At 42.1% G+C, this 55,958-nt stretch carries 59 protein-coding genes and 3 tRNA genes (2 of these 62 running past the window's edge); 32 read left to right on the top strand and 30 right to left on the bottom strand.

What is annotated here, in order from left to right; all coding sequences use genetic code 11:
- Window positions 1–240 carry the 3' end of a hypothetical protein gene (locus AC04MM_RS05485; RefSeq protein ID WP_475379318.1) on the top strand. 594 nt of this gene lie to the left of the window's left edge, so the window shows 240 of its 834 coding nt (coding positions 595–834); its start codon lies off the left edge, out of view; its stop codon occupies window positions 238–240.
- Here the strand turns inward: AC04MM_RS05485 and AC04MM_RS05480 are convergent.
- The 5 genes from AC04MM_RS05480 to AC04MM_RS05460 are packed head-to-tail and all read right to left on the bottom strand — an operon-like array spanning window position 190 to window position 4,420.
- On the bottom strand, window positions 190–561 hold the full coding sequence (locus AC04MM_RS05480; RefSeq protein WP_475379317.1) for a S24/S26 family peptidase: 372 nt from the start codon (window positions 559–561) through the stop codon (window positions 190–192). The two genes, AC04MM_RS05485 and AC04MM_RS05480, sit on opposite strands and share 51 nt — an antisense overlap.
- A complete protein-coding gene (locus tag AC04MM_RS05475; protein WP_475379316.1) occupies window positions 548–1,345 on the bottom strand; it encodes an ABC transporter ATP-binding protein in 798 nt (265 codons plus the stop codon). The genes AC04MM_RS05480 and AC04MM_RS05475 overlap by 14 nt, the downstream gene beginning before the upstream one ends.
- The gene (locus AC04MM_RS05470) at window positions 1,323–2,087 is read right to left on the bottom strand and encodes an ABC transporter permease (RefSeq protein WP_475379315.1); all 765 of its coding nucleotides are present in this window, start codon (window positions 2,085–2,087) and stop codon (window positions 1,323–1,325) included. The genes AC04MM_RS05475 and AC04MM_RS05470 overlap by 23 nt, the downstream gene beginning before the upstream one ends.
- The gene (locus tag AC04MM_RS05465; RefSeq protein WP_475379314.1) at window positions 2,084–3,451 is read right to left on the bottom strand and encodes a twitch domain-containing radical SAM protein; all 1,368 of its coding nucleotides are present in this window, start codon (window positions 3,449–3,451) and stop codon (window positions 2,084–2,086) included. The genes AC04MM_RS05470 and AC04MM_RS05465 overlap by 4 nt, the downstream gene beginning before the upstream one ends.
- 9 nt (window positions 3,452–3,460) lie before the next feature.
- A complete protein-coding gene (locus AC04MM_RS05460; RefSeq protein WP_475379313.1) occupies window positions 3,461–4,420 on the bottom strand; it encodes a hypothetical protein in 960 nt (319 codons plus the stop codon).
- Window positions 4,421–4,494: 74 nt separating this feature from the next.
- On the opposite strand from AC04MM_RS05460, the gene AC04MM_RS05455 reads away from it, so the two are divergent.
- Window positions 4,495–5,433 (top strand): glycosyltransferase, encoded by a 939-nt coding sequence (locus AC04MM_RS05455; protein WP_475379312.1) that lies wholly within the window; start codon window positions 4,495–4,497, stop codon window positions 5,431–5,433.
- Here the strand turns inward: AC04MM_RS05455 and AC04MM_RS05450 are convergent.
- A complete protein-coding gene (locus AC04MM_RS05450) occupies window positions 5,391–6,746 on the bottom strand; it encodes a hypothetical protein (protein ID WP_475379311.1) in 1,356 nt (451 codons plus the stop codon). The genes AC04MM_RS05455 and AC04MM_RS05450 overlap by 43 nt on opposite strands.
- Before the next feature lie 9 nt (window positions 6,747–6,755).
- Window positions 6,756–8,957: a beta strand repeat-containing protein gene (locus AC04MM_RS05445; protein ID WP_475379310.1), complete on the bottom strand. Its 2,202-nt coding sequence runs from the start codon at window positions 8,955–8,957 to the stop codon at window positions 6,756–6,758.
- Window positions 8,958–10,180: 1,223 nt separating this feature from the next.
- Between AC04MM_RS05445 and AC04MM_RS05440 the strand changes: the two genes are divergently transcribed.
- From AC04MM_RS05440 to AC04MM_RS05430, 3 genes are all read left to right on the top strand, one after another.
- Window positions 10,181–10,786, top strand: a complete 606-nt coding sequence (locus AC04MM_RS05440) for a hypothetical protein (RefSeq protein WP_475379309.1) — start codon at window positions 10,181–10,183, stop codon at window positions 10,784–10,786.
- A 121-nt stretch (window positions 10,787–10,907) separates the two neighbouring features.
- Entirely contained in the window at window positions 10,908–11,579 is a 672-nt protein-coding gene (locus AC04MM_RS05435) for a phosphoribosyltransferase (RefSeq protein ID WP_475379308.1), read from the top strand.
- Window positions 11,580–11,588: 9 nt separating this feature from the next.
- A complete protein-coding gene (locus AC04MM_RS05430) occupies window positions 11,589–12,044 on the top strand; it encodes an OsmC family peroxiredoxin (protein WP_475379307.1) in 456 nt (151 codons plus the stop codon).
- A gap of 2 nt (window positions 12,045–12,046) precedes the next feature.
- On the opposite strand, the gene AC04MM_RS05425 is transcribed toward AC04MM_RS05430, so the two are convergent.
- Window positions 12,047–12,478, bottom strand: coding sequence for a hypothetical protein (locus AC04MM_RS05425; RefSeq protein WP_475379306.1), 432 nt, complete (start codon window positions 12,476–12,478; stop codon window positions 12,047–12,049).
- A 177-nt stretch (window positions 12,479–12,655) separates the two neighbouring features.
- On the opposite strand from AC04MM_RS05425, the gene AC04MM_RS05420 reads away from it, so the two are divergent.
- On the top strand, window positions 12,656–13,186 hold the full coding sequence (locus tag AC04MM_RS05420; protein ID WP_475379305.1) for an LOG family protein: 531 nt from the start codon (window positions 12,656–12,658) through the stop codon (window positions 13,184–13,186).
- Here AC04MM_RS05420 and AC04MM_RS05415 read toward each other — a convergent pair.
- Together AC04MM_RS05415 and AC04MM_RS05410 are read right to left on the bottom strand one after the other, a co-directional pair.
- A complete protein-coding gene (locus AC04MM_RS05415; protein WP_475379304.1) occupies window positions 13,158–13,952 on the bottom strand; it encodes an endonuclease/exonuclease/phosphatase family protein in 795 nt (264 codons plus the stop codon). The two genes, AC04MM_RS05420 and AC04MM_RS05415, sit on opposite strands and share 29 nt — an antisense overlap.
- A 37-nt stretch (window positions 13,953–13,989) precedes the next feature.
- On the bottom strand, window positions 13,990–16,011 hold the full coding sequence (locus tag AC04MM_RS05410; protein ID WP_475379303.1) for a response regulator: 2,022 nt from the start codon (window positions 16,009–16,011) through the stop codon (window positions 13,990–13,992).
- A gap of 207 nt (window positions 16,012–16,218) precedes the next feature.
- Between AC04MM_RS05410 and AC04MM_RS05405 the strand changes: the two genes are divergently transcribed.
- The 8 genes from AC04MM_RS05405 to AC04MM_RS05370 all read left to right on the top strand — a co-directional run bounded on the left by AC04MM_RS05405 (window position 16,219) and on the right by AC04MM_RS05370 (window position 24,572).
- Window positions 16,219–18,219 (top strand): GMC family oxidoreductase, encoded by a 2,001-nt coding sequence (locus AC04MM_RS05405; RefSeq protein WP_475379302.1) that lies wholly within the window; start codon window positions 16,219–16,221, stop codon window positions 18,217–18,219.
- 54 nt (window positions 18,220–18,273) lie between these two features.
- Window positions 18,274–18,750, top strand: a complete 477-nt coding sequence (locus AC04MM_RS05400) for a hypothetical protein (RefSeq protein WP_475379301.1) — start codon at window positions 18,274–18,276, stop codon at window positions 18,748–18,750.
- Window positions 18,750–19,178: a hypothetical protein gene (locus AC04MM_RS05395; RefSeq protein ID WP_475379300.1), complete on the top strand. Its 429-nt coding sequence runs from the start codon at window positions 18,750–18,752 to the stop codon at window positions 19,176–19,178. Before AC04MM_RS05400 ends, AC04MM_RS05395 begins: the two co-directional genes overlap by 1 nt.
- Before the next feature lie 13 nt (window positions 19,179–19,191).
- Window positions 19,192–19,767: a M23 family metallopeptidase gene (locus tag AC04MM_RS05390; RefSeq protein WP_475379299.1), complete on the top strand. Its 576-nt coding sequence runs from the start codon at window positions 19,192–19,194 to the stop codon at window positions 19,765–19,767.
- A 127-nt stretch (window positions 19,768–19,894) separates the two neighbouring features.
- Window positions 19,895–20,749: an endonuclease/exonuclease/phosphatase family protein gene (locus AC04MM_RS05385; RefSeq protein WP_475379298.1), complete on the top strand. Its 855-nt coding sequence runs from the start codon at window positions 19,895–19,897 to the stop codon at window positions 20,747–20,749.
- Window positions 20,750–20,751: 2 nt separating this feature from the next.
- On the top strand, window positions 20,752–21,519 hold the full coding sequence (locus AC04MM_RS05380; protein ID WP_475379297.1) for an SGNH/GDSL hydrolase family protein: 768 nt from the start codon (window positions 20,752–20,754) through the stop codon (window positions 21,517–21,519).
- Window positions 21,520–21,598: 79 nt separating this feature from the next.
- Window positions 21,599–24,208 carry a sensor histidine kinase gene (locus AC04MM_RS05375; protein WP_475379296.1) on the top strand — a complete coding sequence of 870 codons (2,610 nt, stop codon included), beginning with the start codon at window positions 21,599–21,601 and terminating at the stop codon, window positions 24,206–24,208.
- Window positions 24,201–24,572: a response regulator gene (locus tag AC04MM_RS05370; protein WP_475379295.1), complete on the top strand. Its 372-nt coding sequence runs from the start codon at window positions 24,201–24,203 to the stop codon at window positions 24,570–24,572. The genes AC04MM_RS05375 and AC04MM_RS05370 overlap by 8 nt, the downstream gene beginning before the upstream one ends.
- Before the next feature lie 25 nt (window positions 24,573–24,597).
- Here AC04MM_RS05370 and AC04MM_RS05365 read toward each other — a convergent pair.
- Window positions 24,598–24,690, bottom strand: a tRNA-Ser gene (locus AC04MM_RS05365).
- A 151-nt stretch (window positions 24,691–24,841) separates the two neighbouring features.
- On the opposite strand from AC04MM_RS05365, the gene AC04MM_RS05360 reads away from it, so the two are divergent.
- Window positions 24,842–24,918 (top strand) — tRNA-Arg (locus AC04MM_RS05360).
- A 30-nt stretch (window positions 24,919–24,948) separates the two neighbouring features.
- Here the strand turns inward: AC04MM_RS05360 and AC04MM_RS05355 are convergent.
- Window positions 24,949–25,596 (bottom strand): outer membrane beta-barrel protein, encoded by a 648-nt coding sequence (locus AC04MM_RS05355; protein WP_475379294.1) that lies wholly within the window; start codon window positions 25,594–25,596, stop codon window positions 24,949–24,951.
- A 114-nt stretch (window positions 25,597–25,710) separates the two neighbouring features.
- Here AC04MM_RS05355 and AC04MM_RS05350 point away from each other — a divergent pair, with 114 nt between their 5' ends.
- Window positions 25,711–26,142, top strand: a complete 432-nt coding sequence (locus AC04MM_RS05350; protein WP_475379293.1) for a hypothetical protein — start codon at window positions 25,711–25,713, stop codon at window positions 26,140–26,142.
- A 24-nt stretch (window positions 26,143–26,166) separates the two neighbouring features.
- Window positions 26,167–26,242: transfer RNA gene (locus tag AC04MM_RS05345), tRNA-Asn, on the top strand.
- Between the two features lie 57 nt (window positions 26,243–26,299).
- Here AC04MM_RS05345 and AC04MM_RS05340 read toward each other — a convergent pair.
- Entirely contained in the window at window positions 26,300–27,274 is a 975-nt protein-coding gene (locus tag AC04MM_RS05340) for a hypothetical protein (protein ID WP_475379292.1), read from the bottom strand.
- Window positions 27,275–27,317: 43 nt separating this feature from the next.
- Window positions 27,318–27,824: a hypothetical protein gene (locus tag AC04MM_RS05335; protein ID WP_475379291.1), complete on the bottom strand. Its 507-nt coding sequence runs from the start codon at window positions 27,822–27,824 to the stop codon at window positions 27,318–27,320.
- Between the two features lie 325 nt (window positions 27,825–28,149).
- Between AC04MM_RS05335 and ahpC the strand changes: the two genes are divergently transcribed.
- The 3 genes from ahpC (at window position 28,150) to trhA (ending at window position 31,019) form a co-directional block, all read left to right on the top strand.
- The gene (gene ahpC / locus AC04MM_RS05330; RefSeq protein WP_475379335.1) at window positions 28,150–28,704 is read left to right on the top strand and encodes an alkyl hydroperoxide reductase subunit C; all 555 of its coding nucleotides are present in this window, start codon (window positions 28,150–28,152) and stop codon (window positions 28,702–28,704) included.
- A gap of 98 nt (window positions 28,705–28,802) precedes the next feature.
- Window positions 28,803–30,380 carry an alkyl hydroperoxide reductase subunit F gene (ahpF, locus tag AC04MM_RS05325; RefSeq protein ID WP_475379290.1) on the top strand — a complete coding sequence of 526 codons (1,578 nt, stop codon included), beginning with the start codon at window positions 28,803–28,805 and terminating at the stop codon, window positions 30,378–30,380.
- Window positions 30,381–30,398: 18 nt separating this feature from the next.
- Window positions 30,399–31,019, top strand: coding sequence for a PAQR family membrane homeostasis protein TrhA (gene trhA / locus AC04MM_RS05320; protein ID WP_475379334.1), 621 nt, complete (start codon window positions 30,399–30,401; stop codon window positions 31,017–31,019).
- Here the strand turns inward: trhA and AC04MM_RS05315 are convergent, their stop codons facing one another.
- Window positions 31,020–31,442 carry a MarR family winged helix-turn-helix transcriptional regulator gene (locus AC04MM_RS05315; RefSeq protein WP_475379289.1) on the bottom strand — a complete coding sequence of 141 codons (423 nt, stop codon included), beginning with the start codon at window positions 31,440–31,442 and terminating at the stop codon, window positions 31,020–31,022.
- A 135-nt stretch (window positions 31,443–31,577) separates the two neighbouring features.
- On the opposite strand from AC04MM_RS05315, the gene AC04MM_RS05310 reads away from it, so the two are divergent.
- Window positions 31,578–32,324, top strand: coding sequence for a GlcG/HbpS family heme-binding protein (locus AC04MM_RS05310; RefSeq protein WP_475379288.1), 747 nt, complete (start codon window positions 31,578–31,580; stop codon window positions 32,322–32,324).
- A 57-nt stretch (window positions 32,325–32,381) separates the two neighbouring features.
- Here AC04MM_RS05310 and AC04MM_RS05305 read toward each other — a convergent pair whose 3' ends face one another.
- From AC04MM_RS05305 to groES, 3 genes are all read right to left on the bottom strand, one after another.
- Entirely contained in the window at window positions 32,382–33,161 is a 780-nt protein-coding gene (locus AC04MM_RS05305; RefSeq protein ID WP_475379287.1) for a dienelactone hydrolase family protein, read from the bottom strand.
- A gap of 159 nt (window positions 33,162–33,320) precedes the next feature.
- Complete coding sequence (gene groL / locus AC04MM_RS05300; RefSeq protein ID WP_475379286.1) at window positions 33,321–34,961, bottom strand: chaperonin GroEL; 1,641 nt, start codon at window positions 34,959–34,961, stop codon at window positions 33,321–33,323.
- 58 nt (window positions 34,962–35,019) lie between these two features.
- Entirely contained in the window at window positions 35,020–35,319 is a 300-nt protein-coding gene (gene groES, locus AC04MM_RS05295) for a co-chaperone GroES (RefSeq protein WP_475379285.1), read from the bottom strand.
- A 400-nt stretch (window positions 35,320–35,719) separates the two neighbouring features.
- Here groES and AC04MM_RS05290 point away from each other — a divergent pair, with 400 nt between their 5' ends.
- Window positions 35,720–35,911, top strand: coding sequence for a hypothetical protein (locus AC04MM_RS05290; protein ID WP_475379284.1), 192 nt, complete (start codon window positions 35,720–35,722; stop codon window positions 35,909–35,911).
- A 20-nt stretch (window positions 35,912–35,931) separates the two neighbouring features.
- On the opposite strand, the gene AC04MM_RS05285 is transcribed toward AC04MM_RS05290, so the two are convergent.
- The 4 genes from AC04MM_RS05285 to rpsF form a co-directional block, all read right to left on the bottom strand.
- Entirely contained in the window at window positions 35,932–37,554 is a 1,623-nt protein-coding gene (locus AC04MM_RS05285; RefSeq protein WP_475379283.1) for a thioredoxin fold domain-containing protein, read from the bottom strand.
- Between the two features lie 139 nt (window positions 37,555–37,693).
- Window positions 37,694–38,137, bottom strand: a complete 444-nt coding sequence (gene rplI / locus AC04MM_RS05280; protein WP_475379282.1) for a 50S ribosomal protein L9 — start codon at window positions 38,135–38,137, stop codon at window positions 37,694–37,696.
- Between the two features lie 50 nt (window positions 38,138–38,187).
- Window positions 38,188–39,066 (bottom strand): DUF2232 domain-containing protein, encoded by an 879-nt coding sequence (locus tag AC04MM_RS05275; protein ID WP_475379281.1) that lies wholly within the window; start codon window positions 39,064–39,066, stop codon window positions 38,188–38,190.
- Between the two features lie 6 nt (window positions 39,067–39,072).
- Window positions 39,073–39,516 carry a 30S ribosomal protein S6 gene (gene rpsF / locus AC04MM_RS05270; RefSeq protein ID WP_475379280.1) on the bottom strand — a complete coding sequence of 148 codons (444 nt, stop codon included), beginning with the start codon at window positions 39,514–39,516 and terminating at the stop codon, window positions 39,073–39,075.
- Between the two features lie 211 nt (window positions 39,517–39,727).
- Here rpsF and AC04MM_RS05265 point away from each other — a divergent pair, with 211 nt between their 5' ends.
- Genes AC04MM_RS05265 through AC04MM_RS05255 form a run of 3 tightly spaced genes read left to right on the top strand, consistent with a single transcriptional unit; the run spans window position 39,728 to window position 41,587 of the window.
- Window positions 39,728–40,327 carry an FHA domain-containing protein gene (locus AC04MM_RS05265; protein ID WP_475379279.1) on the top strand — a complete coding sequence of 200 codons (600 nt, stop codon included), beginning with the start codon at window positions 39,728–39,730 and terminating at the stop codon, window positions 40,325–40,327.
- Window positions 40,324–41,202 carry an alpha/beta fold hydrolase gene (locus tag AC04MM_RS05260; protein ID WP_475379278.1) on the top strand — a complete coding sequence of 293 codons (879 nt, stop codon included), beginning with the start codon at window positions 40,324–40,326 and terminating at the stop codon, window positions 41,200–41,202. Before AC04MM_RS05265 ends, AC04MM_RS05260 begins: the two co-directional genes overlap by 4 nt.
- A complete protein-coding gene (locus AC04MM_RS05255; RefSeq protein ID WP_475379277.1) occupies window positions 41,195–41,587 on the top strand; it encodes a hypothetical protein in 393 nt (130 codons plus the stop codon). Before AC04MM_RS05260 ends, AC04MM_RS05255 begins: the two co-directional genes overlap by 8 nt.
- Here the strand turns inward: AC04MM_RS05255 and AC04MM_RS05250 are convergent.
- Window positions 41,584–42,396 (bottom strand): TIGR02147 family protein, encoded by an 813-nt coding sequence (locus AC04MM_RS05250; protein ID WP_475379276.1) that lies wholly within the window; start codon window positions 42,394–42,396, stop codon window positions 41,584–41,586. The genes AC04MM_RS05255 and AC04MM_RS05250 overlap by 4 nt on opposite strands.
- A gap of 163 nt (window positions 42,397–42,559) precedes the next feature.
- On the opposite strand from AC04MM_RS05250, the gene AC04MM_RS05245 reads away from it, so the two are divergent.
- Together AC04MM_RS05245 and AC04MM_RS05240 are read left to right on the top strand one after the other, a co-directional pair.
- A complete protein-coding gene (locus AC04MM_RS05245; RefSeq protein WP_475379275.1) occupies window positions 42,560–43,183 on the top strand; it encodes a hypothetical protein in 624 nt (207 codons plus the stop codon).
- 67 nt (window positions 43,184–43,250) lie between these two features.
- Window positions 43,251–44,450, top strand: coding sequence for a hypothetical protein (locus AC04MM_RS05240; RefSeq protein ID WP_475379274.1), 1,200 nt, complete (start codon window positions 43,251–43,253; stop codon window positions 44,448–44,450).
- Window positions 44,451–44,496: 46 nt separating this feature from the next.
- On the opposite strand, the gene AC04MM_RS05235 is transcribed toward AC04MM_RS05240, so the two are convergent.
- The 7 genes from AC04MM_RS05235 to AC04MM_RS05205 form a co-directional block, all read right to left on the bottom strand.
- Complete coding sequence (locus AC04MM_RS05235) at window positions 44,497–45,375, bottom strand: BPL-N domain-containing protein (protein WP_475379273.1); 879 nt, start codon at window positions 45,373–45,375, stop codon at window positions 44,497–44,499.
- Between the two features lie 129 nt (window positions 45,376–45,504).
- Complete coding sequence (locus AC04MM_RS05230; protein WP_475379272.1) at window positions 45,505–47,133, bottom strand: S8 family serine peptidase; 1,629 nt, start codon at window positions 47,131–47,133, stop codon at window positions 45,505–45,507.
- 126 nt (window positions 47,134–47,259) lie between these two features.
- The gene (locus AC04MM_RS05225; RefSeq protein ID WP_475379271.1) at window positions 47,260–47,502 is read right to left on the bottom strand and encodes a hypothetical protein; all 243 of its coding nucleotides are present in this window, start codon (window positions 47,500–47,502) and stop codon (window positions 47,260–47,262) included.
- 282 nt (window positions 47,503–47,784) lie between these two features.
- On the bottom strand, window positions 47,785–48,720 hold the full coding sequence (locus AC04MM_RS05220; RefSeq protein WP_475379270.1) for a hypothetical protein: 936 nt from the start codon (window positions 48,718–48,720) through the stop codon (window positions 47,785–47,787).
- A 22-nt stretch (window positions 48,721–48,742) separates the two neighbouring features.
- Entirely contained in the window at window positions 48,743–49,537 is a 795-nt protein-coding gene (locus tag AC04MM_RS05215; protein ID WP_475379269.1) for a succinate dehydrogenase/fumarate reductase iron-sulfur subunit, read from the bottom strand.
- A 13-nt stretch (window positions 49,538–49,550) separates the two neighbouring features.
- Complete coding sequence (locus AC04MM_RS05210; protein WP_475379268.1) at window positions 49,551–51,470, bottom strand: fumarate reductase/succinate dehydrogenase flavoprotein subunit; 1,920 nt, start codon at window positions 51,468–51,470, stop codon at window positions 49,551–49,553.
- A gap of 1 nt (window position 51,471) precedes the next feature.
- Window positions 51,472–52,137, bottom strand: a complete 666-nt coding sequence (locus AC04MM_RS05205; RefSeq protein WP_475379267.1) for a succinate dehydrogenase cytochrome b subunit — start codon at window positions 52,135–52,137, stop codon at window positions 51,472–51,474.
- A gap of 206 nt (window positions 52,138–52,343) precedes the next feature.
- Here AC04MM_RS05205 and AC04MM_RS05200 point away from each other — a divergent pair, with 206 nt between their 5' ends.
- The 5 genes from AC04MM_RS05200 to AC04MM_RS05180 all read left to right on the top strand — a co-directional run.
- Entirely contained in the window at window positions 52,344–53,120 is a 777-nt protein-coding gene (locus AC04MM_RS05200) for an electron transfer flavoprotein subunit beta/FixA family protein (RefSeq protein ID WP_475379266.1), read from the top strand.
- An 8-nt stretch (window positions 53,121–53,128) separates the two neighbouring features.
- Window positions 53,129–54,097: an electron transfer flavoprotein subunit alpha/FixB family protein gene (locus AC04MM_RS05195; protein WP_475379265.1), complete on the top strand. Its 969-nt coding sequence runs from the start codon at window positions 53,129–53,131 to the stop codon at window positions 54,095–54,097.
- Window positions 54,098–54,102: 5 nt separating this feature from the next.
- Window positions 54,103–54,747, top strand: coding sequence for a lysophospholipid acyltransferase family protein (locus AC04MM_RS05190; protein ID WP_475379264.1), 645 nt, complete (start codon window positions 54,103–54,105; stop codon window positions 54,745–54,747).
- 72 nt (window positions 54,748–54,819) lie between these two features.
- Window positions 54,820–55,635 carry a peptidylprolyl isomerase gene (locus AC04MM_RS05185; protein WP_475379263.1) on the top strand — a complete coding sequence of 272 codons (816 nt, stop codon included), beginning with the start codon at window positions 54,820–54,822 and terminating at the stop codon, window positions 55,633–55,635.
- Window positions 55,610–55,958, top strand: the start of a protein-coding gene (locus tag AC04MM_RS05180; protein WP_475379262.1) for a peptidyl-prolyl cis-trans isomerase. Its footprint extends 662 nt past the window's final position; only the first 349 of its 1,011 coding nucleotides appear in the window; it begins with the start codon at window positions 55,610–55,612; its stop codon lies off the right edge, out of view. The genes AC04MM_RS05185 and AC04MM_RS05180 overlap by 26 nt, the downstream gene beginning before the upstream one ends.

Genomic DNA, 55,958 nt, shown 5'->3' with positions numbered 1-55,958 from the left:
ATAGAAATAAATCAGATTTTAATTCAGGGTCCTCGATTCCCACGGTTTGCTTTTTGTTACAGAGTGTTTTTGGGGATCGGTAATGTTCAAATGTGGCGTTACCGATTTCAGATTTCTGGCATTAAATCATTAATCGTAACGGCGTTTTATCGTGTTCGAGCTATTGTACAAATTTTGTTTTTGAGTGAATCAAATATTAAATCTTTTACGAAGTACCCAGAGCAGCAATTTAAATTTTGAAAACTTAATATTGATCACTTGCGCGATAACTTCATTAGAAAAAACGGGCAGGTCGTCATGTTTTGTCGAAGAACCAGAGGTAATAAATAGCATACGGTCGGTACTGGGATCATTTTGTTTGCCAATAACCAAGTGGCAAATAACGGCTTCATCTTTTTTGAAAACTATGAAGTGACCTACTTCTAAATAATCTGGATTTATAGCCTTTAGTTGCAAAAGCTGACCACTTTTAATGAACGGCCACATGGATTGCCCGTGCGCTTTGATCTCGACAGTTAGATTAAGTTTAAGTCTTTGTTCGATTTGTTCAGCTAAAATCATTTGTTTTTTGAGCAACAAGGTTAGTATAAAAAGATAACGCTTCTCTAGGGGAACCATCAAAAACAATTTCACCAGCATTCATCACAAAAACACGATTACACACTTTCAGAATCTGTTCTGGCGAATGGCTTACAAAAATAACTGTTTTTGATTGATGAACTAATCCTTGAATACGTTGAGAAATTTTCTGCTGAAATTCTTGATCGGCACCATCAAAGACTTCGTCAAGAATTAATATTGATGAAGGACTAGCTGAAATTAATGAAAGACAAAGGCGTGCTTGCATGCCGTTACTATAGTTTCTGAATGGCATATCAATAAAATTTTTTAAGCCAGAAAAGTTTATGATGTCCTCGAGCATTTCATCATGCAATGTTTCTTTTTCGGGATAGATATATTTTAAAAGTAAGTCTGCATTTTCACGTCCAGTTAAATCTGGAAATATACCAACGCTAGTATCAAAAATTCCCCGAACCTCCCCGTTGACAGTAACTTGCCCCTGTTGAGGTTGATAAAGTTGTGCGATAAGACGACAAAGGCTAGTTTTGCCTGCACCATTGTGGCCAATTAAGCCGATACGATCACCTTCATAGGCTTCAAAAGAAATTTTTTTGAGTGCGTATATTTTATGATTTGGTTTTAAAAGAGTTTCTATCGGTTTTGAGAAAAAATTTACAAATTTACTCTTGAGACTCCAGGCCTGGTAAAGTTCTCCAGAAAATGTAAGATGAATGTTTTTTAGAGAAATCGTCACATTATTTTTAGAGGTAGCGGTAGATTTCATGTTTGTTCCGCTTCCAATAAATGAGAAGAGCAGCTGTTAAGACTGCATTCACTAAAAGAGTAATGGGTAGATGATCATTGATAACATCACCATTGATAGATTTTCTAATGCCTTCAACCCAATGTAGAATTGGATTTAGATCAAGTATTTTCACAAATTGATGTGGAATAAAATCTCGTGGATAAAAAACAGGTGTTAAAAAAAATAGAACCTGTAGTACAAAACTTAAAACAAATTTAAAATCTCTGAAAAATACTTGAATGATTGAGCACAGAACAGACAATATGAAAACGCCGTAAGCTAAGCTAAGAACTGCAGGAATCGCCAGAAAAAAATCAAAAGGGCTTCTGTCGGCTTTAATCAAAGCGGTGACTAAAATCAAAAAAAATGCGATACTAAAATTAAAAAAGTTTTCTAGAAATTGCGATCCACTAAGTACGATAGGGTTAATGGGATAAGCTTTTAATAGCTTTGCTCCTTGGATAAGTGAAGAGCTTGTCATTTCGCAAGTCGAGCTAAAAAAAATCCAGGGCAACAAACCTGAGGCCAAAAAAAGAAAATAATTTTCTATTTCTAATTTTAAAATGTATTTGAAAGCCACACTTTGAGCTGTTAGCAAGATAACAGGATTTAAAATAACCCAGATAAAACCAGCGATAGATTGGCGATACCTGACTTTTAAACTGGCTTTCGTGGTTGCGATAATTTGTAAAATGTCGACATAACTAAAAGTTTGTTTCATTCAAATTCAATTTTTTCAATTTTACTATAGAAATCTGTAAACTCAGGAAAAGTGTTTAAAAAGTTAGTTTTACGCCTTTGATCTGACTGGCGTGTGTAGTTTAAAAAATCTATTTGTTGTTTTTTTTGGTTAAATTCAGCGGGAGTGCTTTTGCTGAATTCAATAAGTCTTTTCATTTTTTCGATTTCGTATTGGTCAAAACCGGCACTTACAGCTGATTGCTCATTAGCCAACATGAAAGCTAAGCAGTCCTGCATTGGCTTTTTAAGCTGTTCATCTAAAATAAGTATCGACAAAAAATCAGGATATCTTAAATAAGAAATATCTAAGGTGATTCGCCGGCCATTTAACTGGAAACGTTTTTTCAATTTTAATACTTCTTCAAGAAATCTCAGAAATTGAGGCACGCTTAAAGCATTAAATGTGCACATAAAAGTCAAATGCGCCGATTCAAGCTTAGTAAGCACATAATTTAGGTTTTCTTGAAAAAGACTTAGTTTTAGGCCAGTTCTAATATATTCAGCCTGTGCACCCCAAGTGTCTAAACTGGTAAATAATGATAACGATGCAACATTATTTGTTAGTAGTGCAAGTTTATCACAGAAGTTTTTAACGATTGTATTTGAGCTACCTAAATTAGAATTAATAGCCAACTCAAGGCCTGGATGTGAGTTTTGAGATATATGATCAATAATTTTACCCGTATTTTGCGATAGCAAGGGTTCGCCACCCGTGATCCGCAGAACTTTTAAATGGGGGTAAAGACTAGGCCACCATTTCCAGAAGGCATTGACATAGGGATTTTCGTCTTCGGGCAAAATGCCTTTATTCATTGATTTAATCCAAGCCAAATCGTTGTAAGCATAACTGAGTTGATAAGCTCCATGCTTTTCTATTTCATCTTCCCACAGTGAAGAAATATGTGGAAAACAGTATAAGCATTTAAAATTGCATTTATGACTAAAAGAAACCTCTAGATAGCTCGGAAAAATATTTGTGTCGTACGGTAATTGCGTGACTTCATCAAAGCTATCTTTGGCCCAGTAGTCATTAGACTTAATAAGACGGTCGCTGGTAAATTGCTCGCCAAGATCTTCAATATTCCAACAGTATTGACACTCGGCAGGCCTTTTGCCCTCAAGCATCAGTTTTCGCTGTGCTTTCTTAAAGTTTGTATTATGAAGAGCGCTGGGATTGTCTTTTAATTCAGAAAGTGGAACTGTGTGTGTACCTGGATGATGGCAAGAATGTGTTTGTCCATTTTGAAGATGAATTGTAACTTGCTTCCACTTAGCAAGGCACAGAGAAGGTGAAAAATGATTAAGTTTACTTTTCGTTTTTGCGATTTCATCCTGAAAAGACATAACTAAATACTACACGGCTTGCGGATCTGGTTCAAGCACCATCAACAAAGCCTGAAATGACTTCTGTTCAACTGGTGCGACTTGGTCTAGTGCCATTTTCAAATTGCTAAAGTGTTTAGAATAGTCTGTAGCCACCAATGCCAAATTATGCTTTAGACCTACTACTTCCCATTGAACAACTCTGAATAAAACTTGAATTTCGGCACTTGATAAGCTCGATAAATCTTTTCGGATAAAACAAAGCAGATTTATATTTAAGACGTAAAACCAGTTTTCACACTTTTCATCAAAAGTCAGGTGCAAGGGTTTAGTGTTTATATTGCATAGCCTGTCAAACAAGGGCTTGATTTCAGCCACGGCCAGATTCAGTCTAAACACACTGTTAACTAGGCTGGTATATTGTTGCCACAGGCTCTCACTTAAATTCGCTGCAAATAATGGTTTGTCGATTTTAAACTGTAATAACTTAAAATGGTGAATCCATTTCTTAGTTCTAAGTTCTGGATATTGTTCGACATCAAAATAATTTGAAATCAGCATTTTATGAAAAAAAACCAAGCGATCAAAATCAGAAGGTGTGTTCAAAGCAGATTTTGGCAAAAGGGCTTTTAAAGCGGGATCCCTAAATAGTTCAAAAAAGTTTTGATGCTTTTGTATAAAATTGAGATCTTCGACGCAATCAGTTAGAGCTGTGTAGTCTCCAGTCATTGGAAATATTTTTTTTACGAAATTTAAGTCTTTTCTGAGTTTTATTAACTCATGGGGCTGCAAGGGAGCTTTTAATAAAAGAGTTAAATCAAGATCACTAACGCCTGGCTCATCATACCCCAGCGCCAGAGCATTTCGCAGCCAAATGGCTTTAACATTGTCATTTTTGAAACGGATATAATTATCAACAACCTGACAAATTAGCTTTAGCCCTTTTGAATAGAGATAACTTAATTTTAACTGACGTATAACTAAATTCAAGGTTTGCTTTTTACGGCTTATCATCAGCTGAGATTACAATTGCCTGAAAAAAAATAATAGTTCAATCTTAAGCAGTGCCAAATTATTTCGTTATCATCACCACGCATCAAAGAAGTGCTTTGCTTCGACTTAATCTTCAGTCGCTTTTGAATCAAAGATACTGCCAGGCAAATCTTTTCAATATAACTGTCGGCATTCTACGAAATGGTGTTGATTCAGATTCAGATATTGTTATTGAATCTTTTAGAAAAAAATCTTTGCAGTATCCGTTTATTAAAGCGGTTATTGTTCATGCAAGCAACATCAAGCGTCCGCCCCCCGAAGCACGCAACTATTTATGGCAGCAGCATCAGGACTATGATTATTACGTATTTATAGATGACGATGCATATTTTAAAAAAAATTATTTTTCTACTTTAGAAAAATATTTATCACATCATAAAGTCGATTTAATTGGTGGTCCAAATTATAGTTTTTTAAAAAAGAATCCGTTTCAAAGGCTACAGAATAAATTTCTCGCTTCGCGTTGGTGCGGGCCATTTCGGCATCGATACATGGGTCGCAATAACAGCATTTCAAAAACAAAGAATTCATTTATTTTATGTAACCTGGTTGTTTCAAAAAACATTTTCACGCCATTTGCTAGTCATATTAAATTTGGCGAAGAACTTTTCATGTTAGACAATTTTTTTCAAAACGGCATCGAAGCTCATTACTTAAAAAATCTAGTTGTTTTTCACCGCCGCAGAGAAAAAGTAGATGATTTTTTAATTCAAATTTTAAAGTACGGCGTTGGACGCGGTGAATATCTGCGTGTAAAAGAAACAGCTGCTCGGCTAATACTTATAATTTCTTTACTCTTTTTTCTAACGGTTTTGTTGATCATTGAAAAATCGCACATTATCTTCAAAAAGACTTACGAGCCACAGTATATGAAAAATTTTTACTTTGCCATAAAAGTTCTTAGAGCTTATTCCAAGGGAGTTTTAACCGGACTTATTTTTACCAGATAAAGTATGTCGGATTTTTCTTTTTGAAAAATCTGAATATCTACATTGGCCAGAAATTTTTCTTCGAGTTCACTTTTGAGTGTAACTAAATAGGGTGTTGCGCCCCAGTAATTATCAACAATAAAAACAGGCTGATTAGTTTCAAGAACACGTGTGATGACTTGCTGTATAGAATCAATTTTTTTAACTTCACAATTTATTTTTTTAAAATAAGGTGTATTGATGGCTAAAGATCTGGTTGTAAAAATCTGTGGACACGGGCTTGCATTTTTAAATGTTTGTGCCAGTTCCCGCCAGGGAGCCTTGACGTTTTGATAAATCTGATTAACTGATACGCAAAGACTGATTGTTGTCAAAAAACACAGCGAAATTATTGTATAGCGCCGGTGCTCTGATAAATATAACTGCTCGATAATAGTAGAAACGGAGTAGACAAAAAATGGAACTGCAATAATAAAATAACGATCTAGAGCAAAATTTCGTTCAAATAAGTAACCAGTCAAGATCAAGCCTGCAAAAAGCAAAGGTGTAAAAGAATGTATAATCAGCGTTAAAAAATTTGATGTTCTAAATTTTTTAATTAGTAAGAACGGTAAATATAAAAATATCGCCCATGAGCTCAACTTTAAAAATATCGAAAAATAATCATAAGTTGCAGAGCCTTGTGCAAATTTGTATCTTTGCCACTCTAGAGGAGACCAGTTAATAATTTGTAATACACTCATTGCGAAAATTGAGCCTAGAAAAAGAAGGGCTATTTTTTTTGCTAAATTTTGAGTTTTAGTAGCCCAGATCGCAGCAAGATAAAAAATCGGAATGATGGCTAAATAGTGTGTCATAACCGCAAATATGCCGGCTAATAGCAAGGCGATTGTAGATTTTCTAGTTGGATCTTCTTCGTTCTTAATGGTGAAGACTAAAAAAAGTAAGATCAAAAACTCTAACAAGGCGTAGGGCCTTGTCTCTTGAGCCATTAAAATTGAAAGCGGATTTATAGCCATTAATAGTATTGCTATATATTTTATCATCTGCTTTTTAAATAAGTGACCTGCCAAGACGACAGATAACATCGAAAACAAAACTGAAAGTGAACGTGTCGCTAGCTCTGAATCCCCCCACAGGTTAATCCAGCCTTTTAGCACCAGTGGATATAAAATAAAGTGATTATCCCAGAGCAGAGCCTGCCAAAGTGAATGGCTTGAAAAGTGAACCGAAACTAATTCATCAATCCAATAACTTTGGTACGCTAAATGGTACAGCCTTAAAACTAAGCCTAAGAGCAAGATAAAATAAAATATCGATTTGTTAAAAGCCACTGTCTTATATTATTGAAAACCGGTGATCCAAGACACAAATATTAAGTTTCCGGCACGTAGCATTGTGTATGTTGTCATAGTTCCGTTAACGGTTGGCCCGTTAGCTGGTGAAAATTTAAAATTAGTGCCAGCTAAGCTATCTGGAGTCGACTGTGAAAAACTGCAAGTTCCAGAAGTAGTACCTAGCACTATTAGCGTGTAGGCGCCACCATCTTTCATGTTAGCAAAGGTAAATGCACCACAATTTGCAGTTGTGTATTGTGTGTTACCATTATTCCAGTCGATTGACGTTGCGGCGCCAGCATTGAAGGCCTGTTGCATTCTGAACTGCGAAGACGCTATTAACTCACCACTAGATGATACGGTTAGGCGTGGTGTGTTGTTTGTTTCTATTACAACGCTGTTGGCATCATTTGTTCCAACGGTTGCATTGGCGCCGAAAGTATTACCACCGTTGACAATAAAGCCCGCTGCATTACCAGATGTAGGAGCCCAGTCAGTGCCGTTCCAAGCTAGAAATTCATTAAAGGCAGGCGCCGTTGAAGCAACATTACGACCGCGTATTCTAGCCACTGTAGTAGAAGAGATCGTTCCTGTAACATCACCAGCTAAGGGAATTGTTCCTACTGTAGCTGCATTTTGAGGGTTAAAAGTAAGAGCACTAGTGATATCAGCAGCAACTAAGTTCGTGCCAGAAGTAACGCGTCCTTTGCTATCTACAGTTAGTTTAGGATAAGTTCCTGCGGTTACACCAGTATTAGTTAGAGTGGGGTTTGGATAAGTTCCTGTTAAATCACCACCAGCAGCGCCACCAGGTGCGGTTCCAGAAATCGTAACAGCACTTGCCGCAGTTAATCGGCCTTGAGCATCAACAGTGAAAGTTGCCACCTGATTAGAGGAACCATAAGAGCCTGCAGTTACTGCGGTGTTGGCCAGAGCAATAGTTCCTGAAGAGGTGATAGATCCGCCAGTTAAACCAGTGCCTGCAGTAACATTAGTTACTGTGCCACCAGGGTTAGAAGAACTAATCTGAATATTGCCAGCATTTTGTGTAATCACGATATTAGATCCAGCGGTCACAGATTTATACTCTAAACCAGAACCCGCGGCATTAACTCCAAGTATAGTGTTTGAAGATCCCAGAGCGCCAAGCCCGGTTCCTCCAAGTGTAGTAGGCAATAATCCAGAAGTTAATTTTGAAATATCAAGATTAGGAATATCAGCAGCAACTAAGTTCGTGCCAGAAGTAACGCGTCCTTTGCTATCTACAGTTAGTTTAGGATAAGTTCCTGCGGTTACACCAGTATTAGTTAGAGTGGGGTTTGGATAAGTTCCTGTTAAATCACCACCAGCAGCGCCACCAGGTGCGGTTCCAGAAATCGTAACAGCACTTGCCGCAGTTAATCGGCCTTGAGCATCAACAGTGAAAGTTGCCACCTGATTAGAGGAACCATAAGAGCCTGCAGTTACTGCGGTGTTGGCCAGAGCAATAGTTCCTGAAGAGGTGATAGATCCGCCAGTTAAACCAGTGCCTGCAGTAACATTAGTTACTGTGCCTGAGTTAGAATTATCGGATGAGGCAATCCAACTTGTTCCATCAAACTTTAAAACTTGTCCAGCTGATGGAACGGCGTTAGAAATAGGAACCCCGCGAATCTTTACGACTGCCGTTGCAGAACTTGATCCTGTGACATCGCCATCTAAGCTGATGTTGGAATTAGTTAATGAAACGCAACTAAAACTTGCGTTGTTGAAAGTCAAAACTTCGTTATTGCTACAGGTTTGTAAACCAGTTGATGGTGCAAAGTCAGATTCAGATTTTCCGTTAAATAGTAAAGAGTTATTGGCTTGCGTAGCGTACATTGCATAAGGCACAGAGTTGATTGGCATCGCTGGCAAAGTTTGCCAACCACTTTCATCACGGAATTGCATAACAAGTTTTCGGCTGTCATTAGGTTGCGGAGTGTAAGTTGCTGACAAGCTTGATTCAGGCTGACAATTTAATGTGCTTTTATTATTAAAAACATCGACAAACTGTCTTGTACCACTCGTCGCTGCAAATGTAATTACACCAGTGCCCAGAGACAGGTTGATAAGACCAGAGCTTCGACTCATGTTTAATGCATAGTGCTCTTCGATATATAAAATACAATCACGTGCAGGGCTAATAACAGTAAATCGAAAATTAACATTGGTGCTTTCTAACGGCATACCGTTTGGCTTATAGATTTTAGCTTGATATGTTGTAGAAGATGGTAAAGCAATAGCCGAGACTGCCGAGTTGAAAAGCAGAAAGAATAAGAAAAATCGTGCGAAATTTATACAATTTGTCTTTCTTTGCACAATTCTTTATCGTCAGATGCCAGTGCTTGCTTAATACCTTTTACGACAAAACTTAAAAAAGGCGCTTTACCTGGAAATAGCTGTTACCAAAGCGGCTCAAAATGAGAATTTGGATTTCAAGCCGCTTGCTCATTGCCCGTTAAATAGCGTTACTGAAGATGCTAACCTTAAGTCTTTGAAATTACACAGGGTAGTGGGGTGACTGGCGATGCTAAATACGAATATGCACAAGTAATGAGTAAGCGTTACTATAATTCTGACTTAAAATCGAAGTGTCTTATTTTGAGCGAGTTAGAAATAAATTTGAAAATCTACAGAAAATATGTTGTTAGTTTGTTAAGTGCAATTTAAAATCATTGACCAGAAGAAATTCACAGCCGTCGCAGAACTGATAACGACCGTCAAAACGCTACTGATTTTACTGTTTCCATATCACGAACATCACAGCAAACTTTTTCTGACTGCAATAGCCTCAACAAGCTCTGTATGAACTCGTCTTGCTTGCTGGCAATAGCTAAATTCGTTACAATTATTTTTGCAATCACGAGAAGATTTATCTGTAACTGCTGCTAAATTTTAATTACTAAAACTTATGTCCTCCCTTTATGGTTGTTGGTAAAGTGTGTGGTTCTTTTTTGAAATTGGATTACTTTGATTACGTTAATGTGATCGCCAATAGGTGCTAGAAGCATCACCTCAGTTGTATACTGTCGTAAATAATTTTTAAACTTTTCGACCCGACACCGATTAAACCTATCCATTTCACTTTTGGGCTTTATGATAGCTTGCTTGAAAACATCGTTCGCGACTTTACACCTCATGCTTCGTACAGCCCTTGGCAAGTGTGCCGTTTGTAAACTTCGAGAACGAGTATGTGCGTGTTGAGTCTTAAATCCACGGCGACTTGTTCAAGATTAACAGGCGGTATCGACATTAGCCAACAGAGTTGACCTTTCGCCTGAGTTCGCTCGACAGGTTTTTTCTAAAACGGCGGGGCGTTCTACCTCGACCTTTTGATTGATCTCGCCTGTTACGCATTTGTTTATTTAGTTATCACTTGCCAATCAATACACCTGTTCTAGGCTTAAAGTATGAAAACATTAATCCACCTTATCGTATTTAGCCTTTTATCTATCAACGCCCATGCGGTTACGCTTGAAGCAAAACCAGTCAAAGACTTAATGAAAGAAATCGATACCACCACCTTCAGATATACTGAAACAGGTATGGCTTACGGTTTTGTCACGATTAAAAGCTGTGTTTACACAAGCCCAGACATGATCGTTATTAAAAATTACTGTTCGCCGAAAAAGGACTACCCGGCCAAAGGGTACACTATCATTTCTAAAAAATTCGGACTAATTGAATTCTACCAGGAAGAAATTGATTCAGAGATATTAAAACGCGATGTTCGTATCGATGGCTTTCCGGCTGTGATTGCACCTTACTTAAAAGCCAATTTAGACGGCCAGAAATTAACAACCATCAACAACTTCTTAGAGTCGATGAATAACAAACGTGATCCGGCTTGTTGGTCTACCAACTTTAGTTTCTATACAGAAAGCAATGAAGCTGCCTGCTACGAAGCCAATATTTCTGAGTTTCCTGAATGGGAGACTGAAACCCAGGAACTGACCCATGACGCAAAAGCATGGGCGCAGTTAATTAAGACTCTGGAAACCAAGTTCCCACGTTAATTGATTAAGCCGCAATCTACTTTTTAAAGCCGGAGTTGTAATCCGGCTTTTTTATTTTCTCAGGGATTAATTGCCCCGGCTTTTTAATTGCAAGTTCTTGTTGCTGGCGTGGGCCACAACTATGAAAAAATTATTTCGAGACCGTAAACATGCAGGACGCCTTTTAGCTACCCATTTGCAGAAAGTCATTGAACTGGACCGCAAGAACAGTCTGATTTTGGCACTTCCGCGTGGCGGTGTGCCCGTGGCCATTGAGGTTGCGAGCGTTCTCGATATCCCCATGGATGTTTTAGTCGTCAGAAAAATCGGCCATCCGTTTCAACCCGAATACGGCATCGGCGCGATCACCGAAGAGGGCTATTACTGGGCCGATCCCGGCGCCATTCTTGTCTCTGATATTCAGCCCCATCAAATCCAGCAAACCGTCGAAAAAGAACGCTTAGAAGTTGCACGGCGGGTAAAAAAGTATCGCAACAATGAACCACTCACTTCGTTAATGAACAAAACTGTTATTTTGGTTGATGACGGTCTTGCCACCGGGGTTACTGCGCGAGTCGCCGCACAATACATTCGAACCAAAGGCGCCCATAGAATAATTCTGGCTGTGCCGATTGCGCCGGATAGCACCGCTCAGTCGCACCCGCCGGAGTTTGATGAAATTATTTGTTTTCAGCAATCACCGTCACTCTTGGCAATCAGTCAGTTTTACGAAGATTTTACCCAGGTTACTGATCAGGAAGTTATAGAAACGCTTAAAAAGAAAAATAACAAACAACGAGAGAACCTTATATAAGGAGGCAGTATGAAAAGAACGGCACGTGCAAAATGGCAAGGTGGTTTAAAACGCGGTAAGGGCTTATTATCAACCGAAAGCGGTGAGCTACAGAATATTTCTTACAATTTTAGTCAGCGTTTTGAAGATGATCATGGCACGAACCCCGAAGAGCTTATCGGCGCTTCATACGGCAGTTGTTTTGCCATGGCCTTAGCCGGTGAATTAGAGAAACGCGGCTACATTCCCGACAATCTGGAGGTCACCGCAGAAGTACATCTTGATAAAACCATTGTTGGCTGGAAAATTCCGCAGATTCATCTGCGTATTTCTGCATCCGTACCTGGTGCCACGGCCAAAACTATCGACGAAGTCGCGAGCCACACTAAAGACAATTGTCCCATCGGAAAAATATTAAATACGCATGTTTCGATGGAACTTCATGTTCCCGCACAGGAATCCGTGGCTCCGCAGTCGCTAATTTAAAATTAAAAAGTTTCTGTCTTAACAGTGTGTGTTGCAAACTCTACTGCAACGCTGTCGTTACTTAAGAAACCCATACCGATAACTTGTTTTGCTACGCCAACCGGAGCACGGAAACATTTAGTGTATGTCGAAGCTTCATTATTGATGTTGTAAGCTGTAACTACAATTTTCTTTTTTCCATCAGCTGTATAACCTACATGGCTAAAAGTAACCGGACCTAATTTATCCATGCAGCCATTTAATGTAAATTTGATCGTCAATATTGCCGCTGGTTCGCACATAGCTGGCTTCGGACAATTCGGCATGTATGATTCAACTGACACTTCACCTTTAGATAATAAGGTTAAGCCGGTGCTTTTTTCCGGTAATGTTAATGTTGAAGCCGATGCCACGGTTGATAAAGCTAAGATCACAGATACTAAAATAGTTTTCATGGTTAATCCTTGGTTATTGTTTAATGCAGACGTGAGCAGGTATAGCCGACTTTCGCCAAAAGCCAAAGCCGCAACTTTCACCTCTGATAAATTTATCCGGTCCAACCCAAATTGGAACCTGGGCGTGGCACTATTTTTTAGATGTCTTAATTGCTTTTTAACTGCAAAATAGCTGTTATGAAATCAATTTGTATTTATTGCGGTTCGCGTACAGGAAATCACCCTGACTTAATGCCAATGGCCTATCAAGCCGGCGAGTTAATCGCCCAAACCGGGCACACCGTTATTTATGGTGGTGCAAATGTTGGACTCATGGGTCAGGTTGCTAACGGAGCGCTAGCTCAGGGTGGAAAAGTTATCGGGGTCATTCCGAAATTAATTTTTGATTTCGAAGTGGCCCATGAAGGAATTACCGAGCTTCATCAGGTTGAAAACATGCACCAGAGAAAATTAAAAATGATGGAGCTTTCAGATGCATTTATCGCATTACCCGGCGGCTTTGGCACCATGGATGAGCTTAATGAGATTATTACTTGGCGCCAGATCAAACTGCACAGCAAGCCAATTGCGATCTTGAATCACAATGGCTACTACGATCATTACTTAGAATTTTTAAAAGTAAGTGTTAAGGCCGGATTAATCTCGCAAGAGCATATTGATATGCTGATTGTGGCCAACACTATGGAGCAAATTCTAGCTCAGCTCTAACCGGTAAATGATCCGACGACACAATCGATTCAAGTATTGTAATCGATTTAGCCTTAAAGCCGCGCACGTAGATGTGATCTAGCTTAAGTTTGCGATTATCGATTTCGGGCTTAAGCAATACCATACCAAGCGCTTTGGCTTTAGCATTTACGTAGGCCATGCGGACTGGGTTCCAGGTATTAAAATCACCGGCCCAGATAATCGGACCGGCGAATTCTTTAGCCATTGCAGAAATCTGATCCATGTGTTTTTCGAAATCTAAACCTTTGTTCGCATTTAAACCGTGCACGTTAATCAATAACACCTTAACACCGCTGATTTCTACTGTGGAATAACCTGTGACTTTCGGGGTATTCACGACCGGCTCAAGACCCGGCGCCATCACGGCTTCTACTTCTAGCTGCGGAAAACGAGATCCCGTCTGTACGCCGGTTGCACCATAATCACGGCAAAAACTTTTAAAGAATGTCCAATCCATGGAAATTTGACTGGCGATACGTTGTTGCAAAGCCGCGCTGTGCACAGCCTCCTGAAGAAAGGCGATATCTGTTTTGGCCGTCAAAGCAGCCAAATCGGATAAAGAATTTTCACGTTTAAATTTTAAAACATTCCAGGTTAATACTTCGATGGTCTTTTCCTGGCGCGGGATAACGGCTTCAGAAAACTGAATTAATTTATCATTAGAATTATGACTACAGATGACTGACGGGTTGGCGAAAGCCACTTGGGTAGTAAGCCAAACAAGTGCGGCGATTTTCATTTTCATAGATTAAGCCTTTGTTAGCTCATCTTAGGCCAATTATTTAAACAAAATCAAGCGGGTGTTGCTCTGGTTTTGCATGGTAGAAATATTTTGCCAGCGTATGGAGAAGCTTATCTTTGTGAATTGGCTTAGCCAAAAACTCGTTACAACCTGCTTTTAAGCATTTGTCCTGATCTTCTTTCATAGCGTATCCGGTCAAGGCAATGATCGGGATCGCAACCCCGCGGCGACGAAGCTCTTCGGTAGCCGCATAGCCATCCAGCACCGGCATCTGAATATCCATCAAAATCAAATCGAAGTTTCCTTTAACGGCCGCATCAATGCCTTCCTGGCCGTTATTGGCAAAAGTCACATTGGCTTTGTGCTTGGTTAGATAAAACTCAAGCAGCATTTGGTTGTCGAGCGAGTCTTCCACGACCAAAATGTTTTTATTGGCAATCGCTCGAGTGTTATACGGAGGAATCTGCACGACCGGTTCATTGGCCGGTTTTTCAGTCGGGTTATATTTGACCTGAACAAAGAATAAACTGCCCATGCCTTCTTCGCTATCAAGCAAGCCCGCATCACCACCCAGAAGTTGCGATAGTTTCTGAGCGATGCTCAGGCCTAAGCCGGTGCCGCCATATTTTTTTCTGACCGAACTGTCTCCTTGCGAAAAAACCTTAAATAAATTCGCGCGCTGTTCCGGCGAGATTCCGGCGCCGGTATCGCTGACCGTAAAAAACAACATTGTGCCGCGCACTTCGTACGTTAACATGACATGACCTTTTTCGGTGAACTTGATCGAATTACCTACGATGTTGGTTAAAATTTGTCTTAGTCGCGTTTGATCAGTCACGATATATTCAGAGACATACCCGATGCGCTCAAAAATGAGTTGTATGCCTTTTTCATCACAGCGCATTTTAAGCAGGGCATATAAATCCGATAACATTTGCGAAAGCGAAAATGCCGCGGCCTGGGTTTCGATGCGATCGGCTTCAATTTTAGAAATATCTAAAATGTCATTAATAATTGTATTCAGACTTTCACCGGTTCGGCGAATAATTGCCGCATACCGTTGTTTGTCTTTTTCTTCTAAATGCTGATCTTGTAAAATTTCAGAAAAACCTAAAATTGCATTTAACGGCGTGCGGATCTCGTGCGACATATTGGCCAAAAATAGATTTTTGGCTTGGCTGGCTTGTTCGGCGTGTTGGCGTTCTAATGTTTGGCTCTCGAGGCGCTCTACCATCTTGTTTAACGACTCAGCCAACTGCCCGAGTTCGTCTTTAGAATTAACATTTATTTTTTGCGAGTAATCACCTTCGCCGACATTGATGGCCGTAGCATTTAATTCGCGCAGGGTATTGGTTAAGTGGCGACCAAGTCTATATGTCAGAAACAAACCCATGGATTCAACCGTGATGACAATCAGTAAAAGCACCACCAGCAGTACATTTTCGATCATGCGCGAAGCCTCGCTTAACGAATTCGAGAACTCATCCTCGAGGCGGCTCAGTTCCTGATCAAGACGGATTATCTCCAGCATAAAGTAATTTTGTCTGCGACTATCTATGCCGGCGGTGACTTCAGCCTGAATTTTGTCTCCAAGTTCTATCAGTTCGGCAATCAACTCGTCACCTACTGACCAAGTATGCAGAGTTTTTGCCATCAGAGGCACATTTTCAAACCGCCGCACCAGCTTAATCATTGAATCGATATCTTTTTCATTAATCTTGCCGCGCAAAAACCCCTGGCGAATCACATCAGCATCGTAGTCTTCTTTTAAGAGTTCGAGGCGACCCACCTTATCGCCTAACGGCACATCGAGTTCTTTTTTAAAATTTTCAAAATCACTTGGGTTATGCGTAATTAAATACTGATTAAGCGAAAAAACCGCTTTCTTCTGCGCCTTTGACCATAGACCTTCGCCGCCGACATAACCGCGTACCGCCGAAAGTGTATCCATAGCAAAGAATAACGTTAGCAGCTCCAAAGCCACAAGCACGGCCATGATGCCGACAACGGTAAAGAGCTTTTTCTGAACCGAAAGATTCAGCCACAGGTTTTTAACACTCATGCAGAGGACTATAACCAACTTGATATCGGCTTGCTAAATATAACTTTATCGACGCAGAGATTGTTGAGTTTTGCCCCAGAACACTCTGTTTTTTTACCGCTTTTTTACCGACACTCGCCGCAAACTCAGGTTGACACGCTGGACGCTGGTCTGGCTGGGCCTTAAACCGGACTTTTGAATGCCGCGCCAGACCCCTAAACTAAAAAGATGAAGAAAACTAATAAAATCAATCGTAGAAAGTTTGTCCAGTCCGCTGGTGTTGCTGCTGTTTCGGCCGCTGCATTTACGGGTTGTTCAACCCTTGAATCTTTAACCCGGACTCCATCGAACGAAAACAATTGGCAGATCGATGAAAACGACAGATTCGATTTTATTATCGTAGGTTCAGGCGCTGGTGGCGGACCTCTTGCCTGCGGTTTGGCAAAAGCAGGTTATCGAGTTTTACTTCTTGAAGCTGGAGGCGAAAGCGTAAACCGACTTTCAACAACGCCGGTGTTTCACGCCAAAGCCAGCGAAGATCCATCACTCAATTGGTCTTATTTCGTAGACCGTTTTCAGCAAAGCAGCGGCTACAAACGCTTTGAAGAAATGAATTCTAAATATTTGCAAGAGAACAAAAGTATTTATTACCCGCGCGCGGCCGGCATAGGCGGCTGCACACGCATGAATGCTCTTATAAGTCTTTATCCGGATAACGAAGACTGGGCTAACATTGCCAAACTAACCGGTGACCAAAGCTGGAATGCCAAAGATATGTATAAACGATTTCAGGGCATGCAGGCGGGTAACGGCGGCTGGTTATCGCTGACGCAGGCAGCGCCATGGTCATTGATGAAAGACCGCTTTCTGACAAAGATGGTTTTAGCTGCACTGAAAGTAGATACCGTTGATGCAACGAAAAACTTTTTCGATAACCTTTTAGAAGGCGACTGGAACGAAATTGAAAAAGCCGTATCAATTGCGCCAAGTCTAAAATTAAATCCAAATGATCAGGGTTATGTGAATAATAAATATCCTGGTGTATTTAATATGCCTTTTAATGCGATGAACGGCATTCGTCACGGCGTACGCGAATATATCTTAGAAACCCGCAAAAAATATCCACAAAATCTATTTGTAAAAACTGAATCGCTTTGTACAAAAGTCATCTTCGACCCGAACGACAAAACTAAAGCAATCGGCATCGAATTTATCGAAGGTGCGCACTCTTACCGTGCAGATGTGATGAATAAATCAAAGGCGCCGACCTGGATGGGCACGCCGAAACGCGCTCTGGTAAAACGTGAAGTGATTTTAGCCGGCGGTGCATTCAATACGCCGCAGTTATTAATGCTTTCTGGCATCGGCAATGCCGCTGAGTTAGATAAACACGGGATCCCGGTCATTAGAAATCTTCCGGGGGTAGGTTTAAATCTGCAGGATCGCTACGAGGTCACGGTCGTAAGTGAGTTAAACAAACCTCTTTCGCTTATCGAAAATTGTACATTTGCAAAAAACAATGATTTTGCCAAAGATCCCTGCTGGCAAGATTACGTTAAAAACCCAGCCGGTCACATTTACGGAACCAACGGCGTTGCACTTTCGTTAATCCGTAAATCAAGCGACAAACAGAAGTCTCCGGATCTTTGTATCTTCGGTGTACCGGGCAGGTTTACCGGCTACTATCCGGGTTATGCTGACGATGCCACACCTAAAAATCCGAACGACCCAAGTTATTTCACCTGGGCAATTTTAAAAGGGCACACCAAGAACCATGCTGGTTCGGTAAAATTAAAATCGACAGATCCTCGTGATACACCGTACATTAATTTTGCCTACTTCCAGGATGAAAAAAACGGCTTAACCGAAGATTTAAATGCGGTTTATCAGGGCTTAAACGTTGCCCGCCGTATTAACAAAAGTATCGGGGCAAAATATTTTAAACGCGAAGTCTATCCAGGTGATAATGTCACCAAACCAGATGATCTATCCTCGTGGATCATGAAAGAAGCCTGGGGCCACCACGCTTCTTGTACCAATAAAATGGGTCGCGCCAATGACGCTACCGCAGTTGTTGACAGCAGATTCCGCGTTCATGGGGTTAAAAACCTGCGCGTAGTAGACGCCTCAGTGTATCCGGATATTCCGGGATTATTTATTATGCTGCCAACGCTGATCGTTTCTGAAAAAGCTAAAGAAGTTATCTTGGCCGACCACGCCAAGGGATAACATTGACAAGACAAATCCACTTTGTTTACTTGAGGTAAGCAAAGTGGGATAAGTATGTCTTTCGTTTTCAAATTTTTGTCCGGTCTGATTTTATTTTTGCCCATTTTAAGCAATGCTTCTGTTGAAATTAAAAGTAGCTTTCTTCCTTCGGTCGCATTTGTAAATCGCGCCGATACGGTTTTTTCTTCGCACAATACTGTTATGTTCGGCACTGGTCAGTTTTGGCTCGGTGGTTATTACGGCCATGAAGTGATCAGTGAAAACGTAACCGACCAAACTATCGGTGCGGCCCTACGTTTTGGCCAGCAGCAGTTTTTCGAATTGCAGGGCGGAGCTTACGTCAGAAAGTTCGAGCAGTATCAAACCAGTCTTGAAGGCAAAGGTGCCGCCGCACAACTTATCTATGGCGCCCACATAAACACTTATTTCGGGTTAAGCATCGGCTTATCCGGAAAACGCATCAATTCAGGTATGGAAAAGCGCACCATCGTGACCCTGCTTCCGCTTTTAAGTTTAAGATTGGGGTTTTAATGAAAAAATATTTTTGTTTCCTGTTTTTTATTTTCCATTTAAACACTGCCACCGCCTGGGAGCTGGAAGGATTTGCCGGCGCGCAGTCAACCAGTTATGACGACGTTAAAGAAGCCAACACCACCGGCATTTCGGCACGAGCAAAAATAAATTTTTACACACAGAATAAAGGTGTTTTCGTCAACATGAACGCACGCGGCATCAGCCTGCTCGCCACCGAGATGTTGGCCGGATATGCCTGGCGCAGCACGGGCGCCTGGTTTTTTGAAGGCGGTGCGGGCGGCTCGTTTTCTTCAATTTATGGCACTAATCTTGGATTGTTAGGCGGCACCGGCTACCGCGTTTCAAATAAGTTGTTTATTAATTTTCCGGTGATCATTGCCGGCTCAGGAATTTACTGGTCGCCGTATATTGGCTACAGCTTTTAAAGGAAGAACACTAATGAAAAAAATTTTGCCTTTAATATTTTTATTTTTTTCTGCCGGTTGTGGGCAGGGTGTACCAGAATTAAGTCACACCGGAATCTGTGATGGTTACCCAGACTGGAGCACGTCGGATTATCGCCTGCCATGGCCTGTCGGCGCCAGTTATGAAATCAGCCAAGGTAACTGCGGCCCGGCAAGTCACCTGGGTGCACAACGCTATTCATATGATGTGCGTATGGATATCGGCACATCAATTGTCGCCGCCCGCGGTGGCGTGGTCGAAGATGCCGAAGAGCAGTACCGTGATGGCGGCGGTTGTGACGAGCTAAATTTTATCAATATTCGCCACAGTGACGGCACCTTAGCCCGCTACCTTCATCTTACGCACAACGGGGTTCTGGTTAATGTCGGCGCTACTGTTAATCAGGGTGATGCCATCGCATTAAGTGGAAATTCGGGCTGCAGCTCAGGTGCACACTTACACTTTATGGTTTTAACCCCAGATAAAAAAGATACAGTGCCGGTCACATTCAGCAATACAGATAGCAATGTGCGTGGCCTAATTTCAGGAAAAAACTATACCGCTCTTTAAGCCCCCCAGGACTTTAATCCCCCGTCATTTCGTCCAGTCCTGTAAAGGTTTACTACAATTTACAGACCTTTAAAGTGGTTTTCAATACTAGACGATAAGCCACCTAGAACAACAACTAGGTGGTCAAATGAAGAACTTTTTATTACTTTCGCTTTTAACTTTTACTTTTGTTACCCAGGCCGAATCGAGATCAAGAAACTCTTCGGGCTACGGTTCATGCTCATTTTTATGTGAAAGCATTCCTGATGATAATAATGTAATGCACGCCATGGGTCAGGCCTCGCTGCCAACTTTAAACTCGACAAAATTAAGCGTGCTTGTGTGGAATATTTATAAAGGTAGAAAATCTGAGTACCGCAAATCTTTTGCCGCGATGGCAAAAAACCGTGACTTGATTATGTTATCAGAAGCAACAACTGGTTCACCGGTAACTGACAGCTTCAGAGCTCTGACTGGCTGGGAGTGGCACTTAGCTGCATCTTTTGATATGAAAAATGATATCGCAGCCGGAACCGTGATCGGCTCTGCGGCCCGTCCGTTTAACCCACACTTTTACCGCACCAAAGATGTTGAACCGTTTGTAAAAAGCCCGAAGGCAACTGTTCTTGCCTATTATGCGATTCCAGGTAGTGCAAAAAAATTACTGGCGATCAGCATCCATGGAATTAACTGGGACGGCGATGAAGCTTTAGAAAGACAACTGAACATGATTTTACCTGAAATTAAAGCGCACAATGGCCCGGTTATTTTTGCCGGTGATTTTAATACTAAAAATGCTTCGCGTGTTGCTTTAACAAAAAGAATTTTAGGTTCAGCAGGTTTAAAACAAGCTCCGTGGGAAAATCCGTTAAAGAAAAAACAGTTAGACGATGCATTTACCCGCGGCATGACGGTTAAGCGCGCTCGTCTGGTGCATGATTATGTTGATAAGGGATCAGATCATCCTGCTATCGATTTACAAGTTGAATTAACAGACTTATAAAAATGAAGCTAAGACTTAGCGTTCTTACTGTAGTTTTATTAAAGGTAAGCCCTGTCTGGGCTTGCCAGGTATCGACTGACCCAAAGCGCACAGTTTACATCGGCGATTCACACACGGTTGGCGATTTCGGCGCAAGTCTGACACAAAAAATTTCCAAACTAAATGATAATGCTCCGGTTTACAGATACGGTGTAGTCGGCTCCGCCGCCGGACACTGGAATAAAAAAGACAACACAACTATCAGAAAATTAACGATCGGTTATTATTGTGAGGGTGACGGTTTGGTCAATGGCAAAGCGCCAAACAAAAATTTTCCGATGCCGACCCAGTTGTTTCAGGGTAGTGCTCCTCGAGTGGTTATTGCGCTTGGTACAAACGATGTTTTTAGCGGCTGTACAATCAAAGACAAAGAAACACAAATGACAGCCACCAAAGACTTGCTGGCCCAGATCCGTCCAAATTCTAAATGTGTTTGGGTAGGCCCAACCGAGCAACCAGCGGATGGCCCTCTGGTTAAAAGATGCGGTCAGTCTAAAATTAAGGCTTTTATTGATAATCTTAAAGAAACCGTCAGCAGCCGCTGTACCTTTATCGACAGTAGAAAAATCACTTACAAGGGTAAAGCCATTACGCCTAATCGCCCGGATAAGCTTCACTACGGCGGTGACTTAGCCAGACACTGGGCTGACCAGGTCGCAAACCAAATCAGCGATTCCGCTACGTCAGCGCCCAAGGCCGAAAAACCTGCGGCCGGCGGCCATGCAAACTAATTTTATCAACTATTTTTAACATTTTCTTGATACCAGTTTTTACTTGGCGTGCCCTCTGTAGTTTCGCTATACCTTTAGCGTGAACCAAACGAGCAGAATCAGTCTCACCAGAGCAGAGATCGCACAGCGTAGCGCCAAATCCGCGCTGGCTTGCTATTTCCTGACTTTACTTACCATTGGTCTATCACTTCTGCTGCAGAATCGTTTTGTTTTTTTTCTGGCGCTGCTGATGTTTGCAGTTGGTTTTTTACAGACCCTGATGGCCAAAAAAGTTTTTGCCAATCCGTTAAATGAAAAGTGTTGGAACTGCCTTAGAGCCAGTTACTGGTTATTGGGCAGCATTACAGCAGCTATTTTGGTGACATCTGTTCTTTCGACAGATGATACCCTACATCTAGTGATGTTGTTTGCGATTCTGGCTGGGGTGGCCGGACATTTTTTACTGACTACCTCGTTAGACCGCACGCTGATTTTGCCCGGGCTTGTACTGGTACACCTACCGTTAATAGCGGCCTCAACTCTGCATTACTTCGAACATCGCCACTATCACGATTTGTTTTTAACTAGCATCTATGGTTTTTGCTTTATCTACAGCCTAATTCAGTACCGGTTCTTGCATGGTCAGCTAACGCTCAACATTGATGCGCGCCTAAAGCAAGAAAAGCTTAATCACGAACTGAAGAACCTCGATCAAAAACAAGATTTTTTTATTCAGCTGGCGTTAACCTTACTCAGTAACAAAGCGCCCCTTGATGTCGTGTTTAATTCGATTTTAGATTTTTTTGAAAAGCAAAACGCAGACTGGGTCTGTAGTATTTTATTTCTCGATAAAAATAAAAAACGTTTTCAGCAGGTGTATGCACCCAGCATCGCTGATTTTTATAATCAAGCGATTAAAACTCTGGACATCGGCGCCAATGCCGGATCATGCGGTACAGCGGCTTATACCGGGCAAAGAGTCATTGTTGAAAATATTCAAACTGATCCGCTCTGGCAGCCATACCGTGAGTTGGCCGCTAAGGCGCAACTGGCAGCCTGTTGGTCGCAGCCCATTAAAGATAAAGCCGGTGTGGTGATCGGCACTTTTGCTATTTATCACCGCTCACCGCACGCGCCGGTCGATAAAGATATTCGCATGATCGAACAGGCGGCCGAGCTTGTGGCTATCGTTTTACAACATTTTGAAACCGAACTTTTAGTGCGCAAAACCCAGGATGAATTAGGCCTTATCTACAACAGCTCAATTGATACCATGTGGTTAATGGATGTCGAGCCCGGAGATAAATTTCGCTTTCGCTCGGTGAACGATGCGTTTGAACTGGCGACTGGCATGTCGCGTGAACTGGTTCTGGGTAAGCTCATTGAAGAGGTGTTGCCACCAAAAACTGTTGAAACTACCAAAGCTAAATATCTTGAAGTGATCGCAACCGGCAACGTTGTCGACTATTTGGATGTGGCGGTATTTCCGATGGGCACCAAGGCCGGGCAGATCCGCCTTAAGCCCATCTTTGACGAGGCCGGCCACTGTATCAACATTTTAGGTATCGCCGAAGACATCACTGAAAAACACAATATGAGTACGCTTCTATCCCAGCGTGAAACGGATCTAATGTACGCGCAAAAAATTGCCCGTCTTGGCAACTGGAAGTGGGACCTTGTCGATGGTAAAAACACCTACACCTCTAAAGAAGTTGCCGCCATGCTAGAGTACGATGAAAACCCCGAGTATCCGATTTCATTTAATGATGTAAATGTGTTCACGCCGGAATCGTGGGCAAAAGCCAGACCGATTGTAGAACACGCGATTGCTACCGGCACGTCTTATGAAATCGATCTCCAACGTAAAATGAAAAATGGGGAATACCGCTGGTTTACCGCTCGTGGCGAAGTTGCCGAGCGTGATACCCAGGGTAACGCCATTTTACTTGCGGGAACGATGCAGGATATTACCGAGCGTAAAAATCTGGAAAACAATTTAAAAAACGCACTTAAATCGCGCGATGAATTTATTGCCGTAGCCTCACATGAATTAAAAACCCCGCTGACGACCATACAGCTTTCTTTACACACGATTAATAGAAATCTTGATGAGTTGGCAATTGCAGCCGTCGATCTGATCCGTCCGAAGCTGGCCCGTGCCAAATCGCAGAGCGAACGTTTAGCTTCGCTTATCGATAGTTTGCTTGATGTTACCCGCATGGGTTCGGGTAAAATTCATATGGATTTTTCCCCGGATACAAATTTATCTGAACTGACCTTAAGTGTATTAAAAAAATATGAAGAAGAGTTGATTAGATCCAACTCAGTTTTAACTAAAGAAATTGAACCGCAGATTTTAGGCCATTGGGATAAGGGCCGACTAGAGCAAATCGTAACTAATCTCTTAACTAACGCCATCAAGTACGGAAACGGCAAGCCGATCGAAGTGTCGTTACGCAAGGTTAATAACGCTGCAGTGCTCATCGTGCGCGACTATGGCATCGGCATTCCGAAAGACAAACAAGAAAAAATCTTTGGACGGTTTGAGCGCGCCGTCAGTGAGACAAATTATCAAGGATTGGGTCTGGGCCTGTGGATCGTGAATGAAATCGTAAGGGCTCACAATGGCTTAATCTGGGTCGAAAGCTCTGAACATCAAGGTTCACAGTTTACTGTCGAACTGCCGCTTGGCGGAGGCAAACATGAATAAGCAAATTTTGCTGGTCGATGACGAACCCGATTTACGCCAGTGCCTTGCCGAATTTCTTGAAGATGAAGGGTATTCTGTTGCCCAGGCCGAAAATGGCAAAACGGCTCTCGAACTTTTAAAAGCCGGCGCTGTGCCAAAGTTAATTTTGCTCGACTACATGATGCCGGTGATGGATGGAAAAACTTTCTGTGATGAATTTCAAAAAGATGGCAAGCTGAACAGTAAAATTCCGATCGTGCTTTTAACAGCCGCCCGGGTCGAGCACGAAGTCGCTACTACTATGAAATTAACCGGGCAGTTGACCAAGCCTATCGACATCGAGCAGTTTTTAATGCTTATTAAAAAATACTGTGTGCCAAGTTAAGAAAAGTTGAACTGCAGGATAGAAATGGCGGAGTGGGTGGGATTTGAACCCACGGTACCTGTTTTGCAAGTACGAGTCTTTAGCAAAGACTTGGTTTCAGCCACTCACCCACCACTCCGCGCGCGAATTTTATGCTGATATAATACAGAATATGAAAATGCCATAGCGTTTTTACAGAATCAAGGAATGACCCATACTTACACTTGATTTTGGACTAATAAATCGGTAGAACCGTATTTCACAATTAATTTTGCTTATATTACGACAGTGCGGTCGTAGCTCAGCTGGATAGAGTACTTGACTACGAATCAAGTGGTCGGAGGTTCGAATCCTCCCGTCCGCACCATTTTTGCTTATTAAATCATCAAAATCAGATTTAAAACTGTGATCCGAATTGCAATACTAATTCGCCTGTATTCAATTTCGAGTAGGTATCTTCGGGTAGCTTTAACTCAACCCCATCAACCTCAATTTCATCGTATATGGTTGTGCGACCAAGAATACGCAAAAATCCCGGTGACCCTGGAAATTCAACGCCCAAACCCGCAGAGTAGGCGTAACCCTTTAAAACATCATTACGACGAAATGGATTCACATGCTCATTGTCGGTATAGGTCATCTTGGCGTAAACGACAGGGTCGTAGCCTGCATAAAAATACACAACTTTTCCGTAAGTAAAATAAGCCCCGGCGTAGCCGCGTAACATTTGATAATCATACTCAGAAACACCCGAATCTGAACGGTGCTCGATCGCTTCTTCTTTCCAGCCAAGATCGGTACTTAATCCTATCGCAAAGAAATCTGTTTTAAGGCGAGCCTTCAGACCGATACTTAAACCGATGTTATAGAAAAAATTCCAAGATTTTTTATGATCTACGGAACCGTCATTGGTATTAAAGTCGGTTCCGCCAAATTGGGGTGATAAATAAACTTCACCGCCAAAACCCGCTGCAGCATGAGCCAGACTCGCACTCATCATTCCCGTAAACAATAACAAGCCAACCAAAATTTGCGCTTTAAACATGCAATCCACCCACAACTAAACATAATCTTGCATGATATTGATGGCGCAAACAATGCGACCAAAGCAGAGAAAGTTTAGCTTCCTAATTAGGCGATTTATCCCTAGACTAAAGAGGTGGACAAAAAACTCATTTTTAAAATCAGCATATTAATTGTCGGTCTTGTAAGCATTTTCGTCTTTAAAGGCTTTTTAAATAAAAAAAGTTATCCGCAGCCCGACATGAATGAGATCACCAAAACTGTGGCCTCGTTTCAGTGGTGTTCTGAGAGTAAAGGCACCTTGAAATGGCAAGAAGCCCAGTATAAAGCTAAATATAAAAAGTGGACCGACCATGCACTTCGCAAAAAGTTCTGTAAAGTGGACTTAGAGCCTCTATCAGAGGCAGAAATGAACAACGCAAACTGGCGCGACCTCGCGATCGGTATGGATTCACAGGCAACCATTGTTAAATTAGAGTGGGATAAAGCCCTACAGGTATTCAGAGCCGCAGGACTACCTTTTAAATCGAAAAAATTGAGTCGAGAGCTTCTTGACGAAGGCCGCTAGATTCGTTAGTTTGTTCCCAGCTGTTCAGAAGTAGCTCAGTCGGTAGAGCAAGCGGCTGTTAACCGCTTGGTCGCAGGTTCGAGTCCTGCCTTCTGAGCCATTTTTTATTAAATGGTAAAAAACCCTTGGAGAAATCCGAGGGTTTTTTTTTGCCCGTTTACTTAAGCACATGCGCCAAAAGCACTGAGCGAATCGCAGTTCCGCATAAAACAGATTTTATCCCGCGCTCACGTGCCGGCCCCTGGCGGGCAATCAGGCCGTAGTATTTTTTATCCGCCGAAATCCATGGGTAAAAGCCAAATAACCCAGGGCTTGAATAGGCTTCAACTTTGCCTGCCGGATTTTTTTCGATCCAATAGTGATTTCCGTACCACCAGTGCATCGAACCCGGCACCGGCGAGTCAGAAAATTCTTTTGCATGACAAACTTTATTGGCGCACACGCCAGCCTCGGTTTGTAGCGATTTGCTCATGACATATTTATCATTAATCATGTTCTGCAAGAACAACGCGTAAGTCGAAGCCTTGGTTTGTGCACCCCCGGCCAACTGCGGAAACTCGTAGGTGATACCGGATAACTTCAGTTTTTCACTGATGATTTTTCCGAGTTGTTCGTTATTAAGCTCAGCCAGGCCTAATTCATCTTTCATAGCCAAGGCCTGGGCGTGGCCGCCGTTATAATAAAACTTGCCTTTGTGTTCGGCGCTGTAAGCAGCGTTACCTTTACGAAACATGCGACCGATACGCGGCTCAGCCAGAAAACAAGCCTTAACCGTGTTGGCGTTTTGCGCCCAGCACATACCGTTTTTCATGTTGGTATATCCGGAGCGCATCTGTAAGAAGTCTTTTTGTTCGTCAGTGATTTTTCCTTTAAGGGCCTCTATGGCGTAGGCGCCAAAAATCCATTTCGAAGCTGAAGCGATTTTCATATTTGTATCAGCAGCATATTTTTTACCGACAACTCCACTAAATAGTTTTCCCTGAGCGCTGCCAATTTCCCAGTAAAAATCTCCGAGATCAGCACAAGCCTTATTAGTTTTAACTTCGTTATCGATCGCTTTTTGCACGTCTGCAGCCGAAAGTTGTATGCAAAAAATCTTAGTGACCAAAAATAGCGTAAATACTGTTTTCATACTTTTATGATTATAACTCAGTTACAGAACTACAGTCGATTTTTTAAAAGTGAAATTTAAAGCCAAGGCCCGCATTAAACTCAAGCTCGGTTTCCGGGACAACGGCGATAATCGGAACTAACTGTAAATGAAAGCTGAAATCCTTGGTTTGGGGTGGGCGCCAGTTTAAGCCAAGCGGTAGGCGCACGCCAAAACCCAGCTCACCATCTTCATCGCCGTAATACCCATCATCGCGATGATAGCGACGGTGATCATCATTCATGATGACAATCATGGCGCCAAGACCATAGAAAAAGCCGACATTCGTTAAACTTGTGCTGCGAATGGGCTCGTGGGTTTGCAGCAAATAATCACCATAGATATGGGTAGCATGGTTATATGAAAAAGACACGCCGGCCTCGACAGCGGCGGTGCCGCCCAATCCATGCGTAAAATGAATGTATGTCGGCCCCCCCAGGGTTAGACCAACGGCATTCTGGGCCAAAGCCTTCGGCAGCGCAAACAGCGTCGCTGCCAGACAAAATACTACATAGAGAAAACGTAAAATCATAAGTGAAAACCTCCGTATTGTTTTCAAGCCAATTGTTATGCTTGTTATTTATTTTAATGAGAATCAATGATGATTAAAATTTTAGATGGCTAGTTTCTTATTTTAAGAACAATGTCGCAAGAACTGTGCAGCAGTTCGACAAAATTGCCCCAAAAGTCCTGCCCGCCATAAGGGCGATCTTTTGTGTTATAGATTATATCTATTTTAAAGCAATTGTCATAGATTTTACAGATTTGTACTGGCAGTATTAACTTAATATTATTTAGACGGTTTTAAAAACAACCATAACAACACACAAGGGAGGCCCACAGTGGCAGCAACATTAATTAATACAAAAGTAACGGACTTCAAAGTTCAGGCTTATCACAACAACGGTTTCAAAACTGTTACCCAAAACGACCTTAACGGCAAATGGTCAGTTTTCTTTTTCTATCCAGCAGACTTTACTTTCGTTTGCCCAACAGAATTAGGTGACATGGCTGATAAATACGCTGAATTTCAAAAGCTAGGCGTTGAAGTTTACGCCGTTTCTACCGACACTCACTTCACCCACAAAGCATGGCACGACACTTCTGAAACAATCAAAAAAATCAAATACCCAATGTTAGCTGATCCAACTGGTCACTTATCGCGCGCATTTGGTGTTTACATCGAATCAGAAGGTTTGGCTTACCGTGGTACTTTCTTAGTAAACCCAGAAGGCCACATCAAATTAGCTGAAATCAACGATAACGGTATCGGCCGTAACGCTGACGAATTACTTCGTAAAGTTCAAGCCGCTCAATTCGTAGCTGCTCACCCGAACGAAGTTTGTCCTGCTAAATGGACTCCGGGCGCAAAAACTTTAAAACCGGGTTTAGACCTAGTTGGTAAAATCTAGTTTTTACTTATTCCGATTACGGAACCCACTGCATGCAGTGGGTTCCGTTTCTCTCTCCAACTTTGCCCCTCTCGTTCTCGATCTAAAGGAGGTCACTCATGTTAGACGCTGACTTAAAAGAACAACTTAAAAGTGTATTTGCCAATTTAGAAAATCAAATTGATCTCGTTTACCAGCCAAGTACACATGCTAACCAGAAAGAACTGGTTGAAATGTTAACCGGAGTGGCTGAAACCAGCGATAAAATCGCTGCCAAATTCGATCCCGCATCCGCTTCGGCTAATTTGCCTCCGCGTTTTACCATTCATAAAAACGGGAAATCGACCGGCATATTTTTTACTGGCATTCCCGGCGGGCACGAATTTACCTCATTAGTTTTAGCAATTTTAAACGTAGACGGAAAAGGCAAACTTCCTGATGCGATGATTATACAACGTATTAAATCTATCCGCGGACCAATTCGCATTAAAACCTTTATGTCTTTAGATTGTGAAAACTGTCCGGTGGTCGTTCAAGCGCTGAATTTAATGGCCGTTATCCACGATGACTTCCACCATGAAACCGTGGACGGTGCCTATGCACAAGAGGAAATCGCAAGCCTGGGTGTGCAGGGTGTGCCTAGTGTTATCGTTGACGGCAAGATGATCCACTCTGGCCGTTCTACTTTTGCTGATTTACTTAAAATCGTCGAAGAAACTTTCGGCGTTGATTCAAGCAAAGCCAAACTATCCGGCGCTGATGCCAATCTTGGTGACTTTGATGTCGTCGTGATCGGCGGCGGCCCGGCAGGCGCTTCAGCGGCCATTTACAGCGCCCGCAAAGGTTTAAAAACGGCAATTATCGCCGAGCGCTTTGGCGGCCAGGTGCAAGATACCAAAGGTATCGAAAATTTAATCTCGGTTGTTTACACCGAGGGTCCGCAGTTAGCGGCGCAGTTAAATCAGCACGTATTGAGTTATCCGATTAAACTTTTAGAACACCGCCGCGTTTCGAAGATCGATAAAGATGAAAGTATCATCCACTTAGAAAGCGGTGAGTTTCTCAAGGCCGGCTCGATCATTATTACTACTGGCGCCAAATGGCGTGAGTTAAATATTCCTGGCGAAAAAGAGTATCTAGGCCGCGGGGTGGCGTTCTGTCCGCACTGTGACGGTCCTTTTTATAAAGGTAAAAAAATCGCCGTGATTGGTGGCGGAAACTCTGGCGTGGAGGCCGCAATTGATTTGGCCGGTATTGTCAGCGAAGTGGTCTTGTTTGAATATAACGATGCCTTAAAAGCTGATGCTGTCCTGGTGGATAAATTAAAATCTCTACCGAATGCAAAGATCATTACTTCAGCAAAAACTACCGAGGTGATCGGCAATGGCACCCAGGTTACCGGCTTAAAGTATTTAGACCGCAACACCAACACGACCGAGACCGAAACTCTAGAAGGTGTGTTTGTGCAGATCGGCTTATTACCAAACAGCCAATTCGCCAAAGATGTAGTTGAGACTAACAAATTCGGCGAAATTATAGTAGATAACAAAGGGCGCACTTCGGCAAAAAACATCTACGCGGCCGGCGATGTAACAACAACGCCGTTTAAGCAGATTGTAATTGCGATGGGCGAAGGGGCAAAAGCTGCGTTAACTGCATTCGAAGACCGAATGTATGCACAAGCTCCCCATAACTAATTAGTCATCGAGGTTTTTATCTATCACGGCGAACGCTTTAACAGCATTTCTCATTTAGTTGGTTTGTTATTTGCGGTCGCCGGGGCTTCTGTTTTAATTACCTTAGCTGCAGTTCAGGGTGATCTGTTAAAAATCGTCGGCACCAGTATTTATGGCGCCATGCTTATCTTATTGTATGGCGTTTCAACTTTATACCATAGTATCCCCGGTGCGCGCCCCAAGGCCATCCTGCAAAAGTTAGATCATATTTCAATCTACTTATTTATTGCCGGCTCTTACACTCCCTTTACTTTGGTCGCATTAAAAGGAGATGTCGGGTGGTGGATCTTTGGCATCATCTGGAGTTTGGCAGCCATCGGCATTGCCTGCGAATTTACTCTGGCCAAAATCACCCGTATTCCGTCTTTATTAATTTATCTTTTTATGGGATGGCTGATCATTTTTGCCATTAAAGATTTAATGTTGGCGTTAGCTTTTCCGGGTGTGGTGCTATTAGCGGTCGGCGGCATCTTTTATACTGTAGGTGTTTTCTTTTTTGTGCTCGATGAAAAATTTAAACATTTCCACGGCATCTGGCACTTGTTTGTGATGGGTGGAAGTATATTTCAGTTTTTTAGTATTGCTCTCTACTTAATATAATCACAAGTTTTCCAGGCATTTCTTGAGTGCAGCCTCAAGCTCCTGATACTGGGCTTTATTCATCCCTTTTATCGTTTGTTTTTCGATTTCGTTGACCGCTTCGTGTGCTTTACAAACAACCTTAAGGGCTTTTGCCGTCATTTCAAAGTTTATCTTTAAACCATGATCCTGGCTGTTTGTCTTTTTTACAAAACCCTCATTTTCCAGATTTTGCATGATTTTATTCATCGTCTGCGGCGTTACGGAACACTTTCTGGCCAGCTCGGCATTTGTCAGTTTTTCTTCACTTTCCAGAGTGGAAAGTGTCGAATATTGGGCCGCAGTCAGACCCAAATGCAATAAAGCGGCGTCGATTTCATTACGCATTTTATGCTCAACTAATTTAACCAGATAACTTAAGCCTAAAGTGTCTTTTAATCTCACAGAAACTACCTTTTATTTTAAATCTTGACTATATCAGCATGCTGACATTATATCAGCCTACTGATAAAGACGTGCTTACATAATATACGAATTCGGTGTGGCTGTCTTGATTTTACAAACAAAGGAGATAAAAATATGAAAAAAGTCCTAATTTTAGCAGCTGGTTTAATCGCTTTAAGCAGCGCATCCGTTGATGCCAAAGAATGCGCCGGCCTTCCAGACCACGCCACTTTAAAAAAAGCACTTGTTAGTGCACGTAACGAAGCCAACGGTGGTCTTAATTTAGATATGTGGGCCACCCTGGTAGATCGTTCTGGTAAAGTATGTGCGGTGGCATTTACCGGCGAAACGGTAGATTCTCAATGGCCGGGCAGCCGTGTGATTTCAGCGCAAAAAGCCAATACCGCCAACGCCTTCAGCCTAAAGGCATTAGCATTATCAACGGCAAACCTTTATTCAGCAGTTCAGCCCGGTGGAAGTTTGTTCGGATTACAAGAAAGCAATCCGGTAAACGTCGAGGCCGCTTATGAGGGCAATGTTAAAAATTTCGGTTCTGCTAAAGACCCAATGGTGGGTGAGCGCATCGGTGGTGTTAATGTGTTTGGTGGCGGATTAGCGCTATATAACTCAGATGGCGAAATCATCGGGGCAATCGGTGTTAGCGGTGACACGTCTTGTGCTGACCATAATATCGCATGGAAAGCCCGTCACACATTAAAACTCGATTTCGTTCCGGCAGGAGTTGCGCCAACAAAAAATGACAATATTATCTTTGATATTGCCAATGCAAAAAGCTCTGGTGGTTTCGGCCATCCGACTTGCGGAGCGAAAGATAAAGAGATCGCGGCTGCCTTACCAGCCACACAGACTGTAAAGAAATAGTTTTTACGAAAACTATTTTTGCAAAAGCCAAGGGCGTCTTTCGGACGCCCTTTTTACTTATTTATTCACTTCTTCTAAGAAATTTTTTGCTGCAAGATAAGAGCGTTTATCCGCCAATTCATTATAAGCGGCGCCTTTAGTTATATCATTGCCGGCTTCTTTGTGGGTAAACGAGTGTACCGCATTCGCATAGGCCGTCAGCTGATAATCTACCTTGGCATCATTCATTTCTTTTTGAAAAGCAGCCACTTCATCCGGTGGTACAAGTGGATCAATGGCTCCATGTAACACCAAAATTTTGGCTTTAATGTTTTTTGCATCTTCAGGCGTCGGCGAACTTAAACCGCCATGAAAACTAACCACACCTTTAAGCGGCAATCCCATGCGAGCGCCCTCAAGAGCTGCGGTTCCACCAAAGCAATAACCTGTTGCCGAAATTTTATCACTCATAACATATTTAGATTTTGCTAACTCATTGTAAGCGGCTTGTACGCGCGAACGCATAAGCTTAAGGTCACCTTTGTATTTACCGGCCTGGATAGCTGCTTCTTTATTATCTTTAGGGCGAACGCCTTTACCATAGACATCGGCCACAAAAACCACATAACCCATTTCGGCTAATTGTTCGGCGCGCATCTGCACATACGGGCCAACGCCCTTCCAATCATGAAATACCACAACGCCCGGGCCTTTTTTGTTTTTAAGTTTAGCGGTATCAACCACCAATAGACCTTCAAGGGTTGTGTCTCCCTCTTTATACTCAACTTTTTCCACAGACACTTTAGCTAAAGCTGATAGCGAAACCAAAAGCGCAGCCACTAGATATAGATACTTCATAAAATTCCTCCGCAGATAATTTTGCCCTTATTCTTACACAACTGGGTAGTGGAGAAATCACAATGACATAGTGTTTCGGAAATAAAAAAACCCAAGGCTATTAACCTTGGGTTTTGTATTCGAGCTTAGTCGAATGATGTCTTTTTGCCTGTCGGCAAATTACATCATGCCGCCCATGCCACCCATACCGTGGTGATCGCCACCTGGCATAGCTGGAGCTTCTTTTTTCGGAGCTTCCGCGATCATTGTTTCAGTCGTTAACATTAACGAAGAAACTGATGCGGCGTTTGTTAATGCACAACGAACAACTTTTACCGGATCGATAACGCCGTCTTTTAATAGATCGCCGTATTCGTCAGAAAAAGCGTTGAAGCCGTAGCTAGCTGATTTGTCTTGTAGAATGTTGTTTACAACGATCGCGCCATCAAGACCCGCGTTGGCAGCGATTTGACGGATAGGCTCTTCACAAGCACGTTTGATGATGTTTGCGCCGAATTTTTCTTCGTCGTTGAATTTGCCTTTAGCAATTTGTTGAGAAGCGCGTAGTAAAGCAGTACCACCGCCGGCTACGATACCTTCTTCAACCGCTGCGCGAGTTGCATTTAATGCATCTTCAACGCGGGCTTTTTTCTCTTTCATTTCAACTTCAGAAGGAGCACCAACGTGAATAACCGCAACACCGCCAGCTAATTTAGCTAAACGCTCTTTTAGTTTTTCTTTATCGTAGTCAGAAGTTGTTTCTTCAACCTGAGCTTTGATTTGGTTTACGCGAGCCGTGATATCAGCTTTTTTACCGTTACCATCGATGATTGTGGTGTTGTCTTTATCAACGACAACGCGTTTTGCGATACCTAAGTGAGTTGCATTAGCTTGCTCAAGTTTCATACCTAAGTCTTCAGAGATAACTTGGGCGTTAGTCAAGATCGCGATATCTTCTAACATGGCTTTACGGCGGTCACCAAAGCCCGGAGCTTTAACTGCACAAACTTGTAAAGTACCACGTAATTTATTAACAACTAAAGTTGCTAACGCTTCACCGTCAACATCTTCGGCGATGATTAATAATGGACGACCTTGTTTAGCAACAGCTTCAAGAACGCCGATCATGTCTTTCATAGAAGAGATTTTTTTGTCATAAACTAAGATGTATGCGTTTTCTAAAACCGTTTCCATTTTTTCTGCATTAGTTACGAAATACGGAGATAAGTAACCACGGTCAAATTGCATACCTTCAACAACTGTAACTTCTGTTTTAGCAGTTTTTGAATCTTCAATAGTGATAACGCCTTCACGACCAACTTTTTCCATAGCGTTAGCCAACATAGTACCGATTTCTTTATCGTTGTTGGCAGAGATCGCACCAACCTGGGCAACTTCGTTTGAACCTTTTACCGGTTTAGCCATGTTTTTTAATTCGTCGATGATGATCGCAACAGCTTTGTCGATACCACGCTTGATAGACATAGGGTTGTGACCGGCAGAAACTAATTTAGCGCCTTCGCGGTAGATCGCTTGCGCCAATACAGTAGCAGTTGTTGTACCGTCACCGGCTTCGTCATTAGTTTTAGAAGCAACTTCTTTAACCATTTGCGCGCCCATGTTTTCGAATTTGTTTTCTAATTCGATTTCTTTAGCAACAGTAACACCGTCTTTTGTGATTAATGGAGAACCAAAAGATTTGTCGATAACTACGTTACGACCTTTAGGTCCAAGGGTAACTTTAACTGCGTTAGCTAAAGTGTTAACACCTTTTAAGATGTTTGTTCTAGCGTCTTCCGAGAATACTAAAATTTTGCTCATGTTTTTATTTCCTTCGTTTTAATTTATGTAATTAATATTGAACAGTTTCGTTCGTGTGCTATTGCACAACGCCTAATACGTCTTCTTCACGCATCATTAAGAACTCTGATCCGTCTAGCTTGATTTCTGTGCCGGCGTATTTAGAAAATAAAATTTTATCGCCAACTTTTACTTCTAAAGGCAAAACTTTACCTTCTTCAGTAATACGACCTTTGCCCGCAGCTACGATTTCGCCACGTTGAGGTTTTTCTTTTGCTGAATCTGGAATAAATAATCCACCCGCAGTTTTTTCATCTTCTGCAGTTCTTTTTACTAAAATTCTGTCATGTAATGGACGTACACCTAATTCTTGAGCCATTGTAAATTCCTCCGTAATAGCTATGGTTGTTTGTATCTTCGCAACCCAATATGTGTAGCCTTTTCATAGTGTCAAGTACACTACTTTCACTCCCCAGTCCTGACCGGGGCAAAGAAGGAATCGGCTGCCTAAATTCTTGGCTGCCAGCTGTCAATAGCAAGGTTATAAGCAATATAACCCTTACACACTAGACCACCCTCCAGGAAGAGCAAGCTTACCAAAGTCCAAAAAAATGCGGGCAAAAGTAAAAAAATTGAAACAATAATAACCCTCTGATCGAATGAAGTTGTCTGATGCTTAGTAGGACGGTTAGCAGCATGCTGACCACCCCGGAAAGCCCATGGATAGGGCATTCCAAAGAGTAACAGATCCTTTAACCCACACGAGCACGGAGGCGAATGTGAGTCGAGTTTTAGAAGTATTTTCGCAAGCAGCAAAAATGGATAAAGACACCATCGAAACAGAATTATTTGCTGCCATTCGTGCGCTAGAAGTCGATCCCGACACCATGACAGTAGAAGAGCTGCGCCAGTGTTTGCTGATCTACTTAGACGAAGTTTTTTACGGCACCTCGCCTGAACGCGTACAGTAACGCTTTAATCCTAATAAATTTTATTTTTTAACTTCCGGATTTAACAGATTCTTTTTTAAATCTGTTAGCGCCGCATGTGTACGCTTATATTTTTGCGGATGCGCCTCGGTGATCTTTAACGTGTTGTCGATTAAAGCGACCGCCTCGTCTTTTTTGCCTAGCTCTTTCAAAATTTTAACTTTCGCCAGGCTCAATTGCGGCTCATTTCCTTCTTTGTATTCTAAAGCCAAATTGGCCTGTGCCAAGGCCTCTTCATGGCGTTTTTGTTTGGTTAAATAGTTCGCGTAGCGCTGATAATACACATATGATTTTGGGTTAGCTTTAATTAATTGTTTTAACAAAGGCTCTGACTTTTCCGGAGTGCCGGCCTGACCATAATACCAAATTGCCGAAATCATCTGTCCCGGAAGCTTCGTTGATAATTTAACTTTATCTACCGCCGCCGCAAGCTCGGCTTGAGTCTTTTTCATATTGTCTTTGTCGTCAGTCAGTTTGTACAAACGAGCGGTCATATCCAACACTTCGGCTTTTTCAAAGTTTTCGTTATCGCCTAAAGTTGATTTGGCAAACAGCCCTTTTAGATCTTTGCTGTTTTTGATTTCAGCCAACTGAAACTGTAATGCCTTGATCGCGTCAGTTTCGATTGGACGCTCTTGTTCTTTTAATTGTTCAAGGTATTCAAGCTTCCAGCGTGTTTGGTCAAAAACCGAAGAAGAAAGGGTAAAGCCCTTTTCCAGCGCCTGTTGGTATGCTTTTTTGCTCTCGAGAGAATCACCTAGGTCATCAGATGCCAAGTTTATTTCTGACGCCAGTTTGTAATTTAACTCTTTTGCACCCTTTGAAAACGAAAACCACTTCGCAGCATCTTTCCAGTTCATTTTGCTATATGAGTTGTAACCCAATGTCGTTGCTGCCTTTTCATCTCCGGCTTCAGCTTTAGCCACCAGCTGGTTGATTGACTGTGTTTCTTTAAGTGCTGCTGTTAACTCTGGCGCAAATGTTTTCACCGGCTGATAATCTAACCAACGCTTTAGTTCTTCGCCGTTTTCGTTAACTAAAATCACCGTCGGAATGGCCTTTACGCCGTAATGATCAGAGATTTTTTCGTTTTCTACTAAGTCGATATTGATTTCTTGTAGGTTAACTTTTTTCAACAAAGCTTTAACCTGTGGCTTGTTCATTGTCTCTGACTTAAGACGAATGCAGGCCGGGCACCAGGGGGCAGAAAACTTTAACAGGGTAATTTTGTCGTATTTTTTTACCGGTGCATCTGATGCCACGGCACGATCATCAGAAGCCGCATCTGTTGCTGTACGCTTCGGCGCTTTAAGCACAACATCTTGCTCATGCATCTCGCACACTGTTTTGGCGTCATCACACACATAGAAACTCACTTTGGCTTTTTTGGTGTTTTCTAATACTTTAAAAGTAAATTTTTGTTCAGTTTTGATTGTCGGCTTGTGTTTAGCTTCTAAATTATCAAATACTATACTTGCCGGGGCTTTATCGTTAAAATGAAAACCTTTTTTAGTCGTTAAAACCACTTCGCTTGGTTCAACCGTAGTAATCACCGCGCCATTGGTTTTTTTGGCAAACGCTGGTGTTGAAAAAATAAGACCTAAAATTACGAAAAGCTTAGTCATAGCCCATCTCCTGTTCATCGCCTACGACTGTACAAAGAATTGGCTTGAGACACAACCGATAGCCCTACCTGCTAGGCAAAAAAAAGGGCCGACACTTAGTGCCAGCCCTTTTTGGTGTTCTTTATAGTTTAAATAACTATTAAGCGCGCTCTACAGAGATCTGGATTGGAGCTTCCATTCCTTCGCTGTATTTGATTGTCGCTTTATGAGTACCTAATACTTTGATTGGCTCTTCTAAAACGATATCTTTTCTGTCTACTGAAAAACCTAATTTATCTAAGCCTTTAGAGATATCAGAAGTTGTTACAGTTCCGAAAAGTTTGTCGTTGTCACCGGCGTTTAATTTAAAGGTAACAGTTGTACCTTTAATTTTCGCTAAGAAAGCCTGGCGCTCAGCTAAAGCTTTCTTCTTTTTTGATTCAGCAACGCGTTTTAAGTGATTGTATTCGTTAACGCGAGTTTCAGTAGCTTCAACAGCTAACTTGCGTGGGAATAATAAGTTACGTGCAAAACCTGCAGAAACATTCACTAGATCGCCAACTTTTCCTAAGTCTTTAACGTCTTTTTGTAAAATTACTTTCATTTTCAATTCCTTTGCGTGCTCTCAGCACGACATCCTTATCCTTGCGGACATTACGCCACTTTAATCTTTTTTCTCATATGACGGCGGAAATCCACCCAGTAGTCAGCAAATCCTAAGACCGTGATCACCGGTAGCGCCCATGTGATTATTAAAAGATAAAGCAACAATTTAGTTAATCTGCCAAATCTGAAGATTCGGGTAGCAAATTCAAAAACTGAAATCCCTTGAAAGAAAAAGCTTACGATGCTTATTACCGCAAAATTAATGGCGATCACTTGGAGGAATTTATATGGCGTTTCTACTACTGAGAATAAAAAAGAGAATAACGATAACCAGATAAACATATCCGGAAGTCGAAACTCCAACCATTTAAGTCCTGAAGCAAGTCTTTCACGTTTAATTTGAAAGGCCTGGAAAATTTGAGCTTCAAACACAAGTGAAACAGCTAAAGCGCTGACCAGTGCGGAAGCCAGTAATCCCGGCATAAACATCATAACGGCTTTTGATTCGAAATTTTCATCGGGTAAAACCTGTTTTAACGAAATCATGAGCGGATCAATGACCTGTTTAACTAACTCGTGATCAAAAGACCACTTCGTTATCGACAGGAAGCTGATGGCTCCAAACAACACGCCAGCCAAGACCGACAGTGCGCCTGATTTTTTCCACGTGATGCCCTTTTTTTCCAATTCACTGTAAAGGCCTAAAGTCATCCAAATTGCCCCTACATAAATTGCGACCAGGTTCATCTTTGCAAAAAATAATGAAGACACGAAAACAACGCCAACCATCCAAAAAATTTTGGATTTAGTTGCTGCTAACACACGAATAAACGGAGCGCTCATTACAGAAAAAACAATGCTCATAGCTGCAGAAACTGCAGCTAGTAAGAAATATTTTTTGTTAGAGGCTTGTTGTTGCGGCAGCATCAATTATTACTCTTCGTCTTGTCTTTCCATGCGAGCTTGTTGAGCTGCTTGACGACGTAACTGAGCTTTTGCTTCACGTTCTTTTTCTTTAGCCGCTGACTCAGCTAAGCCTTTTTTGAAAGCTTCTAAGTGTTTAGCAGGAGAAGTACGCTCATCTAAGCGCGTGTGCATAAAACGCAATACTTTGTCATTGATACGCATAGTACGTTCAATTTCCATAACAGCTTGCGGATTAGCTTCGAAAACTGAGTGAAAGAACACAGCTTTACGTAATTTGCCAATCGGTGTGCCTAAAGTACGTTTGCCCCAAGTTTCTACTGAGTGCACGTTACCTTTATAGCTAGTGATTGTGGCTTTGTTTTTTGTGAAAAGAGCTTTTTGCTCTTCTAAGTTCGCGTCTGGGTGCATAAGGATAACAACCTCATACGGACGCTTTAAGTTTTGGTCCATGAATATTCCTTCCGGTTAAAGCTCCAACCCCCAATGGGTGGAGCAAGGATGACTTTTAATGTTCTAGTGGTTTAGCACCCTCCCAAGACGTAGACAAGGCCTGATCATAGGCCTATGATATTTTCGTGCTGAAAGCGCGATAATAAACAGGATTTCTATGAAATTGGCTCTGCAGGTCCTCGATGGACAGCAAAAAGGAAAGATCATTAGCATGCGCGAGAACTATGTTTTCTCGTCTAGCTATTTCGGCGATGGCGAAATGGCCTCTATGCACGCTGAAATCTATCTAGATCCTAATTTCGTGTGGAAAATCAGGGCTTTAGATGGCAACAAGATTCGAGCTGGTTCGTCTGAAGGGGTGTCGCTTAGCTTAATTAATGGGCTGATTTTTCATATGGGTCAGACTGGCTTTAAGGTGATCGAGAAGCCTAAAACCTCATCTGCTAACTGGGAAGATGAATTGGTCGAATTTTTAGAGGCCGACAGCTGGGACCCCATTTTAACCGAGTTTTTCTTCTATCTTTACCCGGTGCGTTTGACGTTTTTACAGGGCCCGCAGACTGACGAGTTCTATACCTTAAGTTACGGCCCGCGCATTATGGGATTTAACAGCCTGGATTTAAACATCAAAGATCCGACCCAGCCCGGACAAATTGCCAAATTTTTCCAGGTCGGCGAAACGGCCTACATCGAAACTCTGTGCGGTGATAAGATTCTTATCAATGGCCAACCTTTTACCCAACATCCCATTGAAAGTGGCGATCAGTTGTCTTTTGGCGCCAATTTAGTGGAGCTTTCGATTTTAAAATGAGTGCACAATTTATTGAGAAAAAAACCGGTTATTATCAAGCCATGGACGGAACTCCGATCTATTACGAAGTTCACGGGCAGGGTGAGCCTATTGTTTTTATCTACGGCATCGCCTGTTTAATGAATCACTGGCACCCGCAGGTCGAATTTTTTTCTAAAACCCATCAGGTAATTTTATTTGATATCCGCGGCCACCACAAAAGTGTGCCGGTTAAAAATATCGAGAACATGACGTTTGAACATTTGGCTTTCGATTTAAAAGGATTATTAAGTCACCTGGGCCACAAATCAGCGCATGTGGTAGGTCACAGCTTTGGTGTTCCATACCAGTTAAAATCTTTTGAGCAGTTTCCGGAAATTTTTCGCTCTTTAACTTTTGTTAACGGCTTTGCCCGCAATCCTTTAAAAAAGCTTTTCGGTTTAGAATTTGTTGAGCCATTGTTTCAGTTTATTAAAACCCAGCACGCCAAAGCGCCGGATCTGTGGAACTCTCTGTGGAGAACCATGGTTGATAACCCAGTAGCGTTTCAGGTAGCGGCCTTGTCGGGTGGATTTAATATTAAGCTGACACAGTTTAAAGACATTGAAATGTACGGTCGCGGTGTTTCGCGCCTGGAGCTACCTTTATTTTTTAGATTGTTTGAACAGCTATTAAGTTTTGACGGCTCAAACATCTTACACCAAATTGATAAGCCATCTTTAGTGATTGCCGGTGACCGTGATTTTTTAACTCCGCCCAGCTATCAAAAAGAATTGGCCGAGCAAATTCATAAAGCTGAATATGTGCTGGTTCCGTACGGGTCACACTGTTGCCAGCTGGATTTTCCTGAGTTTATGAATCTTAAGCTTCGCGATTTTTTAAATCGTCATGAATAAGCTGAATTTAAACGACAGAAATATTTTTTTGTTAGACGGAATCGGCGCCCTCTTAAGCGCCTGTTTTACCGGGTTAATTCTTGTTCGCTATTCGTTGTTCTTGGGTATCAGCGTGTCAGTGTTGCAGTCGCTGGCCTTGCTACCGGTAGCGTACGCGGTTTATTCGCTCAGCTGTTATTTTTTTGTTTCGAAACCTAAGCCGTGGATGTTGCTTACAATTATTAGCGCCAACTTAATTTACTGCTTAATTTCTTTAGGCTTAATTTTATTTCGCGAACGTATTACTTGGCGGGGACAAGCGATATTAGCTGCGGAAATTGTGGTGGTTCTTCTGGTGGTTTTAATTGAATTTAAAGTGTACCGAAATATTGACTCTTTTAATTAATACTCAAACCAATCGATATTCAGACAACGTACGGTTTCAGATTTTGAAGGGCCTACTTGTTCGATAATTTGCTTAATAAACTCTGGCAATTGCTGTCTAATTTTTTCGGCCACCTCGTGGGATAAAGACATTGGTGCCGAATAAAACAAATCACTTTCAAGCGAATTTTGCATTGATTCCATAGATTTAATCCGCCAGTTATGATGATGTTTTACCACCCACGGAGAACCACTTTCTAAATGTGTTTTCTGCGGGCCCACTTCAAGTTTATTGTTTTTGGCAACCAGAAGCTGATGATCTAAAAGAAACTGAATGATTTTTTGCAGTTTGTTTTTCTGAATTTTCAACCGCGACGCGAGCTCATCAAAATTTTGAGCTTCATCGGTGGCAATCAAATTTCTAAGGCCCGTATAGAGCCATGAAGAATAATATATCGACTTTACCTCATCTGTTAATAACGTGTCTTTAGGAACGCGGTTAATTAATTGTTGCTGTTTAGCTTGTTCAGACTTTATTTTTTCTAAAAGTCGTTTTTTTAATTTCACAGAGCCTGCGCGGGCGTACTCAACCAGAATTAAAAAATAAAATGCTTCGTCGTCTGACAAATGTAGTATTTCACAAAGTTCTGTCGCATGTTCTAAATTCAGCTGACGCTCATCTTTAAAAATTTGCGAAATCGCCGCATTGCTGGTTCCTAGTTTTTCTGCCAATGACGTGAAAAAGCCGCGCCCTTGTTGGGGTTGGTTTTTAAGCCAGTCCAGGACATATTTTTTGTAATCTGTGTATTCGAATAATGAAATTAGCTTCACAAAAAATCCTTATTTTTCAATATGTTATACCATATCTATCGACAATTTTATCAAAAAACTTAAATTTTAGTTAACAATTTAAGAAAATAGGAAAGGATAAGTTTTTTGCATCGGGTTATAAGGTTTGTATTGGAATCTGAACCTAAAATAACGGGAGATCAAAATGAACACTCAAGTTTATAAAGCAATTGCCACCCTAATGTTAATTTTCGCAGTATCTTGCCAGAAGGCAAAGGAACAATCGCCTTCTCAGTATTCTGAACGCGATATCTGGAAACAAGATGAAATTTCTGAAATTTTCGAAAACGGCCAGACCGTTCCGACAAATCATATTTTTAATTGTCGTCGAGATATTTCCGAGACAAGCCAAAGATATTTTAGATTAAAAATCAATGCAAACCGTATAGAACAACTGCCGTCATCTCAAGGAACTGAAATAACGTTATACCGCTTTGCCCAGCTCAAACACTTTGTAAAAACCTTTGCAGACGCCAATGGTATGGTTACCTTTACTGACCACGTTTTTGCAGCAGTAGATGTGACTGTTGAGAAATTTGCGAACAAAAAAGTTCGAATGACGATGGTGTTAAGTGCTGAGCGCCCCCCTGAGCACAACTTGCACGCGCCTGAAAATTCTGACATTTTAAAGATTCAACCTGGCGAAAAAGTTGCGCGCGCCTTTATTGATCCCACTGTAAAAAATCAAATTGCGTTAAAAACTAATTTTCAAATTATGGGTGGAAACGCCTTTGCAGATTGGTTGGTTTGCGAATTTATAAACTTATAGACGTCTCAAAACGAAACACCTGGCATGGTCCTTAAATTGAAACAGAAACTCTCCCAGAGGAGGTTACATGAAATTACGATTAAAACTCTTATTAGCTCTATTGTGCATGATTTCATTAGTCGCCTGTCAAAAGGAAGAGCAAGATCGTAACAAAATACGTCAACAGCAAACTCCTGCGGAAGGAACGGTTGATGGTGGCGGAGGCGACACGGTTGTTGATTCTACAACAGGCGCTGGACAATTATTAGATTTAGCTGAGGCTGCAGGCAAAGAACCATTTGATTATGATTATGCAACCTTAATTATTAAAGAACTTAACGAAGATCCACAATCGTACTCTAAATCCCGCAGTGAGATTCAGAACTTAACCTCAATAGCTACTCAAGCGCGAGTTATGCAAAACGATGCAGATTTTTATGGTTGGGCATTAACAGAGGCGATGTATTCTAACACACAAAAAGCGGACTATTATGATCCCTACCTTAAAGATATTCATGTGAGTGCTTTTAATTTAAAAGGTCGTCAGATTATTAGTAGCTTGCAATATGGTTTTACTGATAGACCTTTGGAAGAAATTAATGATGAAGGTGCTTTAGCCATCGATAACCCCGCAACTAAAAAACAACTAGCGGTTCAAGACGGTTACGGCAATGTACTTATCAATCGCGCTGAATTTAACAAGTTAGATTTAAATAGTAAATTGGCTTTAAAACTTCACGAGTCTGTCTTGTATTTAGTTCTACGATTTAATCCTTCTTTAATTAAAGAATCTGGAACCGCTCCCATTAGAAAATTTGTGCGCGACTATTTTAATTATGCCTTTGTATCTGAAGTAAAAGGTGAGCCACAAATTTCTCTAGAAGAGGTAAGGGCCTCATTTAAAGCTCTAAAACTTCCGGCAATCAAGGCTGAGTATGAAAAAATTAAAATTTTATCTCAGGTCAACGAAGGAAAAGTTGATGTTTGTGAGCTCACTCAAAGCACTGGCTCTATTAATTATTACTTTAGTAAAAACGGAAAACAAGTTAGCGATCTTTATGCGATGAATGTTGAGTTCTATATGAAGATTCAACTTCATCTGGTAAAAGGCGGTATCTGTATATTTCAACCCAAGGACTGCGAAATGAAATGGATAAACTTCGCTGATAAACAAGGGCAATGGGGTTTAATTCGTGACGGCATGCTTTTGCCTATACAAAGTGATCACGTAAATGTCGTTCAAAATGAATTATTGCCTCTCTATAAAACCGCACAAATCTGTAAATAGTCTTTCAAAGAAAAAACCCGATCACACGATCGGGTTTTTTTTGTTATTAATAATGATTCATTGGTTGTCGGTTTAAGGCCGCTAAGATCATTTCTTTAGTGATGTCATAGTCTAATCCATCTGGATCGTATCCAGCTTCAGCATCACTTCTCCAGCTTTGTGGAGCTTCAGGATGCGGACCTGTAATTAGAACAAATCCTTTTCCTGAGTATTTCTGCGAGATGGCGGGTTTTCCGTCGCTGTATCTGGCAACAACACCGCCACTCCACTCGGGAGTTGAAGGGCCGCCGTACCAAACCAGATGACGATTTCTTCCGTCAGCAAATTTCACCGGTACAACATCGGCTAGTGCTCTGGTATTTCCGTTTGGGTACCACGCCGGTAAAATTTGTCCGTAGATCACTGGAAATCCATATGAAGTCGTGTAATTGGTGTTGGCTTGTGTTCCGACCGCCACCCAGGCGCCGGCACAAAATCCTAAATAACTAACGCCATAATCGCGTACCGCTTGCCGCACACGCACGCGCGCTGATCCGGTAAGGCCACTACTAATATTATAGCCATTGCCTCCCGGGATCACGATTAACGAAAATTGCTTTAAGGTTTCTAAACTCATGGCATTTAGTTGTGATGAGTTTGCTGTTTGCGTAACTAAGCCCATGTCTTTAAGAATCGTCTGTAACGTCTGCCAATCAGATGTTGAGATACCCACGCCATTAAACAATAAAACTTTTTTTGTCGTGCTGGTTGTGGCTCCCGCCAGGGCTGCCGTATCTGTTGTTGATTCAGGTGTTGGTGTTGGGTCTATAAGAGCTGCATCTGGTAAACCAGTGCTTGTATTGTTGTCGCTAACGCCGCTGTCAGCGCAGCTTTGAGTTAATACTAATGCGAAAATAACTATGAGTTTTGTTATGTATTTTTTCATCCACTCAAGATGAGGGCTGCGAAAAAAAATGCAAAGTTTTAGCTTTGCATTTTTCGTGAAATAAAATGTGTTGCGCGTACGCAGGAAAAACTCTTCGTTGATCCTGCGGCAAAACAAACTTACTCGAAATTAACGGTAAGCGGCTTTAGTGATTGCCCAACCAGATTTTTCTACTGATTTATCTGATTTAAATACTAGGCGTGCAGAGCTACCAGTGATCGTCATTGAGAACGACTCATCATTTACACCAGTTAATTTTTGCACTTGCGTGCCGTTAGCATCGTAAATAGTTACGAAGTCATAACCAGACTCAACATTGAATTTCTCAAAGTACAGAGCAAATTCTTTTGCGCCCGGAACGCTGATCTCAAAAGTTTGATCTGTATTTGGTTTATACGGAGATTCAGATTTGAAATCCATTGAAACAGTTGCCCAGTTAGACGGATCATTTACATCCGGTGGCGCTTGTGTGTTTGTTAAAGCACCGTAAGCATCAACCATACCGCCGGTTCTAGTTTTACCTTTCATAGAAGCTAACGGGCGAACCGTAGCTACTAATCTTTGTTTTACTTCGGCAGCCGTTAAGCCTGGCTCGTTAGCCCATAATAAAGCAGCAACACCGGCAACGTGCGGAGTCGCCATTGAGGTACCAGAGTATGATTTATATGAACCACCAGTTGTCGACATGACGTTTACGCCAGGAGCACCTAAGTGAACTGTCTTTTTACCGAAATTTGAAAAATCAGCTTTTGCACCACGGTTATCGATAGCGGCAACAGACATTACGTTTTCAACTTGGTAAGTTGATGGGTAAGTCGGTGAGTTATCGTTGTTGTTGTATTCATTACCAGCTGCTGCGATAAAGATTGCGCCAGCTTCATTTGAACGTTTGATCGCATCTAATAAAGTTTGTGAGAAGCCGCCGCCGCCCCAAGAGTTCGACATAACATGTGCACCCATTTTAGTTGCGTAGTCGATCGCTTTGATGGCGTCAGCCAATGAACCAGAACCACCTTTATCTAAAAATTTAACCGCCATCATACGAACATCCCAGTTTACACCGGCAACGCCGATACCGTTGTTCGCACGGGCACCGATCGTGCCGGCACAGTGAGAACCGTGGCCTTGATCGTCAAGTGGATTTCCAGAGCCGTTAATAGCATTGTAACCGTAAATATCATCAACTACGCCGTTACCGTCATCATCAACACCAGCTTTACCAGCTGCTTCGGCTTCATTTTTCCACATATTATCCACTAAATCCGGATGATTGTAGTCGATACCAGTATCAATAACCGCGATGATTTTTTCACGAGTACCGGTTTGGATTTCCCAGGCGCGCTCAGCGTTGATATCGATACCAGCTACACCGACTTGGTTTTTTGGATCAGCTTGGCCCACGTTCGATAAACCCCAAGTTTGGATATATAGAGGATCTGTCGGAGCTTTATTAATTTTATAGATATAGTTTGGCTCGGCGATTTCAACCATTGGGTTTTGGTTTAAAGCTTTAATTGCTGAATCATTTGTTTCAAATACAGCTTTTTTAACTACGACAATGTCTTGTCCTGAAATTTTTTGAGTTACAAAACCCTTAAGCTGTTGTGATAACGATTGTGTCGACATACGCATCATGCCCGGTTTTAATTTTACAACAAATTCACCTGGAACAGATTCAGTTGTAAATTTTGCGTTTGCAGTTACAGCTAACATCATTGTCGCCGCGACTGCGCCTACTTTTGAAAAATTCTTTTTCATGGTGGTGTTTCCCCTTAGTTGAAAAAATCTTAGCACGCGCCCGATTCATGAGCAGTCTAGCTTTCCGGTTCCAGACTGAAACTGGAAATACGGCCAGGGGAAAGTAGCATTCAATAAAACTTATTGTTACGCTTTTTTAGATTTTTTCGCGGGAGACAAAACTTCTTCATCAGAAAAATCGAAAGCCAATTGCTTCGGAAACTTCACGATTTTATCGGGATTATCTTGGATGATTTTTTTCTCGGTCGGAGTCACAACATTGGCTCCAGTAGCGGCTTTGATGAGATGTTTGATAAACGCTTCCTGTGTTGCCACCGGTGCATCTTTGTTAAATCCCATCTCTTGCATTAGTTCGCCGACTTTTTTCATTTGCATCCTACCTATGATTCTCATCGTCAGAAAAGGTCCAGTAATTTAGACTTTTGTCAGGCTGCAAATCTAAGCTGTGTTTAGTTCAACACGAACTAACGTCTGTATCTGAGACATTTGACGCGATTTTTAACGGTTAATCAGAAGCTTAAAATAGCAAAAATAAATCCAGATTTATAAATATGGTCTCAGGGTGAGACGGACGGTCTTAGCAAAAACAATGGGGCAATAGCGGCTAGCTGCACGCTTTTGTGGTTCTTAAATTGGACAAAAAGGATTCGGTTAAATTCTGTCGGTACGATTTAACACAAAACTTCCAATAAGCTTTGTCGTGCCATTCGGTAAACGCTCGTAGAAGTTTCCGGCTATTTTATCTGAGTTTTCAATTTTATAGATCTGTAAAAATCTTTTTCCGATGCTAACCATATTGCCTTGGTAGCCGGCCGGGGTGTAGCCCCAGGTATTTGAGGTAAAATTAGAGGTCGACTCGTTTTTACCACCACGATAAAGCTGCACTTCTCCGGTAACATGATTCGCTTTTTCTGCGGGACCCACCTGCATAACCAGTGATCCATAGTTTGAGCCATCAACCGCCACCAGACGGCCGCGGAAAGTGCCGTAGTACTTCTCTAGGTTGATAAATGGAGTTTCCGGAGCTCCTTTTAAAAAATTATCTATATCTGTTAGTTGAACTTTTGCAAGGCTTCGGTAGATTTCTTCGTTTGACGTGCTGTTCATCAAAGTCCACTCGGTCGACTTAAATCGACCGGCGTTCAGTTTAGAAAACTTAGGCTCAACTGGTTTCGCGGCTTCGCTTTCTTGCTTTGGCGTGTCTTCCTGGGCCGGAGGCACAGGCTTTTCTTTTGTCGCTGCCGATCCGGCTGCGGACGGGACACACATCGCCAATTGTGTCTTGCCGGCATCTAAATCTTTTTGCTGTTGTTCAGAGATACGAAGCCCTAAGTCTACAAGAAACAGGGTCATCATTTTACCGTAAACTTCATCAGCCTTTTTTAGATCTGCACTATCCAGTAAAGACTGAAACTTTTCTTTTATCACACGCAACTCTTCTTCAGAGCGCGCGCTTTCGGCAATATAACTTTTATTGTCTTTATATTCTTTAGATTCGGTAACCGAGGTTTCACCGTAATTACGTCCGGCGACAAAGGCAATTACAATGGCCACTAACACAAATAATATTTTTAAAAAATCTTTCATGTTGTGGCCTCCTTAGCAACGTCTAGCCGTCGCCGCCGCCTGACATTTCTTCTTTTTTGGCGATAGTAGCTTTTAATAACTCACGATTCATGGTCGCGATATTGATTAAAGAAATATCTTTAGGACAAGCCGCAGAACAAGCTCCGGTCGTCGAACAAGCTCCGAAGCCCTCAGCATCCATTTGTGCTGTCATATCTAAAGCACGCTGGGCACGCTCAACCTGACCTTGCGGAAGTAAAGCCATGTGCTGGATTTTGGCCGATGTAAACAGCGCTGCTGAAGCATTTTTACAAGAAGCTACGCAAGCGCCGCAACCGATGCAGGTAGCCGACATAAAGGCTTCGTCTGCGTCTGGTTTTGGAATTAAGATGTTATTTGCATCGCGTGCATTTCCAGTATTTACAGAGATGTAACCACCGGCTTTGATAATGCGGTCAAACGCCGAGCGATCAACCATTAAATCCTTAAGAATTGGAAATGCAGAGGCTCTCCACGGCTCTAAAACCAGTGTTTCACCATCTTTGAATGCGCGCATGTGCAACTGACAAACTGTCGTAGATTTTTGCGGACCATGTGCGTTTCCGTTGATCATAAACCCGCAGCTTCCGCAGATGCCTTCGCGGCAATCGTGGTCAAATAAAATTGGCTCTTCACCTTTTTTGATTAACTCTTCATTAACGGCGTCTAACATTTCTAAGAATGAAGCATCTGGAGATACGTTTTTAGCATCGTACTCTTTGAAGCCGCCCTTCGCGGTGTTGTTTTTTTGGCGCCATACTTTTAATTTTAAATTAATACCTGGTTTTGCGTTTCCCATTTTATCCTCGACCTTATTTATACGAACGTGTCGCTAAGTGGACGTTTTCGAAAGTTAATTCTTCTTGGTGACGGATTTGCACTTTATCTGCAGAACCGTTCCATTCCCACGCGGCTGTATGACAGAATTTTTCGTCATTACGTTTAGCTTCGCCATCGACCTGGTGCTCAGTTCTGAAGTGACCGCCGCAAGATTCTTCGCGGGTTAAGGCATCTCGGCACATTAACTCACCTAGCTCAATGAAGTCGGCTACGCGGCCGGCTTTTTCTAATTCATTGTTAATGCCTTTGGCTTCACCAGGAACGTTAACATTTGAATGGAATTCTTTACGCAGGTTCTGGATTTTAGCAATGGCTTCAGTAAGGCCGTCTTTATCGCGAGCCATGCCGCATTTTTCCCACATAATGTGGCCTAACTCTTTATGGAAAGACTCAACTGTTCTTGAACCTTTGATGTGTAAAAATTTGGTTAGGTCGTTTTGAACTTCGTTGGCAGCAGATTTAAAGGCATCGTTTGTCGTCGCCACTTTTTCTAACTTCGTGTTTGCGAAATAATTTCCGATTGTATACGGAAGTACGAAGTATCCATCCGCCAAGCCCTGCATCAATGCCGAAGCTCCCAAGCGGTTTGCGCCGTGATCAGAGAAGTTCGCTTCACCGGCTACGAACAAGCCAGGAATGGTCGATTCAAGATTATAATCTACCCATAGGCCACCCATAGTGTAGTGAGGCGCCGGGAAAATTCTCATTGGCTGTTTGTATGGATTTTCGCCAGTGATTTTTTCGTACATTTGAAAAAGATTTCCGTAGCGCTCAGCCACTTTATCTTCGCCCAAACGTTTGATGCTGTCTCTGAAATCTAAGAATACAGCTTGTTCGCCCAAGGCCCCGTGACCTTCATCAACGCGGTACTTAGCTTGGCGAGAGGCTACATCGCGCGGAGCCAAGTTACCAAAGCTTGGATAAACGCGCTCTAAGAAGTAATCGCGCTCTGCTTCTGGAATCTCGTTCGCCGAACGCGTGTCACCTTTTTTAAGCGGAGCCCAAACGCGTCCATCATTACGTAATGATTCAGACATCAGGGTCAGCTTAGATTGGTTTTCGCCGTGAACCGGAATACAAGTCGGGTGAATCTGCGTGTAGCAAGGGTTGGCAAAGAACGCCCCTTTTTTGTGAGCTTTCCAGGCAGCCGTTACCGCGCAGGCCATTGCATTTGTTGAAAGGTAAAATACGTTTGAGTATCCGCCTGATGCGATAATTACCGCATCTGCTTCGTGCGATTCAATTTCTCCCGTTAGTAGGTTTCTGATAATTACGCCACGCGCTTTACCATCAACCACAACAAGATCCAGCATTTCACGGCGCGTGTATAGCTCAACGGTTCCAAGATCTACCTGTCTCATCATTGATGAGTAAGCGCCTAACAAGAGCTGCTGACCAGTCTGTCCGCGAGCATAGAAAGTACGCGAAACCTGCGATCCGCCGAATGAGCGGTTTGATAGTAACCCGCCGTATTCACGCGCCAACGGAACGCCCGAGGCTACTGCTTGATCGATAATGTTTACAGACACTTCGGCCAGACGATGAACATTCGCTTCACGGGCGCGGAAATCTCCGCCTTTTACGGTGTCGTAGAATAGACGATAAACCGAGTCGCCATCGTTTTGATAATTTTTTGCCGCATTGATACCGCCTTGGGCCGCAACCGAGTGGGCGCGGCGAGGAGATTCGTGCACACAGAAGGCTTTTACTTTGTAACCAAGTTCGCCCAGCGAAGAGGCCGCTGATGCGCCCGCAAGGCCCGTGCCGATAACGATCACAGAGTGCTTGCGCTTATTCGCCGGATTTACCAGCTTCATGTTGAACTTATGTTTTGTCCATTTTTCAGAAATATCGCCACTAGGAATTTTGCTATCTAATTTATTAGAAGACATATTATTTTCCTTTTAATAAGAATACGTAAATAGGTTGAGATAAGAATCCAGCAGCAACTACGATTGCGTAAGTCCAGGCAAATTTTCTTAGACCCTTTTGCATTTTTCTCTCTAAAAAGCCAAAAGACTGAAAAATTGAACTAGCGCCGTGGCTTAAGTGGAACATCAAAATAATTAAAGCAACAACATACCAAAGCACATAGCCGGGCTGCTGAAACATTTCGACAATCAGGCGGTGAAGATCGCGCATAGGTACGCCGTTAACGACCGTTTCATATTCTTTTCCGTATTTGAATGTGGCCAAGTGAGTGATGATAAAAACTAAAATTAGTGAGCCCTGCAGACCCATTGTTTGCGATGCCAGCGTTGGCCCTTTGTCGCCGTTTGGATTAACCGCGTATCGCGAACCTTTAGCTTTTCGATTTTCTACTGTTAAAGAAATCGCTGTTACCACATGGACGATCAAAGCCAGAACTAAGACTGATTCTGCACCGTAAAGTAACGGCTTGTTAGAAACAATTGCGTGCCCGTAAGCATTGTACAAATCGGGGCTTACAAAAATAAGCATATTTCCCGCCATGTGAGCCAGAACAAAACCCATCCACACCAGGCCCGAAATACCCATGATATATTTTCGACCGACGGTCGACTTCACAAAATCGAACATACTTTCACCTTCGCTTGCCAAAGCAAGACACCTTCTCATGTTGTTTTCAACTTACAATAAACTTAAGCCCTATAAATTGTCACTTTGCCACTTGTGCCGTAGCTGAATTTTTGCGTCACGTTATATAGATAATTCACTGTCTGATTTCAGGTACTTGCGCTAGAACAAAGGGGTTCATTTATTAAACAAAAATGGAGTGATAGATCATGAAAATTTTCGTGTGCATTAAGCAAGTGCCGGACACTGAAACTAAAATTAAAGTGGCCGCTGACCAAAATGGCATTGATACAACTGGTATCAAATGGGTTTTAAACCCCTATGACGAATTTGCAGTCGAAGAAGCAGTGAAGTTTAAAGAAAAAAACCCATCAGCTCAGGTTTGGGCTATCACCGCTGGACCTAAGGCCCGCGCCGTTGAGGCATTAAGAACTGCTTTAGCCATGGGCGCTGATGAGGCCATCGTTGTAAATGCTGATGAAAAATTAGACGCAATTTCTACGGCAAAGGCTTTGGCTACTACAATTAAGGCTGAAGGCGGCGCTCATTTAATATTCACCGGTAAGCTGGCAATTGATAACAACCAATCATCAGTGCCTCAAATGGTAGCTGAATTTTTATCAATCCCGCACACCTCGGTAGTTTCAAAATTTGAAAATCAAGGCGAAAGCGTGTTGGTTGAGCGCGATGTTGAAGGTGGTGCAAAAGAAGTTGTACAAATGATGAATCCATCATTGGTGGCGGCGAACAAAGGCTTAAACATGCCTCGCTACGCTTCACTTCCTGGCATCATGAAGGCGAAGAAAAAAGTTGTAAAAGAAGTTGAGTTTTCATCATTAGGAATCGCAGCGACTGATGCAAAGGTTAAATACGTATCTTATTCATTGCCGGCCGAAAAACCGCCGGTAAAACTTTTATCTGGCGATGCTTCAGCCCAAGCTGCTGAATTAATCAAACTTTTACGTGACGAAGCGAAAGTATTATAGGTGCTACAATGTCAAAAATTTTAGTTTTTGCTGAATTTCAAAACAACAAACTTAAAAGAAGCTCACAAGAGCTTTTACAATTCGCTGCCAAATCTGGCCACACCGTTTTAGGCTTTGCTCTAGGAACGCAGGCCGGTGCCGCACATGCTGAACTTGCACACCATGGGGCTCAAGAAATTCATTTTTCTAAAGATGCTGCGTTTGATATGTACAACCCGGAATTATTCACGGCTGCAGTTGCCGAGGCGATCACCAAAACCGGTGCGACAATCGTTCTGGCTTCGGCGTCTTCGACGGCTAAAGATTTATTCCCGCGCGTTGGTGCAAAATTAAATGCCGGCGTAGTTTCTGACGGAACCGAAATTACTATCTCTGGTGACGATGTTAAGGTTAAAAAACCTCTTTACGCAGGTAAATGTTTTGCAACCGGCACATTTGAAAACTCGGCCGTTAAGATCGTCTTAATGCGCGCCAACCAATTGCCGGTAGCTGCTGCAGATACATCAAAAACAGCTCCTGCAACTGAACACACTTTTGCTGCGCCAACTTTAAAAACAATCATCAAAAATATCGTTAAAGGTACTTCAGAAAAATTAGATTTAACTGAAGCGAATATTATCGTTTCTGGTGGCCGCGGTCTTAAAGAGGCGGGCAACTTTAAACTTTTACAAGACCTTGCGGATGTTTTAGGAGCAACTGTCGGCGCTTCGCGTGCGGTTGTTGATGCCGGCTGGGTGCCACATAGCATGCAGGTTGGCCAAACTGGTAAAACAGTCGCTCCGTCGTTATACATCGCAGCCGGTGTTTCTGGCGCCATCCAGCACTTAGCGGGTATGAGCGGCTCAAAAGTTATCGTTGCGATCAACAGCGATCCAAATGCACCTATTTTCCAAAAAGCTACTTACGGCATCGTAGGCGATGCTTTAGAAATTTTACCAAAATTAACTGAAGAATTTAAAAAAGTTCTTCACCACTAATTTTCATGCATAAAATTCGCGGGCTTTTTTTAGGTTTTATTGTCTGGGTCATTTACAAGTTGTTGTCGATGACCTGGAAAGTTGAATTGCAAGAGCCCGATGACATGAAGGCCATGATGAAAGAGCGCAAACCTTTTATCCTGGCCCACTTCCACGGCGACGAGATTCCTCTTATCTCGCTGGCTTCCAGATATAAAATAGCCACTATGACATCAACATCAAAAGACGGCGAGATGATGAACACTGCGCTTATTTTACTGGGCGCAAAAACTTCACGCGGCTCAGCTACCCGTGGCGGTGTATCCGCACTAAAGGGTTTACTTAAGTACTGCAAAGAAGGATCAAACTGCAGCATGGCCGTTGATGGCCCCAAGGGTCCGATTTTCGAAGTAAAGCCCGGCGTGTTTGAAATTGCGCGCCTGATGAAGGCCCCGATTTTTGCCGGTGGTGTTTTTTGTGATCGGGCTTGGCATTTTCCGCGAGCGTGGAATAAAGCCTATCTTCCCAAGCCTTTCGCCCAGGTCAGGATTGTCTGGACAAGGTTTAATTTTTCTATTGATAAAAACACTGACCCTAGGTCGCCGGAATTAGCAAATTCCCTTAAAAATCAGCTTTTTGATGCGCGCAGCCAATCGGCCAAATTAACTTAAAATCATTGTCGTGTTCTCGAGTAGGCCTTAGCATTTTATATAGGACTATATCGTCAAAAAGGAATTATGCACATGAAATGGATTTTATCATTAGGCCTAGCGTTTTCTTTGTCAGCTTTTGCGCAAAAAGATACTGACGTTGTTGCCACTGTTGGTAACAAAAAAATCACTTTAGGTGAGTTTAATAAAAAATATAAAGAAGTGACATCTCAGGTGATCACCAATGTTCCAAGCAGAAAAGTTTTTTTAGAAGACCTTATCCGCTACGAAATTGGCTTACAAGAAGCCAAAAAACGTAAACTGGAAAACGACCCAATGGTGCAAGACCGTTTAAACCAAGAGCTTTACAAAGGCTTACTTGAAAAAGAACTAGGTCAAAAGGTTCAAGAGAGCAAAGTAACTGAAGCAGAGATGAAGGCTTACTATGCGAAAAACCCGCAAATCCGCGTTTCTGATATCTTAATCGAGGTTAAGCCGGGCGCTACCCAACAACAGCGCGACGAAGCTAAAAAACGCGCCACTGAAATCTTAGGCGAAGTTTTAAAATCTAAGCGTCCGTTTGAAGAGCTGGTTCGTTTATACTCAGACGATTTAACAACGAAAAACTTGGGCGGCGATATCGGCTGGCAATCTCGTTTAACGTTAATTCCGGCTTACTACGATGTGGCTTTAAAAATGAAAATTAACGAAATAACTCCTAATCTGGTTGAAACGCCTTTTGGTTTTCATATTTTCAAATTAACAGGTAAACGTTCTTACGAAGAAGCTACAAAGCGCGAAATCCGCATGGCCGTATTCGACGAAAAACGTAAAGTCTTATTCGATGCTTTTTTCGCTAACTTAAAAAAGCAATACCCGGTAAATGTTAACTCTAAGCTGGTTGAATAATTTAAAATTAAATTTGCCACTTAGAAAAAGCCCCGCCAAGTTAGCGGGGTTTTTTGTTTGTATTACGCTGGCTTTTTCAGGCTGCGATTTATTTTCTTTTTCAACGAAATCCAAAGTTGTGCTTCAGGTCGAAAACCGAACGATGACCCTGAGCCAGTTTTCAATGGCCTTGGCCAATCGCCTGAAAGAATTAGATCCTCTTTCGGCAAAGGACCCTGCAGTACTAAAAACTTTTAAAACCAAAGTGACTACCGATTTTTTAGTCGACGCCCTGATTGAACAGTGGTTTGACGACCAAAAATTAACCCTCGATGCAAAAACTC

The organism is Bdellovibrio sp. SBM16 (assembly GCF_056175625.1).
This window is presented reverse-complemented; position numbering and strand designations above follow the sequence as displayed.

What these genes read in the sequence shown, in the direction of transcription:
- AC04MM_RS05235 (WP_475379273.1), bottom strand. Translation starts at nt 45,375, where the DNA reads ATGAAAAAATACATAACAAAACTCATAGTTATTTTCGCATTAGTATTA.
- AC04MM_RS05420 (WP_475379305.1), top strand. Translation starts at nt 12,656, where the DNA reads ATGAAATCAATTTGTATTTATTGCGGTTCGCGTACAGGAAATCACCCT.
- AC04MM_RS05195 (WP_475379265.1), top strand. Translation starts at nt 53,129, where the DNA reads ATGTCAAAAATTTTAGTTTTTGCTGAATTTCAAAACAACAAACTTAAA.
- AC04MM_RS05335 (WP_475379291.1), bottom strand. Translation starts at nt 27,824, where the DNA reads ATGATTTTACGTTTTCTCTATGTAGTATTTTGTCTGGCAGCGACGCTG.
- AC04MM_RS05285 (WP_475379283.1), bottom strand. Translation starts at nt 37,554, where the DNA reads ATGACTAAGCTTTTCGTAATTTTAGGTCTTATTTTTTCAACACCAGCG.
- AC04MM_RS05305 (WP_475379287.1), bottom strand. Translation starts at nt 33,161, where the DNA reads ATGAAGTATCTATATCTAGTGGCTGCGCTTTTGGTTTCGCTATCAGCT.
- AC04MM_RS05470 (WP_475379315.1), bottom strand. Translation starts at nt 2,087, where the DNA reads ATGAAACAAACTTTTAGTTATGTCGACATTTTACAAATTATCGCAACC.
- AC04MM_RS05260 (WP_475379278.1), top strand. Translation starts at nt 40,324, where the DNA reads ATGAGTGCACAATTTATTGAGAAAAAAACCGGTTATTATCAAGCCATG.
- AC04MM_RS05225 (WP_475379271.1), bottom strand. Translation starts at nt 47,502, where the DNA reads ATGAAAAAAGTCGGCGAACTAATGCAAGAGATGGGATTTAACAAAGAT.
- rpsF (WP_475379280.1), bottom strand. Translation starts at nt 39,516, where the DNA reads ATGGACCAAAACTTAAAGCGTCCGTATGAGGTTGTTATCCTTATGCAC.
- AC04MM_RS05205 (WP_475379267.1), bottom strand. Translation starts at nt 52,137, where the DNA reads ATGTTCGATTTTGTGAAGTCGACCGTCGGTCGAAAATATATCATGGGT.
- AC04MM_RS05415 (WP_475379304.1), bottom strand. Translation starts at nt 13,952, where the DNA reads ATGAAAATGAAAATCGCCGCACTTGTTTGGCTTACTACCCAAGTGGCT.
- AC04MM_RS05435 (WP_475379308.1), top strand. Translation starts at nt 10,908, where the DNA reads ATGAAAAAATTATTTCGAGACCGTAAACATGCAGGACGCCTTTTAGCT.
- AC04MM_RS05200 (WP_475379266.1), top strand. Translation starts at nt 52,344, where the DNA reads ATGAAAATTTTCGTGTGCATTAAGCAAGTGCCGGACACTGAAACTAAA.
- groL (WP_475379286.1), bottom strand. Translation starts at nt 34,961, where the DNA reads ATGAGCAAAATTTTAGTATTCTCGGAAGACGCTAGAACAAACATCTTA.
- AC04MM_RS05190 (WP_475379264.1), top strand. Translation starts at nt 54,103, where the DNA reads ATGCATAAAATTCGCGGGCTTTTTTTAGGTTTTATTGTCTGGGTCATT.
- AC04MM_RS05445 (WP_475379310.1), bottom strand. Translation starts at nt 8,957, where the DNA reads ATGCCGTTAGAAAGCACCAATGTTAATTTTCGATTTACTGTTATTAGC.
- AC04MM_RS05310 (WP_475379288.1), top strand. Translation starts at nt 31,578, where the DNA reads ATGAAAAAAGTCCTAATTTTAGCAGCTGGTTTAATCGCTTTAAGCAGC.
- AC04MM_RS05185 (WP_475379263.1), top strand. Translation starts at nt 54,820, where the DNA reads ATGAAATGGATTTTATCATTAGGCCTAGCGTTTTCTTTGTCAGCTTTT.
- rplI (WP_475379282.1), bottom strand. Translation starts at nt 38,137, where the DNA reads ATGAAAGTAATTTTACAAAAAGACGTTAAAGACTTAGGAAAAGTTGGC.
- AC04MM_RS05480 (WP_475379317.1), bottom strand. Translation starts at nt 561, where the DNA reads ATGATTTTAGCTGAACAAATCGAACAAAGACTTAAACTTAATCTAACT.
- AC04MM_RS05385 (WP_475379298.1), top strand. Translation starts at nt 19,895, where the DNA reads ATGAAGAACTTTTTATTACTTTCGCTTTTAACTTTTACTTTTGTTACC.
- AC04MM_RS05390 (WP_475379299.1), top strand. Translation starts at nt 19,192, where the DNA reads ATGAAAAAAATTTTGCCTTTAATATTTTTATTTTTTTCTGCCGGTTGT.
- AC04MM_RS05240 (WP_475379274.1), top strand. Translation starts at nt 43,251, where the DNA reads ATGAAATTACGATTAAAACTCTTATTAGCTCTATTGTGCATGATTTCA.
- AC04MM_RS05265 (WP_475379279.1), top strand. Translation starts at nt 39,728, where the DNA reads ATGCGCGAGAACTATGTTTTCTCGTCTAGCTATTTCGGCGATGGCGAA.
- AC04MM_RS05220 (WP_475379270.1), bottom strand. Translation starts at nt 48,720, where the DNA reads ATGAAAGATTTTTTAAAAATATTATTTGTGTTAGTGGCCATTGTAATT.
- AC04MM_RS05440 (WP_475379309.1), top strand. Translation starts at nt 10,181, where the DNA reads ATGAAAACATTAATCCACCTTATCGTATTTAGCCTTTTATCTATCAAC.
- AC04MM_RS05425 (WP_475379306.1), bottom strand. Translation starts at nt 12,478, where the DNA reads ATGAAAACTATTTTAGTATCTGTGATCTTAGCTTTATCAACCGTGGCA.
- AC04MM_RS05275 (WP_475379281.1), bottom strand. Translation starts at nt 39,066, where the DNA reads ATGCTGCCGCAACAACAAGCCTCTAACAAAAAATATTTCTTACTAGCT.
- AC04MM_RS05355 (WP_475379294.1), bottom strand. Translation starts at nt 25,596, where the DNA reads ATGTTTAAAGCGCAAATTTTGGTTGGCTTGTTATTGTTTACGGGAATG.
- AC04MM_RS05430 (WP_475379307.1), top strand. Translation starts at nt 11,589, where the DNA reads ATGAAAAGAACGGCACGTGCAAAATGGCAAGGTGGTTTAAAACGCGGT.
- groES (WP_475379285.1), bottom strand. Translation starts at nt 35,319, where the DNA reads ATGGCTCAAGAATTAGGTGTACGTCCATTACATGACAGAATTTTAGTA.
- AC04MM_RS05210 (WP_475379268.1), bottom strand. Translation starts at nt 51,470, where the DNA reads ATGTCTTCTAATAAATTAGATAGCAAAATTCCTAGTGGCGATATTTCT.
- AC04MM_RS05230 (WP_475379272.1), bottom strand. Translation starts at nt 47,133, where the DNA reads ATGAAAAAGAATTTTTCAAAAGTAGGCGCAGTCGCGGCGACAATGATG.
- AC04MM_RS05245 (WP_475379275.1), top strand. Translation starts at nt 42,560, where the DNA reads ATGAACACTCAAGTTTATAAAGCAATTGCCACCCTAATGTTAATTTTC.
- AC04MM_RS05405 (WP_475379302.1), top strand. Translation starts at nt 16,219, where the DNA reads ATGAAGAAAACTAATAAAATCAATCGTAGAAAGTTTGTCCAGTCCGCT.
- AC04MM_RS05395 (WP_475379300.1), top strand. Translation starts at nt 18,750, where the DNA reads ATGAAAAAATATTTTTGTTTCCTGTTTTTTATTTTCCATTTAAACACT.
- AC04MM_RS05475 (WP_475379316.1), bottom strand. Translation starts at nt 1,345, where the DNA reads ATGAAATCTACCGCTACCTCTAAAAATAATGTGACGATTTCTCTAAAA.
- AC04MM_RS05340 (WP_475379292.1), bottom strand. Translation starts at nt 27,274, where the DNA reads ATGAAAACAGTATTTACGCTATTTTTGGTCACTAAGATTTTTTGCATA.
- AC04MM_RS05215 (WP_475379269.1), bottom strand. Translation starts at nt 49,537, where the DNA reads ATGGGAAACGCAAAACCAGGTATTAATTTAAAATTAAAAGTATGGCGC.
- AC04MM_RS05410 (WP_475379303.1), bottom strand. Translation starts at nt 16,011, where the DNA reads ATGAGTGTTAAAAACCTGTGGCTGAATCTTTCGGTTCAGAAAAAGCTC.
- AC04MM_RS05370 (WP_475379295.1), top strand. Translation starts at nt 24,201, where the DNA reads ATGAATAAGCAAATTTTGCTGGTCGATGACGAACCCGATTTACGCCAG.
- AC04MM_RS05400 (WP_475379301.1), top strand. Translation starts at nt 18,274, where the DNA reads ATGTCTTTCGTTTTCAAATTTTTGTCCGGTCTGATTTTATTTTTGCCC.
- AC04MM_RS05255 (WP_475379277.1), top strand. Translation starts at nt 41,195, where the DNA reads ATGAATAAGCTGAATTTAAACGACAGAAATATTTTTTTGTTAGACGGA.
- AC04MM_RS05465 (WP_475379314.1), bottom strand. Translation starts at nt 3,451, where the DNA reads ATGTCTTTTCAGGATGAAATCGCAAAAACGAAAAGTAAACTTAATCAT.
- AC04MM_RS05380 (WP_475379297.1), top strand. Translation starts at nt 20,752, where the DNA reads ATGAAGCTAAGACTTAGCGTTCTTACTGTAGTTTTATTAAAGGTAAGC.
- ahpF (WP_475379290.1), top strand. Translation starts at nt 28,803, where the DNA reads ATGTTAGACGCTGACTTAAAAGAACAACTTAAAAGTGTATTTGCCAAT.